This is a genomic window from Streptomyces sp. NPDC060035, assembly GCF_042736635.1.
GTDB lineage: Bacteria > Actinomycetota > Actinomycetes > Streptomycetales > Streptomycetaceae > Streptomyces.
Map to the genome: position 1 here is coordinate 169,395 of NZ_JBHWVO010000010.1, position 54,795 is coordinate 224,189.

52 protein-coding genes and 1 pseudogene (1 of these 53 cut by a window edge) are annotated in these 54,795 nt (G+C 70.4%); 22 read left to right on the forward strand and 31 right to left on the reverse strand.

Features of this window, described 5'->3' with window-relative positions:
- Positions 1-85 precede the first annotated feature (85 nt).
- From ACFWBQ_RS18345 to ACFWBQ_RS18360, 4 genes are all read right to left on the reverse strand, one after another.
- Complete coding sequence (locus tag ACFWBQ_RS18345) at positions 86-1,489, reverse strand: GH1 family beta-glucosidase (RefSeq protein ID WP_385489641.1); 1,404 nt, start codon at positions 1,487-1,489, stop codon at positions 86-88.
- 56 nt (positions 1,490-1,545) lie between these two features.
- Positions 1,546-2,451, reverse strand: coding sequence for a carbohydrate ABC transporter permease (locus tag ACFWBQ_RS18350; protein ID WP_385489643.1), 906 nt, complete (start codon positions 2,449-2,451; stop codon positions 1,546-1,548).
- On the reverse strand, positions 2,448-3,419 hold the full coding sequence (locus ACFWBQ_RS18355) for a carbohydrate ABC transporter permease (protein WP_385489645.1): 972 nt from the start codon (positions 3,417-3,419) through the stop codon (positions 2,448-2,450). Before ACFWBQ_RS18355 ends, ACFWBQ_RS18350 begins: the two co-directional genes overlap by 4 nt.
- A 149-nt stretch (positions 3,420-3,568) precedes the next feature.
- Complete coding sequence (locus ACFWBQ_RS18360; RefSeq protein ID WP_385489648.1) at positions 3,569-4,870, reverse strand: ABC transporter substrate-binding protein; 1,302 nt, start codon at positions 4,868-4,870, stop codon at positions 3,569-3,571.
- Between the two features lie 242 nt (positions 4,871-5,112).
- Here ACFWBQ_RS18360 and ACFWBQ_RS18365 point away from each other — a divergent pair, with 242 nt between their 5' ends.
- Complete coding sequence (locus tag ACFWBQ_RS18365) at positions 5,113-7,899, forward strand: glycosyl hydrolase (RefSeq protein ID WP_385489651.1); 2,787 nt, start codon at positions 5,113-5,115, stop codon at positions 7,897-7,899.
- Positions 7,900-7,950: 51 nt separating this feature from the next.
- On the opposite strand, the gene ACFWBQ_RS18370 is transcribed toward ACFWBQ_RS18365, so the two are convergent.
- From ACFWBQ_RS18370 to sigK, 5 genes are all read right to left on the reverse strand, one after another.
- Complete coding sequence (locus ACFWBQ_RS18370) at positions 7,951-8,991, reverse strand: LacI family DNA-binding transcriptional regulator (RefSeq protein WP_385489654.1); 1,041 nt, start codon at positions 8,989-8,991, stop codon at positions 7,951-7,953.
- A gap of 129 nt (positions 8,992-9,120) precedes the next feature.
- Positions 9,121-9,546 carry an ATP-binding protein gene (locus ACFWBQ_RS18375; RefSeq protein WP_385489657.1) on the reverse strand — a complete coding sequence of 142 codons (426 nt, stop codon included), beginning with the start codon at positions 9,544-9,546 and terminating at the stop codon, positions 9,121-9,123.
- Positions 9,547-9,672: 126 nt separating this feature from the next.
- Complete coding sequence (locus ACFWBQ_RS18380) at positions 9,673-10,083, reverse strand: hypothetical protein (RefSeq protein WP_385489660.1); 411 nt, start codon at positions 10,081-10,083, stop codon at positions 9,673-9,675.
- Between the two features lie 187 nt (positions 10,084-10,270).
- Complete coding sequence (locus tag ACFWBQ_RS18385; RefSeq protein WP_385489664.1) at positions 10,271-11,122, reverse strand: anti-sigma factor domain-containing protein; 852 nt, start codon at positions 11,120-11,122, stop codon at positions 10,271-10,273.
- Positions 11,119-11,709: an ECF RNA polymerase sigma factor SigK gene (gene sigK, locus ACFWBQ_RS18390; RefSeq protein WP_385489667.1), complete on the reverse strand. Its 591-nt coding sequence runs from the start codon at positions 11,707-11,709 to the stop codon at positions 11,119-11,121. Before sigK ends, ACFWBQ_RS18385 begins: the two co-directional genes overlap by 4 nt.
- A 358-nt stretch (positions 11,710-12,067) precedes the next feature.
- Here sigK and ACFWBQ_RS18395 point away from each other — a divergent pair, with 358 nt between their 5' ends.
- Positions 12,068-14,656 carry a glycoside hydrolase family 9 protein gene (locus ACFWBQ_RS18395; RefSeq protein WP_385489907.1) on the forward strand — a complete coding sequence of 863 codons (2,589 nt, stop codon included), beginning with the start codon at positions 12,068-12,070 and terminating at the stop codon, positions 14,654-14,656.
- 149 nt (positions 14,657-14,805) lie between these two features.
- The gene (locus ACFWBQ_RS18400; RefSeq protein WP_385489670.1) at positions 14,806-15,972 is read left to right on the forward strand and encodes a serine hydrolase domain-containing protein; all 1,167 of its coding nucleotides are present in this window, start codon (positions 14,806-14,808) and stop codon (positions 15,970-15,972) included.
- Between the two features lie 31 nt (positions 15,973-16,003).
- Here ACFWBQ_RS18400 and ACFWBQ_RS18405 read toward each other — a convergent pair whose 3' ends face one another.
- The gene (locus tag ACFWBQ_RS18405; protein WP_385489673.1) at positions 16,004-16,852 is read right to left on the reverse strand and encodes a hypothetical protein; all 849 of its coding nucleotides are present in this window, start codon (positions 16,850-16,852) and stop codon (positions 16,004-16,006) included.
- A gap of 391 nt (positions 16,853-17,243) precedes the next feature.
- On the opposite strand from ACFWBQ_RS18405, the pseudogene ACFWBQ_RS18410 reads away from it, so the two are divergent.
- Together ACFWBQ_RS18410 and ACFWBQ_RS18415 are read left to right on the forward strand one after the other, a co-directional pair.
- Positions 17,244-17,816, forward strand: a pseudogene (locus ACFWBQ_RS18410) (dihydrofolate reductase family protein).
- A 71-nt stretch (positions 17,817-17,887) separates the two neighbouring features.
- A complete protein-coding gene (locus ACFWBQ_RS18415; RefSeq protein WP_385489676.1) occupies positions 17,888-18,043 on the forward strand; it encodes a hypothetical protein in 156 nt (51 codons plus the stop codon).
- Between the two features lie 126 nt (positions 18,044-18,169).
- On the opposite strand, the gene ACFWBQ_RS18420 is transcribed toward ACFWBQ_RS18415, so the two are convergent.
- The 4 genes from ACFWBQ_RS18420 to ACFWBQ_RS18435 form a co-directional block, all read right to left on the reverse strand.
- The gene (locus ACFWBQ_RS18420) at positions 18,170-19,399 is read right to left on the reverse strand and encodes a serine hydrolase domain-containing protein (protein WP_385489680.1); all 1,230 of its coding nucleotides are present in this window, start codon (positions 19,397-19,399) and stop codon (positions 18,170-18,172) included.
- Positions 19,400-19,770: 371 nt separating this feature from the next.
- Positions 19,771-20,286: a hypothetical protein gene (locus ACFWBQ_RS18425; RefSeq protein ID WP_385489683.1), complete on the reverse strand. Its 516-nt coding sequence runs from the start codon at positions 20,284-20,286 to the stop codon at positions 19,771-19,773.
- A gap of 560 nt (positions 20,287-20,846) precedes the next feature.
- Positions 20,847-21,110 (reverse strand): DUF397 domain-containing protein, encoded by a 264-nt coding sequence (locus ACFWBQ_RS18430; protein ID WP_385489686.1) that lies wholly within the window; start codon positions 21,108-21,110, stop codon positions 20,847-20,849.
- Positions 21,091-21,933, reverse strand: a complete 843-nt coding sequence (locus tag ACFWBQ_RS18435) for a helix-turn-helix domain-containing protein (RefSeq protein ID WP_385489689.1) — start codon at positions 21,931-21,933, stop codon at positions 21,091-21,093. Before ACFWBQ_RS18435 ends, ACFWBQ_RS18430 begins: the two co-directional genes overlap by 20 nt.
- A gap of 115 nt (positions 21,934-22,048) precedes the next feature.
- Between ACFWBQ_RS18435 and ACFWBQ_RS18440 the strand changes: the two genes are divergently transcribed.
- The 4 genes from ACFWBQ_RS18440 (at position 22,049) to ACFWBQ_RS18455 (ending at position 24,332) form a co-directional block, all read left to right on the forward strand.
- Positions 22,049-22,306, forward strand: coding sequence for a hypothetical protein (locus tag ACFWBQ_RS18440; RefSeq protein ID WP_385489692.1), 258 nt, complete (start codon positions 22,049-22,051; stop codon positions 22,304-22,306).
- The gene (locus ACFWBQ_RS18445) at positions 22,296-22,529 is read left to right on the forward strand and encodes a hypothetical protein (protein ID WP_385489694.1); all 234 of its coding nucleotides are present in this window, start codon (positions 22,296-22,298) and stop codon (positions 22,527-22,529) included. Before ACFWBQ_RS18440 ends, ACFWBQ_RS18445 begins: the two co-directional genes overlap by 11 nt.
- A 364-nt stretch (positions 22,530-22,893) precedes the next feature.
- Positions 22,894-23,598, forward strand: a complete 705-nt coding sequence (locus ACFWBQ_RS18450; RefSeq protein WP_385489697.1) for an ANTAR domain-containing protein — start codon at positions 22,894-22,896, stop codon at positions 23,596-23,598.
- Positions 23,599-23,603: 5 nt separating this feature from the next.
- Positions 23,604-24,332 carry an ANTAR domain-containing protein gene (locus ACFWBQ_RS18455; RefSeq protein WP_385489699.1) on the forward strand — a complete coding sequence of 243 codons (729 nt, stop codon included), beginning with the start codon at positions 23,604-23,606 and terminating at the stop codon, positions 24,330-24,332.
- Between the two features lie 63 nt (positions 24,333-24,395).
- Here the strand turns inward: ACFWBQ_RS18455 and ACFWBQ_RS18460 are convergent, their stop codons facing one another.
- The 5 genes from ACFWBQ_RS18460 to ACFWBQ_RS18480 all read right to left on the reverse strand — a co-directional run bounded on the left by ACFWBQ_RS18460 (position 24,396) and on the right by ACFWBQ_RS18480 (position 27,510).
- The gene (locus ACFWBQ_RS18460) at positions 24,396-25,274 is read right to left on the reverse strand and encodes a SigB/SigF/SigG family RNA polymerase sigma factor (protein ID WP_385489909.1); all 879 of its coding nucleotides are present in this window, start codon (positions 25,272-25,274) and stop codon (positions 24,396-24,398) included.
- Positions 25,275-25,401: 127 nt separating this feature from the next.
- A complete protein-coding gene (locus ACFWBQ_RS18465) occupies positions 25,402-25,572 on the reverse strand; it encodes a hydrophobic protein (RefSeq protein WP_385489702.1) in 171 nt (56 codons plus the stop codon).
- Positions 25,573-25,911: 339 nt separating this feature from the next.
- Entirely contained in the window at positions 25,912-26,265 is a 354-nt protein-coding gene (locus ACFWBQ_RS18470; protein ID WP_385489704.1) for a PRC-barrel domain-containing protein, read from the reverse strand.
- Positions 26,266-26,470: 205 nt separating this feature from the next.
- On the reverse strand, positions 26,471-26,641 hold the full coding sequence (locus tag ACFWBQ_RS18475) for a hydrophobic protein (protein ID WP_385489706.1): 171 nt from the start codon (positions 26,639-26,641) through the stop codon (positions 26,471-26,473).
- A 206-nt stretch (positions 26,642-26,847) separates the two neighbouring features.
- Positions 26,848-27,510: a TetR/AcrR family transcriptional regulator gene (locus ACFWBQ_RS18480; RefSeq protein ID WP_385489708.1), complete on the reverse strand. Its 663-nt coding sequence runs from the start codon at positions 27,508-27,510 to the stop codon at positions 26,848-26,850.
- Between the two features lie 74 nt (positions 27,511-27,584).
- Here ACFWBQ_RS18480 and ACFWBQ_RS18485 point away from each other — a divergent pair, with 74 nt between their 5' ends.
- The 3 genes from ACFWBQ_RS18485 to ACFWBQ_RS18495 all read left to right on the forward strand — a co-directional run bounded on the left by ACFWBQ_RS18485 (position 27,585) and on the right by ACFWBQ_RS18495 (position 29,619).
- Entirely contained in the window at positions 27,585-28,277 is a 693-nt protein-coding gene (locus ACFWBQ_RS18485; protein WP_385489710.1) for an NAD(P)-dependent oxidoreductase, read from the forward strand.
- A complete protein-coding gene (locus tag ACFWBQ_RS18490) occupies positions 28,274-28,678 on the forward strand; it encodes a pyridoxamine 5'-phosphate oxidase family protein (protein ID WP_385489712.1) in 405 nt (134 codons plus the stop codon). The genes ACFWBQ_RS18485 and ACFWBQ_RS18490 overlap by 4 nt, the downstream gene beginning before the upstream one ends.
- 68 nt (positions 28,679-28,746) lie before the next feature.
- Positions 28,747-29,619 carry a haloalkane dehalogenase gene (locus ACFWBQ_RS18495; protein ID WP_385489714.1) on the forward strand — a complete coding sequence of 291 codons (873 nt, stop codon included), beginning with the start codon at positions 28,747-28,749 and terminating at the stop codon, positions 29,617-29,619.
- Between the two features lie 192 nt (positions 29,620-29,811).
- Here the strand turns inward: ACFWBQ_RS18495 and ACFWBQ_RS18500 are convergent, their stop codons facing one another.
- Genes ACFWBQ_RS18500 through ACFWBQ_RS18510 form a run of 3 tightly spaced genes read right to left on the reverse strand, consistent with a single transcriptional unit; the run spans position 29,812 to position 33,311 of the window.
- Positions 29,812-31,335, reverse strand: coding sequence for a PTS transporter subunit EIIC (locus tag ACFWBQ_RS18500; protein ID WP_385489716.1), 1,524 nt, complete (start codon positions 31,333-31,335; stop codon positions 29,812-29,814).
- Positions 31,336-31,384: 49 nt separating this feature from the next.
- Complete coding sequence (gene murQ, locus ACFWBQ_RS18505) at positions 31,385-32,359, reverse strand: N-acetylmuramic acid 6-phosphate etherase (protein ID WP_385489718.1); 975 nt, start codon at positions 32,357-32,359, stop codon at positions 31,385-31,387.
- A 34-nt stretch (positions 32,360-32,393) separates the two neighbouring features.
- Positions 32,394-33,311 (reverse strand): MurR/RpiR family transcriptional regulator, encoded by a 918-nt coding sequence (locus tag ACFWBQ_RS18510; RefSeq protein ID WP_385489721.1) that lies wholly within the window; start codon positions 33,309-33,311, stop codon positions 32,394-32,396.
- A gap of 103 nt (positions 33,312-33,414) precedes the next feature.
- Between ACFWBQ_RS18510 and ACFWBQ_RS18515 the strand changes: the two genes are divergently transcribed.
- On the forward strand, positions 33,415-33,783 hold the full coding sequence (locus ACFWBQ_RS18515; protein ID WP_385489724.1) for a hypothetical protein: 369 nt from the start codon (positions 33,415-33,417) through the stop codon (positions 33,781-33,783).
- Complete coding sequence (locus ACFWBQ_RS18520) at positions 33,780-34,061, forward strand: DUF4031 domain-containing protein (protein ID WP_385489727.1); 282 nt, start codon at positions 33,780-33,782, stop codon at positions 34,059-34,061. Before ACFWBQ_RS18515 ends, ACFWBQ_RS18520 begins: the two co-directional genes overlap by 4 nt.
- Here the strand turns inward: ACFWBQ_RS18520 and ACFWBQ_RS18525 are convergent.
- Positions 34,003-35,277, reverse strand: a complete 1,275-nt coding sequence (locus tag ACFWBQ_RS18525) for a Cmx/CmrA family chloramphenicol efflux MFS transporter (RefSeq protein ID WP_385489729.1) — start codon at positions 35,275-35,277, stop codon at positions 34,003-34,005. The two genes, ACFWBQ_RS18520 and ACFWBQ_RS18525, sit on opposite strands and share 59 nt — an antisense overlap.
- Positions 35,278-35,349: 72 nt before the next feature.
- Positions 35,350-35,997 (reverse strand): hypothetical protein, encoded by a 648-nt coding sequence (locus ACFWBQ_RS18530; RefSeq protein ID WP_385489732.1) that lies wholly within the window; start codon positions 35,995-35,997, stop codon positions 35,350-35,352.
- A gap of 151 nt (positions 35,998-36,148) precedes the next feature.
- Between ACFWBQ_RS18530 and ACFWBQ_RS18535 the strand changes: the two genes are divergently transcribed.
- The 6 genes from ACFWBQ_RS18535 (at position 36,149) to ACFWBQ_RS18560 (ending at position 43,232) form a co-directional block, all read left to right on the forward strand.
- Complete coding sequence (locus ACFWBQ_RS18535; RefSeq protein WP_385489911.1) at positions 36,149-36,898, forward strand: LamB/YcsF family protein; 750 nt, start codon at positions 36,149-36,151, stop codon at positions 36,896-36,898.
- Positions 36,895-37,530, forward strand: coding sequence for an allophanate hydrolase subunit 1 (locus tag ACFWBQ_RS18540; RefSeq protein ID WP_385489735.1), 636 nt, complete (start codon positions 36,895-36,897; stop codon positions 37,528-37,530). The genes ACFWBQ_RS18535 and ACFWBQ_RS18540 overlap by 4 nt, the downstream gene beginning before the upstream one ends.
- Entirely contained in the window at positions 37,527-38,387 is an 861-nt protein-coding gene (locus ACFWBQ_RS18545; protein ID WP_385489738.1) for a biotin-dependent carboxyltransferase family protein, read from the forward strand. Before ACFWBQ_RS18540 ends, ACFWBQ_RS18545 begins: the two co-directional genes overlap by 4 nt.
- Before the next feature lie 126 nt (positions 38,388-38,513).
- The gene (locus ACFWBQ_RS18550; protein ID WP_385489741.1) at positions 38,514-39,935 is read left to right on the forward strand and encodes a lipase family protein; all 1,422 of its coding nucleotides are present in this window, start codon (positions 38,514-38,516) and stop codon (positions 39,933-39,935) included.
- A 183-nt stretch (positions 39,936-40,118) separates the two neighbouring features.
- Entirely contained in the window at positions 40,119-40,814 is a 696-nt protein-coding gene (locus ACFWBQ_RS18555; RefSeq protein WP_385489744.1) for a copper homeostasis protein CutC, read from the forward strand.
- Between the two features lie 144 nt (positions 40,815-40,958).
- Positions 40,959-43,232 carry an MMPL family transporter gene (locus ACFWBQ_RS18560; RefSeq protein ID WP_385489747.1) on the forward strand — a complete coding sequence of 758 codons (2,274 nt, stop codon included), beginning with the start codon at positions 40,959-40,961 and terminating at the stop codon, positions 43,230-43,232.
- Positions 43,233-43,334: 102 nt separating this feature from the next.
- Here ACFWBQ_RS18560 and ACFWBQ_RS18565 read toward each other — a convergent pair whose 3' ends face one another.
- Positions 43,335-45,416 carry a HelD family protein gene (locus ACFWBQ_RS18565; protein WP_385489749.1) on the reverse strand — a complete coding sequence of 694 codons (2,082 nt, stop codon included), beginning with the start codon at positions 45,414-45,416 and terminating at the stop codon, positions 43,335-43,337.
- A gap of 421 nt (positions 45,417-45,837) precedes the next feature.
- Here ACFWBQ_RS18565 and ACFWBQ_RS18570 point away from each other — a divergent pair, with 421 nt between their 5' ends.
- Positions 45,838-46,026 carry a hypothetical protein gene (locus ACFWBQ_RS18570; protein ID WP_385489752.1) on the forward strand — a complete coding sequence of 63 codons (189 nt, stop codon included), beginning with the start codon at positions 45,838-45,840 and terminating at the stop codon, positions 46,024-46,026.
- 22 nt (positions 46,027-46,048) lie between these two features.
- Here ACFWBQ_RS18570 and ACFWBQ_RS18575 read toward each other — a convergent pair whose 3' ends face one another.
- Together ACFWBQ_RS18575 and ACFWBQ_RS18580 are read right to left on the reverse strand one after the other, a co-directional pair.
- Entirely contained in the window at positions 46,049-47,692 is a 1,644-nt protein-coding gene (locus tag ACFWBQ_RS18575) for a DNA repair helicase XPB (protein WP_385489754.1), read from the reverse strand.
- 447 nt (positions 47,693-48,139) lie between these two features.
- Entirely contained in the window at positions 48,140-50,605 is a 2,466-nt protein-coding gene (locus ACFWBQ_RS18580; protein ID WP_385489756.1) for a helicase-associated domain-containing protein, read from the reverse strand.
- A gap of 63 nt (positions 50,606-50,668) precedes the next feature.
- Between ACFWBQ_RS18580 and ACFWBQ_RS18585 the strand changes: the two genes are divergently transcribed.
- Complete coding sequence (locus tag ACFWBQ_RS18585; RefSeq protein ID WP_385489759.1) at positions 50,669-51,733, forward strand: hypothetical protein; 1,065 nt, start codon at positions 50,669-50,671, stop codon at positions 51,731-51,733.
- 37 nt (positions 51,734-51,770) lie between these two features.
- On the opposite strand, the gene ACFWBQ_RS18590 is transcribed toward ACFWBQ_RS18585, so the two are convergent.
- The 4 genes in view from ACFWBQ_RS18590 to ACFWBQ_RS18605 are tightly spaced (each overlapping or abutting the next) and all read right to left on the reverse strand, a layout consistent with a single transcriptional unit that may run on beyond the window.
- Entirely contained in the window at positions 51,771-52,736 is a 966-nt protein-coding gene (locus ACFWBQ_RS18590; protein ID WP_385489761.1) for an ABC transporter substrate-binding protein, read from the reverse strand.
- On the reverse strand, positions 52,733-53,608 hold the full coding sequence (locus tag ACFWBQ_RS18595) for an ABC transporter ATP-binding protein (protein ID WP_385489764.1): 876 nt from the start codon (positions 53,606-53,608) through the stop codon (positions 52,733-52,735). Before ACFWBQ_RS18595 ends, ACFWBQ_RS18590 begins: the two co-directional genes overlap by 4 nt.
- Positions 53,605-54,690: a FecCD family ABC transporter permease gene (locus ACFWBQ_RS18600; protein WP_385489766.1), complete on the reverse strand. Its 1,086-nt coding sequence runs from the start codon at positions 54,688-54,690 to the stop codon at positions 53,605-53,607. Before ACFWBQ_RS18600 ends, ACFWBQ_RS18595 begins: the two co-directional genes overlap by 4 nt.
- On the reverse strand, positions 54,687-54,795 hold the 3' portion of the coding sequence (locus ACFWBQ_RS18605) for a FecCD family ABC transporter permease (RefSeq protein WP_385489769.1). The gene runs 902 nt beyond the window's last position; only the last 109 of its 1,011 coding nucleotides appear in the window; its start codon lies off the right edge, out of view; the stop codon is at positions 54,687-54,689. The genes ACFWBQ_RS18600 and ACFWBQ_RS18605 overlap by 4 nt, the downstream gene beginning before the upstream one ends.

A 54,795-nucleotide genomic window follows, 5' to 3' on the forward strand; every position in this document is an offset into this window, starting at 1 on the left:
GCGGCGGGGCCCGGGGGCTCCGGGGGGCCCGCGGGGGGGGGCCCGGCGGGCCCCCCCGGGCGCCCCCCACCACGTGGGCCGGTGGTCAGGGGCGGTCGAGGCCGCCCCGGGCGATGACGTCCGCGTACCAGCGGGCGCTGTCCTTCGCGGTGCGGCGCTGGGTCGCGAAGTCGATGTGGACGATGCCGAACCGCTTGCTGTAGCCGTACGCCCATTCGAAGTTGTCCAGGAGCGACCACAGGAAGTACCCGCGCACGTCCACGCCGTCCCCGATCGCGCGGTGCACGGCCGACAGATGCGCGTCCAGGTACGCCACCCGCTCCGGGTCGTGGACCTGGCCCGACGGGTCGGCGTAGTCGTCGTACGCGGCCCCGTTCTCGGTGACCATCAGCGGCAGGCCGGGCAGTTCGGCGCTGAGCCGGGTGAGGAGTTCGTACAGCCCCTCCGCGTCCACCGGCCAGTCCATCGCGGTGCGGGGCCCGGCCGCAGGGGTGAACGCCACGTGCGCCTCGGCGCCCGCCCACTCGGACGGGGACTTCGACGAACCCGCGGAAACGACGGTGGGGGAGTAGTAGTTGATGCCGAGGGAGTCGAGGGGCGCGGAGATGACCTCCAGGTCCCCGGCCCGGACGAAGGACCAGTCGGTCACCGGTGCCGTGTCCTCCACCAGGTCCTGCGGCAGCCGTCCGTGGAAGACCGGGTCGAGGAAGATCCGGTTGGCGACGGCGTCGATCCGGCGGACGGCGTCGTGGTCCGCCGGGGTGTCGGTCAGAGGGCGCAGGGCGTGCAGGTTCAGGGTCAGCGAGACCTCGGCCGAGGACGGCAGCTGGTTCCGCAGGACGCCGGTCGCGCTGCCGTGCGCCAGGTTGAGGTGGTGGGCCGCGCGCAGAGCGGCGAGGTGGCTCGTACGACCGGGGGCGTGGACGCCGTTGCCGTATCCGAGGAAGGCCGCGCACCAGGGCTCGTTGAGCGTCGTCCAGGTGGTCACCCGGTCGCCGAGCGCCCGGGCCACGATTCCGGCGTACTCGGCGAACCGGTGCGCGGTGTCGCGCTCCGGCCAGCCGCCCGCGTCCTCCAGCTCCTGCGGCAGGTCCCAGTGGTAGAGCGTCGCGACGGGCCGGATGCCGGCGGCCAGCAGTTCGTCGACGAGCCGCCGGTAGAAGTCGAGGCCGTGCTCGATGCCGGGGCCCCGGCCGGTCGGCTGGACCCGGGGCCAGGACACCGAGAAGCGGTAGTCGGTGACGCCGAGTTCCTTCATCAGCGCCACGTCCTGCGGCATCCGGTTCAGGTGGTCGGCGGCGATGTCACCGGTGTCGCCGTTGCGGACCTTGCCGGGGGTTCTGCTGAAGGTGTCCCAGATGGACTCGGTGCGGCCGCCCTCGGAGGCCGCTCCCTCGATCTGATAGGCGGCGGTGGCCGTCCCCCAGCGGAATCCGGTGGGGAACCGCAGCCCCGCCACGGTGTCGGGGCGGGCATCGACAGCGGTCATGAGTCAGGCACTCCAGGAGGTGAGTCGGTGCGTGTGGGGGGCGATGCGGGGAGGGCTCAGCCCTTGACGGCTCCCTGCATGATGCCGCCGACGATCTGGCGGCCGAGAAATCCGAAGACCAGCAGTACGGGGAGCGTGCCGAGCAGGGTGCCGGCCATGATCACCGACTGGTCGTGGACGTAGCCGCCGCCGAGCTGCCGCAGTGCGACCTGCACGGTCGGCTCCTGCGAGGACAGCGCGATGATCGGCCAGAAGAAGTCGTTCCACGCGGTCATGAAGGTGAGCATGCCGAGGACCGCCATGCCGGGCCGGGCGACCGGGATCACGATGGACCAGAAGATGCGCGCGGTCGACGCGCCGTCGACGCGGGCCGCCTCGATCAGCTCGTCGGGCAGCGACTGCACCAGGTACTGGCGCATGAAGAACACCCCGAAGGCCGATACGAGTCCGGGCAGGATCACGGCCTGGAGCTGGTTCACCCACTGGAGTTCGGCGATCAGCATGAACAGCGGGATGACCCCGAGCTGCGGCGGGATCATCATCGTGCCGATGGTCAGCGCGAGCAGCGCGCCGCGGCCCTTGAAGCGCAGCTTGGCGAAGGCGAATCCGGCCAGGGTGCAGGTCAGCACGGTGCCGACCGTGATGGAGCCGGACACGATGAACGAGTTCAGCAGCGCCTTGCCGATCGCGGCCTCCTCCAGCACCGCCTCGAAGTTCTTGATGAGGTTCGGGCCGGGCAGCAGGCTGGGCGGCACCTTCGCGAGGTCCGCATTGGAACGGCTGGCCGCGACGATCGTCCAGTAGAAGGGGAACGCCGAGATCAGCAGGGCGAAGCCGAGGATCAGGTACGACAGCCAGCCGCCGTGCATGCCCCGCCCTGCCCGCGGCCTCCTGCGCCGGCCGGGCGGAGTCCCGGGCGGTACGGTCTCGGGCGCCGTCGGCTGTGCGGCGAGCGTGGTCATCGGCCGGCCTCCTTACGGGCGCGGCGGCGCACGACGAGGGCGTTGGCCCCGACGAGCACCACGATCAGGACGAACATCACCCAGGCGATGGCGGCGGCCCTGCCCAGGTGGAAGAAGCCCCAGCCCTGCTCGTACATGTACAGGCCGAGGGTCTGGTACTGGTGCGAGATGCCGCCGGAGATGGACCCCTCGAAGAGCAGGGGCTCCCCGAAGAGCTGCGTGGCGCCGATCGTCGACACGATCACCGTGAAGACGATCGTGGGCCGCAGACCGGGCAGCGTGACATGGATGAACTGCCGCCAGCGGGACGCCCCGTCCATCTCCGCGGCCTCGTACAGCTCGCCCGGGATGGACTGCATGCCCGCCAGGTAGATCAGCGCGTTGTAGCCGGTCCAGCGCCAGACGACGATGGTGGACACGGCTGCTTGAGAGGCGACGGTTCCTGTCTGCCAGTCCACGGGGCTGAAGCCCACCAGCCCCAGCGCGTAGTTGATCAGCCCGAAGTCGCGGCCGAAGAGCTGGGCGAACACCAGCGTCGCGGCGGCCACCGAGGTGGCGTACGGCAGCAGGATCGCCGTCCGGATGAAGGTGCGCCCGCGCAGCTTGTAGTTGAGCAGGTGCGCGAGTCCCAGGGCCATCGCGAGCTGCGGGACGGTGGACAGCACGCCGATGGTGAACGTGTTGCGCAGCGAGATCCAGAAGTACTCGTCGGTGAACAGCGCCGTGTAGTTGGCGATGCCGCGCCACTCCATGTCGCCGCTCGTCTGGAGCTCGACCCGGTAGAGCGAGACGAACGCCGTGTAGAGCAGCGGGAAGAGCCCGAAGGCGGCGAAGAGGGTGAAGAACGGTGCGATGTAGGCGTACGGCGAGAGCTTGTGCCAGGTGCGCCGGAGGGATGCGGCCCGACCGTCGTCGGATCCGGGTCCGGGCGCCCGGGGCGCGGCCTTCGCGGTGGCGGTGAGGGTCACGGTGCGGCCCTTCGGGGAGATACGGGCGGGGGAGTCGGGGCCTCGGGGGCGTTACGGGGGCGGGGGCCGGTCCGCCGTGCTGCGGAGGAGGACCGGCCCCGGCGAAGTGATGACGGGATGTCGGAGAACGGTCGGGGCGGTGACGGGCGTCAGCCGATCACGTTCGCCACGCCCTTCTTCGCCGTCTCCCACGCCTTGTCCGACGAGGTGCCCTTGCGCTCGACCTCGCTCAGCGCGTTGGTCAGCTGCTGGACCACGTTCTGGTCGTGCACACCCAGCACCTGGACCGGGGACGCCTTGGCCGCGTCTCCGAAGATCTGGCCGATCGGTGCGTCGGAGAAGTACGGGTCCTTGGCGGCGGCGACCTTCTCGATCGCGCCCGTCGAGGACGGGAAGTTGCCCTGCTTGTGGAAGAGCTTGGCCTGCTGCTCGGGGGCGGTGAGCCACTTGATCAGCTCGTACGCCTCCTTCCTGTGCTCGGCCGCACGCGGGACCGAGAGGTAGGAGCCGCCCCAGTTGCCTGCGCCGCCGGGCAGTTTGGCGACGTCCCACTTGCCCTTGCCCGTGTCACCGGCCTGGCCCTTGATGTAGCCGAGCATCCAGGCGGGGCACGGGATGGTGGCGAAGGAACCGGCGGCGAAGGCCTGGTTCCACTGCGGCGACCACTGGTCGAGCTTGGCGCTCAGCCCGGCCCCTGCCGCCTCGACCGAGGTGTCCCAGGCTGCCTTGACCGCCGGGTTCTTCTCGTAGATCAGCTCACCGGAAGCGTCGTAGTACCGCTCCTTCTCCTGGCCGATCACGACCTGGTAGAGGCTGCCGATGCTGTCCAGCCAGGCGCTCTTGGCGGGGGCCTTCTTCTTGTACTGCTTGCCGAGCTCCAGGTAGCCGTCCCAGGTGGACCACTTCTGGGCGAGTTCCTCGCGGTCGGTGGGCAGCCCGGCCTGTTCGAAGAGGTCGGTCCGGTAGCACATCGCCTCCGGCCCGACATCGGTGCCGAGACCGAGGATCTTGCCGTCCTTGGTGGTCGCCGCCGACCACTTGGCCTCGGCGAACTGGTCCTCGAGCTTGTCGGCGCCGAACTCCTTCAGGTCCTGGAACTTGTCGGACTGCTGCTGGGTGACCGACGCGATCCGGCCCACCTCGACGCCCTGTACGTCGGCGAGCCCGCCGCCGCCGGCCAGCCGGGTCTGCAGCGACTTCCAGTAGTCGGCCTCGTCCTCGGTGTCGGTCTGCTTGATGGTCACGCCGGGGTTGAGCTTCTCGTACTCCGCGTACAGCCCGGCCTCCTTGTAGCCGAACGATCCGAAGAGGTCGACGGTCAGCGTGACCTTTCCGTTCGCACTGTCGGACGAGTCCGGCGTGCCGGATCCACAGGCGGCGAGGAGCGTTCCGGCGAGGACGACCGCGCCGAGGCGGACGGTGGCTCTCTTGGCGGCTCGGGTGATGGGCATGGGAAGCCTCCCTTGGCTTCGGGGTGAACCGAGCGCCTGAGAGCGCTCTCAAAACCTGCGTCTGGAGCGTCCCCCAGGGTTCCCTCGCCGTCAAGACTCGAACGCATAACGGCTGCGCATTACGCTCAACGACCGTGCGTGTCAGTTCTATTGACACTTACGTTTCAGAAGTTTTACGTTCCTTGGCAATTGAGAGCGCTCTCGAAAGCGCTCCCGCCCCCCATGACTCCGAGGTGCTGCCCATGCACGCCAACCTCTCCAGACCTGCAGCGGCGACGGTCCTGGCCATCGCCCTGGCCGCCGTGGGTCTGGGCCCTGCCGCATCCCCGGCGGCAGCCGCCACCGTCCCCGCCGGTTCCGGCAGTTACACCGACAGCCGCCCTGCCGGTACCTCCGGACCCACCACCAACACCGGTGCCCCCGTCACGCCGAAGGTCACCGCGGCGGCGAAGGACAAGCCGGTCCCCACCAACGACTGGTGGTCCTCCCTCGCCTACCAGCGCTACGGCGACAACCCGTACTCCACCCCGATGTACGGTCACCCGCTGACCTATCAGGCCACCTCGGGCGGCCTGGAGGTCGGCTACCCGACCACGCCCGCGGTCGTCGGTGACGGCCGCCAGTACGAGTTCGCCCACAAGGCCGACCTCACCGTCGGCCTCAGCGGCCTCAACTCCCCGGACACCAAGGCCGACGACTGGTCCGACTGGACCGTCACCCCGTACTGGTCGGACGGCGCCCGCACCCTGCGCACGACCATCGGGCACGGTATGCCCTTCGTGTACGCCAAGGGCTCCGGCGGCGACGCCCGGATCACCACGGCCGGCACCCCCACCGTCTTCGCCGACAACGGCAACGTCCTCGGCATCACGGTCGCCGGCCACCACTACGCCCTGTTCGCCCCGACCGGCAGCGACTGGGCGGTCTCCGGCTCCACGATCACCGCGGGCCTCGGCGGCAAGGACTACTTCTCGCTCGCCGTGCTGCCCTCCACGGACGCGCTCGCGACGTACCGGAAGTACGCCTTCAGCTTCGTCACCGGCTCCAAGGTGAGCTGGGAGTCCACCGGCGGCACGGTCAAGGCGACCTACAGCCTGACCACGGAGGCCAAGGAGGGCACCGAGCGGGGCACGATCCAGGCGCTGTACCGCCACCAGTGGCTGCACACCTCCGACGCGCTCACGCCGTACACCTACGTCTCCCCGCGCGGCACCATGAAGGTGAGGGAGTCCGCCTCCTTCACCACCAGTCAGAAGAACTCCGGCGTGCTGCCCGCCCTCCCCGCATCCGGTGGGGTCGACAAGGCCAGGCTGACCGGATACCTCAACGAGGTCGCGAACGCCTCCGACCCGTTCTCCGGGGCCAGTGACACGTACTGGACCGGTAAGGCGCTCGGCCGCCTCGCCCAGCTGGTGCCCGTCGCCGACCAGATCGGCCAGACGGCCGTCCGGGACAAGCTGCTGGGCCTGATGAAGGGCCGCCTCCAGGAGTGGTTCACGGCGGGTGGGGCCAGCGAGTTCAGCTACGACAAGGACTGGAAGACGCTGACCGGCTACCCGGCCTCGTACGGCAGCGACACCGAGCTCAACGACCACCACTTCCACTACAGCTACTACGTGTACGCGGCGGCGATCGTCGCCCAGTACGACCAGGCATGGGCCGCCGACTCCGCCTGGGGCACCATGGTCAAGACCCTGGTGCGGGACACCGCCAACCCCAGCCGCACGGACACCGCGTACCCGTTCCTGCGCGGCTTCGACGTGTACGCGGGCCACAGCTGGGCCTCCGGCCACCAGGGTTTCGCGGCGGGCAACAACCAGGAGTCCTCGTCGGAGTCCATCAACCTCAGCGCGGGCCTCGTCCTGTGGGGTGCGGCAACGGGTGACACCGGGCTGCGCGACCTCGGCAGCTACCTGCTGACCACCGAGTCCGAAGCGATCACGCAGTACTGGTTCGACGCCGACCAGCAGGTCTTCCCCGGCTCCTTCGGCCACGACACGGTCGGCATGGTCTGGGGCAGCGGCGGCGCGTACTCCACCTGGTGGACCGCGAACCCGGAGGAGATCCACGGCATCAACGTCCTCCCCGTCACCGGCGGTTCGCTGCACCTGGCCCGCGAGAAGGCCGCCATCAAGCGGAACATCGCGGAGATGGAGCGCGAGAACGGCGGACCGGCCGTCGAGTGGCGCGACCTGTTGTGGTCGTTCGAGTCGCTGGCCGATCCGGCCGTGGCGAAGGCCAAGTGGGACGCGGGCAACGCGGGTTACACCCCGGAGCAGGGTGAGTCCAAGGCGCACACGTACCACTGGATCACCACGCTCGACAGCGTGGGCGCCCCCGACCTGACCGTCAGCGGGAACATCCCGACGTCCGCCGTCTTCACCAAGAACGGCGTCCGCACCTACGCCGCCCACAACTACGACTCCACCGCCCGCACCGTCACCTTCTCCGACGGCGCGACCCTCTCCGTCCCGGCCCGCTCCACGGCCACCGGCACGGGCACCGGCGGCGGAGACCCGGACCCCGACCCCGAGGAGCCGGGTCCGTCCACCGGCAACACCTTCCGGCTGAAGTCCGGCGGCACGCTCACCACCGCCACGGACGGCGCGGCGGGAACCGACACGCTGGCCTCGGCGGACGGCGTCAACCGGGACGGCACGCCGTACAGGCCGACCGTCTACGAGATCAAGAAGGTCGACGGGACGCTCGCAGCGGGAGCGTCCACCGCGTTCCGCCTGCGGGTCGACGCGGGTACGACGGTGGGGCTCGCCCCGCAGGTCAGGATCAGTTACGACCTGACCGGCGACGGCACGTTCGACCGGGTCGAGACCTTCCGCTACTTCGCGACCGACCCGGTCACGGGGTGGGAGGAGTACACCCAGGCCTCGGGCACCGCAGCGGTGACCGGAAGCCTGGGCAACCTCAAGGCCGGAACGGTCCGTCTTGAGATCTGGAACGCGCTGGGCAACGGCACGTCCCAGGTGCAGACCGGTACGGACGCGGCGGTGGTGAAGATTCCGTACGTCTGATCCTGAACGCGTCCCTCGACGTGTCTCTGCGTGCGGCGGGTCCCGTGCCTCTCAGGCCGAGGCCCGCCGTACGAGCGTGGTCGGGGTGATCACCGAGTCGAGGCGGTCGTCCCCCGTACGGTCCTTGTCCAGACCGCGCAGCAGCAGCCGGGCCATCAGCCGGCCCTGGCCCTCGATGTCCTGCCGGACGGTGGTGAGCGGCGGATCCGCGGTCTCGGCCACCGAGTCCATGTCGTCGAATCCGACCAGGGCGACCTGCTCGGGCACCGCGATCCCGCGCTCGCGCAGCACCCGCAGAGCCCCCGAGGCCATCAGGTCGTTGGCCGCGAACACCGCGTCCAGATCGGGCCGCCGCTCCAGCAGTTCCGACATCGCCCGCCCCCCGCTCTCCACGGTGAACGCCCCCTCGGTCACGAGCGTCGGGTCCGTCTCGAGCAGGATGTCCCGGTAGCCGTCGAGCCGGTCCATGGCCGAGGTCTGGTCGGGCGGCCCCCCGATGTACGCGATCCGCTTCCGCCCGAGATCCCGCAGGTACTGCACGGCCACCCGTGCCCCGCCCCGGTTGTCGGCGTCCACGTACTGCACGGCCTGTTCCCCGGGGCCCGCGGTCCAGCTCGGCCGGCCCCCGTACACCGTCGGCAGCCCGGCCCGCCGGGTGATCGCGGGCAGCGGGTCGTCCGTGTGCAGGGAGAAGGCGAGGGCCCCGTCGACATGGCCGCCGGACAGATAGCGTGCGATCCGGTCGAAGTCCGCGGGCCCTTCCACGATCAGCAGGACCAGCTGGGTGTCGTGGGCGGCCAGCTCCTTGCTGATGCCCCGGAGCTGCTGGGAGAAGAAGGGGTCCGAGAAGATCCGGATCTCCGGCTCCGCGATGACCACGGCCACCGCCCCGGTCCGCCGGGTGACCAGCGTCCGGGCGGCGTGGTTGGGGATGTACCCGAGCTCCTCGACGGCCCGGAGCACCTTGTCGACCAGCGGCTTGCGCACCCCGTCGCCCCCGTTGACGACCCGGGACGCGGTGGCCCGGGAGACACCCGCGAGCGTCGCGACGGCTTCCAGGGTGGGCCGGGACCCGGGGTGCTGCTCGGCCAAGGCGGGCGCTCCTCATAGCTGGGCGGCGGCACGGGACGGACATGGCACCGCCGGATCGCCTACAGGGTAGCGCCGGGACCGGCCGGCAGGCTGAGAGCGCTTCCAATCGACGGCGCGGGCTGCTGGGGTTCAGGCGTCGTCGAAGGCCGCGTGCACGCACTTGCCGTCCGCGAGCGGCTCCGTGAACACCCGGGCTCCCAGGTCCTCTGCGATGTGCAGGCCCATACCGCCGGTGCCGTCGGCCAGATCCGGGACGCGGGGGGCCGGTGGGACACAGGAGCAGTCGGTCACCGCGATGTCCAGGGTGTTCGCGGCGGTGGTCAGGGTCAGGGTGCTGGGCCCGGGGGCGTACCGGACCGCGTTGGTGACCAGCTCGGACACGATCAGCAGGACGTCGTCCAGGCGGCCCGGGTCGAGCGAGGGCCGGATCCGGTGGAGGAAGGCGACGACTGCCCGGCGGGCATGCGAGGGGGCTTCCGGGCCGGGCGGCAGGGGAATGGTCTGCGTGCCGAGCCGGCCGGATGTGACGGGTGGGGGTGCGGTCGTTGTGGTCATGGCGGTGTCCCGATGAGGACGCGGCGTCCTTGCGGGACGCCGGACGGTGTGGTGCCGGAGTCAACGGTGGGGGTTCCCGGGCCTCGGCCCGGGAACCCCGTTCTGAGCTGATGGGATACGGATCGCTCACCTGTGGTGGCAGTTCCAGTGGCCCTTGACCCAGTGCGTGTCCCAGTGGCCGGGGACGTAGACGTTCTTCCAGTGGCCCTTGTGCAGCTTGCCTTCGTGCTGCCAGTACCCGGCGTGCCACGTGCCGTGGTGGTCCTTGTAACCGGGGTGCCAGCTCTTGTGGTCGGAGCGGTGCTCCTTGTGCCACTTCTTCTCCCAGTGGCCCTTGACCCACTTCTTCTCCCAGTGCCCCTTCTTCCAGGTGCAGCGGTCGTTGTGGTCGTGGTCGCCGGTGACGGTTGCGGTCGCGGCCGTGGGTGCCGGGGCAGCGGTCGTTGTCCCGGCGGCGCCCAGAGCGGCACCACCGGCCAGCAGACCGGCTGTTGCGGCTCCGGCCACCAGGCGGCGGACTCGGACGGAAACAGTCATCGGACTCACCTCCCTCTCACTGATCGGCCACCCGCGTCAGCGGTGTACTCCCGCATTCGGTCCGGGAACTCGGGTCCCGGCCTTGTCGGATACGGCACCGAGGCCGTGAGTGGCTTTACACAAGGGATTCGGAGGCACCGGGGAGAAGGTTTGGGGTGAATCGCGAAAAATGTACGAACGGACCGTGTCAGGCAGGGAGGTCGACCGAGCCGAAGGGGACGGTGGTGGGCTGCGGGGAACCCCCGGTCGGTTCGACGGACAGTGCTACCGCCGTGGCATCGTCCACCGACCCGTCCAGCAGGGCCACTTGGCGCCCAGGGTTCCGGCTGAGCAGCCCGGCCGGCACGGGTGACCCGTCCTCGATGAACCAGGCCTCGTAGACCTTGCCCGCAGGAAGCTGCGGCAGGCCGGACACGGCGAGCGTGGCAGCGTCCTCGCTGCGCGAGACGGCGACCGTGGCGGTGCCGCCGCCGCGCAGCTGCTGGGTTTCGAGTCGGACGTCGGGCGCCGTGAGTACCCGTGCCAGGTTGTCCTGCCGTTCGTGTGCCCGCTGGGTCGCCGCTCTGGCGTCCGCCGCTTCCCGGTACTGCCACGTGGCGACGCCGAGGCCGGCCAGGGCGGCTGCCACGGAGGCCGCGAGCGCCAGGCGCGGCAGCTGCCGCGCCTGGCCGCGGGCCGTGCCGGCGGCCTGCGGCAACGGCGCCTCCGGCTGCAGGGGTGCCGCCTGTGGCCTGGGTGTCTCGCGCGGCCTGTGCGTCTCGTGCGACCCGGGCGCCTCCTGCGGCCCGGACGCCTCCCGCCGTCCGCGCGCCTCCTGCGGCATGGTGGCCACCTTGCGGAGGATCTCCTCCCGCAGGGCGGCGGGCGGCGTCACCGCTGCCGCCCGCCCCAGCAGCGCGGCCGTCGCCTGCAGCTCGGCGACCTCCCGGCGACAGGACTCGCACTCACCCATATGCCTCTCGAAGGCCAGACGCTCATCCTCGGGGAGTGCGTGCAGGGCGTAGGCGCCGGATGATTCATGCGGGTCCGCGGGGCTCACCGCGTCGCCCCCAGGCAGTCGCGGAGCCGGATCAGTCCGTCCCGCAAACGGGTCTTGACCGTCCCCAGCGGTACGGACAGCGACTGAGCCACTTCCTTGCACGTGAGCCCTCCGTAATAGGCGAGGGTCACGGACTCGCGCTGGATGTCGGTGAGCGCGCGTACACAGCGGCGTACCTGCTGCCACTCCAGATGGGTCTCCACCCGCTCCGTCACCTCGTCGTAAGGCGTCCCGGAGTGCAACAGCGCCGCCTTGCGTTCGCGCTCCGCGCCGGCCTGTGACGCCCGTACGCGGTCCACCGCCCTGTGGTGCGCCAGGGTCATGATCCAGGTCATCGCGCTGCCGCGGTCGGGCTTGAACCGGCCCGAGGTACGCCACACTTCGAGCAGCACGTCCTGGACCACCTCCTCCGACTGCGCCGGATCTCTCAGTACGCGGTGGACCAGGCCCATCACCGGCCCGGCGGCCATGTCGTAGACGCCGGTGAAGGCCTCCCGGTCCCCTTCGGCGGTCCAGAGCATCAGCTGGTCGAGATCGGGCTCCTCCGTCTGCTGTCCGGCTTCCCCTCCGCGATCGGCGGATTGCACCTGGATACCTCGCTGACCTGTAGACGTGGGCACGGCGACCGCTCCCGGAGCGATATAAGCACCCAATGGCCCTGAAGGCTCTGCATATGTATCGAAGCGGTGAATTTCGCCCCTGGCGTGATCGGTGCCGGGAAGGGCTCGCCGGGGCAGGGGAAGCCCTCCCGCGCATTCTCTGTCATGACCCTGGCGGAACCGGCGATCCGCCCCCACAATGCTGTGGGAGCGCTCCCATTGCTCGAAGTTCCCGGCTCCTGCACCACCCGCACCCAGTCGACGAAAGGTCCTCCTGGTGAATGCCTCACCACTCTCCGCGCGGCCCGCGCCCGCCCGCTCCCGGCACGGGCGGCGCGTGTTCGGGATGTCAGCCGCCGCCTTACTGTTCGCAGCGGCACTGGCGGTGCCCGGCACGGCCGGTGCCCAGGAGGCCGACCCCGGCCCCGAACAGATAGCCAACGGCGACTTCGCCGCCGGTACCGCTCCCTGGTGGTGGACGGCCAACACGTCCGGCGCCGTGACCGAGGGCCGGCTCTGCGCCGCGGTCCCGGCCGGTACGGCCAATCCGTGGGACGTCATCATCGGTCAGAACGACATCCCGATCGTGGCGGGCGAGAGCTACACGCTCAGCTACACGGCCACGTCGAGCAAACCCCTCACCGTCCAGACCCGCGTCCAGGAGGCCACCGCGCCGTACACCACGGAGCTCGCCACCGCCGACCCGGTCGGACCGGACGCCGTGACGGTCACCCACGTCTTCACCGCCGCGGCCGACCGTGCGGGCGCCCAGGTCGCCCTGCAGATCGGGGGCGGCGACAGCGCGACCACCTTCTGCCTCGACGACGTGTCGCTGCGCGGCGGAGCCGAGCCACCCGTGTACGAGCCGGACACCGGGTCGCCGGTCCGCGTCAACCAGGTCGGATATCTGCCCCACGGCCCCAAGAGCGGCACGGTGGTGACCGACGCCGACGCACCGCTTGCCTGGTCCGTGAAGGCCGCCGACGGTACGACGGCCGCCACCGGCACGACCGTCCCGCAGGGAGAGGACCCGAGCTCCCGCCGGCGGGTCCACACCTTCGACTTCAGCAGCCTGACCACCGCGGGCGACGGATACACCGTCGAGATCGACGGCCAGGTCAGTGAGCCGTTCTCGCTGCGCGCCGACCTGTACGACAGCCTGCGCTCCGACGCGCTGGCGTACTTCTACCACAACCGCAGCGGCATCCCCATCGATGCGGACCTCGTCGGCGACGCCTACGCGCGGCCGGCCGGACACATCGGTGTGGCGCCCAACAAGGGGGACACGGACGTTCCTTGTCAGCCCGGAGTCTGTGACTACCGGCTGGATGTGTCGGGCGGCTGGTACGACGCGGGCGACCACGGGAAGTATGTGGTCAACGGCGGGATCTCGGTGGCCCAGCTCATGGCCACGTACGAACGCACCCTGACCGCCGACGACGCCGAATCCGCGGAGCTCGGGGACGGCGCGCTGCGGGTTCCGGAGCAGGGCAACGCCGTACCGGACATCCTCGACGAGGCGCGCTGGGAGCTGGAGTTCCTGATGCGGATGCAGGTCCCGGCCGGTGAGCCGCTGGCCGGGATGGCCCACCACAAGATGCACGACGCCGCCTGGACCGGGCTGCCGCTGGCCCCGCACCTCGACCCCCAGCAGCGTGAGCTGCACCCGCCCTCGACGGCCGCCACGCTCAACCTGGCCGCCGCGGCCGCCCAGTGCGCCCGCCTCTACGCCCCGTACGACGCAGCCTTCGCGGACCGCTGCCTGGAAGCCGCCCGGACCGCCTGGGCCGCGGCCGCGGCCCACCCGGACGTCCTCGCCGACCCGAACGACGGCACGGGAGGCGGCACGTACAGCGACGGCGATGTCTCGGACGAGTTCTACTGGGCCGCCGCGGAGCTGTTCACCACGACGGGAGAGGACGCATTCCGCCAGGCCGTGCTCTCCTCCGCGCTGCACGGCGACACCGACGCGGTCTTCCCGGCGGGCGGCGGCATCTCGTGGGCCTCCACCGGCGGACTGGGCGTGCTCACGCTGGCGACCGTGCCGAACGGTCTGACACCGGCACAGCTCGGTGAGGTCCGGTCCGTCGTCACCACGGCCGCCGACCGCTACGCCGCGCAGTCCCGCGCGCAGGTGTACGGGCTTCCGTACGCCCCGAAGGACGAGGACTACGTCTGGGGTTCCAACAGCCAGGTCCTGAACAACATGATCGTGCTGGCCACGGCCCACGACCTGACCGGCGAAGCCGCGTACCAGGACGCGGTGCTGAGCGGTGCCGACTACCTCCTCGGCCGCAATCCGCTCAACCAGTCGTACGTCACCGGCTACGGCGAGCGGGACTCCCGCAACCAGCACCACCGCTTCTGGGCGCACCAGAACGACCCGGACCTTCCGCACCCGCCGGCCGGCGCGATCGCGGGCGGACCGAACCTCACGGCCGTCGCCGCCGGTGACCCGGTCGCCGCGGAGAAGCTGGGCGACTGCGCACCCGCGATGTGCTACCTCGACGACATCGGCTCCTGGGCCACCAACGAGGTGACCATCAACTGGAACGCGCCGCTCGCCTTCATCGCCTCGTATCTGGACGACGCGGGCGACGGACGGGGGACCGCGTCGCGCACGTGCGAGGTCTCCTACACCTCGCACCCCTGGAACAGCGGTTCGACGGTCACGGTGAAGCTCAAGAACACCGGCTCGGAGCCCGTCTCGCCCTGGCAGCTGACCTGGCTCCTCCCCGGCGAGCAGGCGGTCAGCCACACCTGGAGCGCCGAGTTCGACCAGCACGGCAGGACGCTCAGCGCCCGGCCGCTGTCCTGGAACCGGGTGATCGCACCGGGTGCCACGGTCGACTTCGGGTTCAACACCAGGGCGTCAGGCGCGGCGGCCGCCCCCAGCACGTTCAAGTTGAACGGCCGTTCCTGCACTTCGGTCTGATCCCCCGCCCGCGATCACGCCCGGGTGCGGCCCGCCTTCCGGCGGACACCGCACCCGGGCGCCACCCGGCTGTCCATCCGGTTGTCACCCGTTCCGCAGGGGTGTGCGCCGGATGGCCGGGCAGCACCGGCCGTTCCTAGCCTCGGATCATGGTCTTCCGTCGCTCATGGCTGTCAACTGCCGCTCTGACACTGGCGCTGTGCGCCCTCCCGCCCGCCGCCTCGGCCGCGCCGCATCCCGGCCCTGCGGGTCCGGCCCTGCGGCGCGACGCCGACGCGCTGCGCGATACCGGCGTGACGGGGGTGTCCGTCCGCCTGGACGCTCCGGGCGGAGCGGTCACGGCCGTATCGGGCGTCCAGGACCTGGTCGGCCGGGGCCCGGTCGTCGACGGCGGTCATCTGCGGCTGGGCAGCACCACCAAGACCTTCGTCGCCACCGTCGTCCTGCAACTGGTCGGTGAGAAGCGGCTGTCCCTCGACCGGACGGTGGAGGAGCTCTTGCCCGGCACCGTCTCCGGGGCGGGCAACGACGGCCGGACGATCACGGTCCGCGACCTGCTGCGGCACACCAGCGGCCTGCACGACTACATCGGCGACGTCTTCCCCGACCCCGGCGTGCGGACCTACTACGCCGAACGGTGGCGCGCCTACCGGCCCGCGCAGCTGGTCGCCCTGGCGATGCGGCACGAGCCGGACTTCCCGGCGGGCACCCGCTGGGCCTACTCCAACACCAACTACGTCCTCGCCGGAATGATCGTCGAGGCGGTCACCGGCCGGTCCTGGGAGCAGCAGGTCCACGACCGCATCCTGCGCCCCCTCGGCATGCGTCACACGGACACGCCCGGTACCTCGCCCCACCTCCCGTACCCGCACACGGCCAACTACCAGCAGTTCGCCCCGGACGGCCCGATGACCGACACCACGATCCCCTACCGTCCCTTCGACAGCGGGGCCGACGGATCGATGACCGGTACGGCCCGCGACCTCAACCGGTTCTACGGGGCACTGGCCTCCGGACGGCTGCTGAAGCCCGCGGAACGCGCCGCGATGCGGACGACCGTTCCGGTGCCGCCGGGGGCGGGCCACCCGGAGGGCACCCGGGACGGCCTGGGACTGTTCCTGACCCCGCTGTCCTGCGGCGGCGAGTACCTCGGACACGGCGGGAGCGGCTTCGGCTACGTCGTCCGGGCTGCATCCACCGCCGACGGCCGCCGCACGGTCACCGTCTCCGCGCACAGCCGCTCCGGGGACCCGCTGGTGGCGGCCCGGCAGGAGGACGTCCTGCGCACCCTCGTCGACAACGCGCTCTGCCGATGACGGACCGGCGGGAAGGCGTTCAGGTGCGTGTTCAGCGCCGCGTGCGCGCCATGGACTCCTTGGCCTTGACGGTCCTGTCCTGCCGCGGGACGAGGCCCGCCCGGACCGCCGCCATCCGCTCGTGCACACCGGTGGTGGGCACCGCTCCGGGAGGTCCTGCGGAGGCGTCCAGCGGCTCGTCCCGGCACGGACCGCACCGGCCGCCGCGCAGCGCCTCGGAGCTGCCGGGTGCACGGCACACGCTGCACTCCAGGGTGCGCAGGACGGTCCGTGGGGCCGCCGGGGCGGTCCGCTCGGGCGGCAGCTTGTCGATGAGCCGGCGCCGGACGAGGGACGCGGCGTGGTGGACGACGGCGGGCAGCCCTTCGGTCAGGGCGCGCAGTGTTTCCGCCTCGGTGGCGCCCCGCTCGAACCATTCGCCGACCTGCGGTTCCAGGCTCACGCAGTCCGCCGCCGACAGGCTCAGCGAGGGCGCGGTCCGGCCCAGGGCGGCCAGCAGGACGAACGCCCGTGAGCGCGTGGGGCGTTGCGTCTCCTGCGGTACGTCGCCCCGGGTGAAGGCCGCCCACCAGTCGTCATCGCGCGCGGTCCGCGAGAAGAACGTCCGGGTGACCCAGAGCAGGACCTCTTCGGTCGCGACGCACTCACTGCCCCGGCGCAGATGCCCGGCAGCCTGGATCCGGTTGAGGGCGGTCCGCAGGGCGCACTGTCCGTACGGGAGCCACCTGGCCAGCGTCTTCACGGAGATGTCGGATCCGTCGGGCAGCCGGTCGATGTACGCGGCGACGGCCGCCTCACGGGGCGGCAGGTGCGCGAAGTCGCGCTCGCTTCGGGGGCGCTGGTCCGGCGCAGAGCGCTTGCCGTAGCCGGGATTGGCCATCGGGTGCGGGGGCTCGTACGGGGTGGAGGGGGCAACACTAAACTGGCTCGCAGCCATCGGATCGCGCTTTCGATCGAGGTGGTCAGACCCCTGTCAGGTGTTCCAGCACCGGGCGGGGGTCGTTTCGTCATTCGGAACGCTAGAGCGTCGCAACCCTCCGTTGCAAGTCGGTCACGAAAAGTCAACCTGCCAGGCAGGGAGGGTGGGTGGGAAAGCAGTCCCTCCACCCATTCCGCTGAAAGAGCGCTCGGAACTCGCCGCTCGAGCCCCGGGCCATTCGGCGTCAGAACGGGAGCGTCGGCATGTCGGCGGGCGATGGGCGATGAGTTTCTCCACAATCCGCAGTCAGTCCTGTTGAGAACCCGAACACGAGACATCTGGGAGACCTGCGATGCGCACCCTGATCACCACCGCCTTCATCTCGCTCGACGGAGTCGTGGAGGCCCCTGGCGGCGAGCCGGGCTACCGGAACTCGGGTTGGACCTTCAAGGACGTGGAGTTCCTCCCCGAGGCGTTCGACATCAAGGGCAGGGAGCAGAAGGAAGCCACCGCCATGCTGATGGGCCGGGCCAGCTAAGAGGCCTTCAGTCCGGTCTGGCCGGGCATGGAGGATTTCGCCGACTACAAGGTCATGCCGAAGTACGTCGTCTCCACCACCCTCACCGAGGACGACCTGGTTGCGGACTGGGGTCCGACCACGATCCTGCGGTCGCTCGACGAGGTCGCCGCGCTGAAGGAGACCGAGGGCGGCCCGATCATCGTCCACGGCAGCGCCGCCCTCAACCGGAGTCTCTCGGACGCAGGCCTGATCGACCGGTACCACCTGCTCGTCTTCCCGCTCCTGCTCGGCGCGGGCAAGCGTCTGTTCAGCGACACCGACAAGGACGCCCAGAAGCTGCGGCTCGTCGAACACGAGGCGTACGCCAACGGCCTGCAGAAGAACGTCTTCGACGTCGTCCGCTGACGCACCACGTCCGGGACCGAGCGTTCCGTGAGGACGACTCCAAGGTCCGCGCAGGCACCCTGTCCCGCGCCATGGCCTCCCTGCACAACCTCGCCATCAGCCTCTTCCGCCAGGACGGCCAGCCCGACATCGCCGCCGCCCTCCGCCACACGGCCGCGACTACCACCGGCCCCTACACGCCCTCGGTCTTGCATGACGAACCCGGACAGATCTCGATCACGCAGTGAACCTGCAACGGGACCCCTGAGCTTGCTCGACCTTCTTCGCCGATCGTTGGTCCACAGGAGTCCCGTTGCTGCGTTCAACTCGTCTTGACCTGCAACTTCCTGGCCAAACGCAACGGTGTTGTTGAGCTACTTCTCGTACAGAGGAAAGAGGTCGTACGACTCGTACGACGTTCCTGACGCGCTCGCGAGCGCGGGCCAGATGATCTCGTCTCTGATGTACGCGATCGCATCGAAGGGACGAGGTTCTCCGCTTTGGCGCATGGGCTGCTTATTGGCCAAGAATGCGAATGAGTAACCGTCCATCCGCGACATCATGAACCCCATCGTCCCGATCATCCAGCCGCTATGTCCAGCGTATTTCACCATTCGTGCCCCTGGTGGTGGATACGGAGCGATGGTCGTGTCCGATAGCCATATCTCCAGCCCCAAGCCGTAGCCGGGGGCATCCGTCGATCCCGTGGCGATTTCGGACTTGGTGGCCACTGATAGAATTCCGGTCTTTGGGCTGAATACGCCGATCTCCCTTTCGAGCTTCAGTAGATCGATTGGGGATGCGACCCATCCGCCATGGGAGTCAAACAAACTTACCCTGAGCTTGTAGGGATCCTGTGGATCTTCCGCGTAGTAGTGGACTTCGTCGGATCCGGCGCTCGCGCGGGACTCCGTGCCGATGTGCATTCGACTGATTCCGCACTTACTGAGAATCGCCTCCTTGGCGTATTGTTCATAGGTTTTTCCGGTGACCTTCTCAATGACTCTTCCGAGCAGGCAGTAACCGAAGTTGCTGTATTCGTGCAGTAGTCCGGGTTGCCGCATCGGGGGGCGCTGATCAAGCATGTAGTCAATGATTTGACTCCGGTTCATTCCGGCGCTCGTGAACATTGGGTCCAGTCCTGCGCCCACCGTGTCCAGGTTTGACCAACCACTTGTGTGATTCAAGAGTTGGCGAATGGTTTGTTGGGTCGTGTAACCGGTGTACGACTTGGTTCCGTAAGTAGTGCCGAGGACTCCGCTCGATCCGAAAATCGTGTGATCCAGCTTGAGCTGCTTGTCTTGGACCAGTCGCATGATGCATGCGGCCGTAATGATCTTTGAGATGCTTGCGCTTCTGAATGTGTTCGTTTCGGTCAGGGCCGGTGATTCACCCAACGACGGGAGTCTGGTCCAGCCGAAAGCCTCGGCATATTCCAGCCTTCCGTGGCGGGAAATGGCCACTGAAATCCCTGGAATGTTGTACTTCGCTTTGAAGGCTCCGACGCCTCTCGCGATCGTCTCCCCGTACAGTTCAAGGGACCGCTTTTTGTCGTGCAGAAGCTTCAACTGATTGATGAGTGAGGCCGGGATGCGTATGGTCACGTCGGCCTCCTCGTGGGGTCCGCCGGCAAGTGATACTGCCGCGAGCGGTTAGTTCATTACTGGCGGAACGCTCGGTCTGGAGATCGCGGCAGACTACATATACACCGTTCACCACTTTAGGGGATGCTTGCCGATCTGCATCCTGGAGCGGGCATCCAAGGACAGCCCTTAGCTGACGGCATCCACCAATTGGCGATGCGGCCGTGCCAGTCCCGGGCGCTTGGCGAACACGATTCCGGATGCCCCGACAGTTGCCACACCTGGTGGCTCACCCCTGACCAGACCCGTCGGCCCGGCCCTACTTCCGTCCCGTCACGGACGCACCGGACGCACCCCCGGGCTGTTTTGGGGTGAAGATACAGGGGTGCTGGCTACTCGTCCAGGAATTCACGGAGCCGCACGTCTGTGATCGTTCCACTTTCATTTCGGCCACGGAAAAAAGCCGTTACTTGATAGCCGAGACGGCGCATGGTACACGAGGTGCCCTGGATGTGCAGCTCGGCAGAAAAATGAAGAATTCTGTCTGGATTGCTCCATCCGACGTAACTCTCGGCCACAGTCCACTGTGCTATATCTCCTGACGGCAGATCGTCGTATCGAATGTCGGAGGGCCAACACCCTCCGACTCCCTGGAGCAGTTCCACGTCGTTGGGGACGCGGAAGAGCGGGATCTCGACCTTCTTGCTCTGAAGGACATCTGCCCCGAAGGTGTAATGTTCAAAAACGGCGACCCCGGATTCGATGACAACGGCACCGATAGGAATGTGTTGGGTGCTCGGAATACTCGATCCGATCGGCGGGGCAGCGAGGGTGAAAATACTGCCCCCCGGCTTGGCCCAGACTGCCCGATGCACAGAGACGTTGTTCTGCCAATCTCCTGCGCCCATTGTGCCCTCCTGGTGTGAGGTTGCGGACTCGATGCACGTGTGCCGAATTCTTGGCGAACGTTTCAGCCCATTCCGCAAGCGCTGGGCCGCCTAATGGATCCACCCGACCCAGGTCCCGCATGCGGATATCGCGGAAGCCAACCTGCGCGACTCCGTGGCTGGCTCCACCGACACAGGGATCGTGACCAGCCCGAACGTGATCGACGTCGAGAGCAGTTATGGCACCGATTCTCCTCCGGCCACCCACGCGACCAGAGTACGAGCGCCAGCGGCGGCGAGCGCGGGGAGCTACTCGGCCCTGATCAACTCACGCGGCGGGCGGGGAGGGCCGGCCCGACGCGCAGCCCGCTGGGGGCTGGCGCCGTCACTGATCTTTCTGGCAGTAGGCGCAGCACGCTGGGCGTACATTGTGCGCACCTATCCGCAGGGCTCCGGCGGCTGAGTGGCGCAGCAGCCCCAATTTCCGCAGAGCGGTTTGCGGCACACCCATCCGCAGCCCAACAAGCCGAAACGGCCCGCCAGAACGACGGACCGTCACGAAGGATCGAGGCGGGGGCAGGCTAGGGCCTCAGGTCTTCGATGAAGGCGGCCCACGCGGCGGTCCGGAACACGAGCGCCGGGCCGTCGGTCACCTTGGAGTCCCGGACGGGAACGATGCCGGGGTGCCCGTCTGCGACTTCGAGGCAGTCACCGCCGCTTCCGCCGCTGTACGTGGACTTCCGCCAGGTGGCGACTTCGACGCAGTTGCCGCCGTCCCCGCCGCTGTACGAGGACTTGCGCCAGGTCGCTGTGGACAGGTCGTAGTCAGATCCGCTGAGCTTCATGGGCGTAATCCTCCGCCACCGACTCGATCAGGGCCAGGGACGCTTCCGGTGACAATGCGCTGGCCGCAACCAGATCGTAAGTCAGCTCATAGTGCCGGACGGCTGCTGGATCGTCCTGCAGCTGGCCCGTTCCTAGACCTTCGAGGTAGGCGAGTGGGGGCGCGTCTGTGAAAGCCATCAGCTTCAGCGAGCCTTGCAGGGCCATGTGTGCCCCTGCGGAGAACGGCAGCACCTGGACAATGAACCGGTGCTGACGTGCCAGATCAAGCATGTGCCGTAGTGCCTCTCCCATCACGACGCGCCCACCCGCTTCACGGCGTAATGCAGCCTCGTCCAGAACCACCCACAACATGGGTGTTGTTGGGTCGGCCAGGAGTTTGGCTCGCTCGAGTCGGGATGCCACCAGCCGGTCGATCACGTCCTCCGTAGCCGTCGGCTGGTACGCCCGGAAAACGGCCCGCGCGTAGGCCGCGGTCTGTAACAGTCCCGGGATCAGGAGGGCGGCGTATTCCTTGATCGTGGTCGCAACCGCCTCCGCCTCCGCCGCCTCCGCGAAGTGGTCCGGGTACTTCGACTGCTTCAGCGCGACGCAGTTCCGTGCGAAGAACCCGCCCGCCTTCAGTGCCTCGTCCAGCTTCTGGGCCTGGTCGGCCTGCATCCGTCGCGTACCCGCCTCCAACTGGCCGATGAAGGAGCCGCTGACGAACAGCGGTGTGCCCAGCTCGTCCTGGGAGAGGCCCGCAGCCTCTCGTCTGTGGCGGAGTTCGGCGCCGAGGAGGGCGCGGGGGGAGGACGAGGGATCGAGCTTTTTCGGCCCGGGCATGGCGACTCCCTGTGACACACGTGCGGGTGTTGGAACTGCACCTCTTCCACGGTAGCGAGGAATTGACCACGCTGGGTAGGCATGGCAACTACTCAGCGTGGAAATGGGGAAGATCATGATGACGGCTACGGAACGGCGCGAAGAGGCAGCGGGCAGAGTGCGGGCGGCGGAGGACGCGGTGGCGCGGCTGCGGGCCGGGCTGGCGGGGGTCGGCGTCAAGCTGCCGTCGCTGCGGATCGATCCGGTGTCGTGTGCGGGCAACGAACCGGTCCCGCTGGTCGACCTCGGCCGGTGCACGATCGACACGGCGCTGCGGCTGAGTGCCGAGCTGGAAGAGAAGAAGCGGGAAGCGGCGGCGGCTCATGACAGTTGAAGGACTTGAACCGTGTCTGCCGGAGCCCGGCTCGTTCGCGGTGGACGGCCGCGACGGGCGGGTGGGACGGGTGATGGGACGCGTCGGACCGTATGTACAGCTGCGCCCGCCGGGCGGCGGCGCGGAGTGGGACTGCCCGCCCGAAGCCGTCCGGCCGGCCCCGCCGGGGCTGGTGCTGCGGGCCCGGGTGACCGAGATCAACCGGTCGGGGCGGCTGCCGTGACGGGGACGCGCTGAGGCCGTCGGGCGCTTGCGGCTACTGTGGACAGGGCACACGGTGACAGGGCACACGGTGACAGGGCACACGGTGACAGGGCACACGGTGACAGGGCACACGGTGACAGGGCACACGGTGACAGGGCATGCGGTGACAGGTTCTTGTCCGTACGGCCCGGACCGCGAAGGGGCGCAGGCTCCTGATGCGGACGGTTCGCTCCTACGCCGACCCACGCGTGTGCGGGGAGGCCTCGACTCCGTATGACGAACTCGCCGTCCACCAGGGACGGAACCGCCTTTGTGAACGCCGTCCGACCAGGACCGCGGCATCCCCGGGCGCCAGGAGGCGTACGCCGGTGATCAGCCCGGGAATGGCTGAGATCTTGCGGATCCTGCACCTGCGCGGCACGCCGCTCCTCAGCGGCGACTGCGCGAGGGTGCTCGGTATGGACCATGCGGTGGTGTCCCTCGTGGTCCAGGGCCGGGACACCGAGCAGCTGTGGGCCTCCGGGGGGACGAGCGCCTCATTCGACGACCTGCAATTTACGCTGGGGGAGGGGCCGGGGCCGGACACACTGCGCACGAGAGCGTCGGTCTTGGAGCAGGACGTCACCACGGTGTCCGGCGATCGGTGGCCGGCGCTGCTGCCGGCCATGAGATACCTGCCGATCCGGGCCGTCTTCTGCCTCCCGTTGGCCATGGGCGGCATCACGGTCGGCATCCTCACCGTCCTGCGCTCCGTCCCGGGTCCCATGACGGGGCAGCAGATGGACGACGCTCTGGCCCTTGCCGGGGCGCTCACTCTTCAATTTCTGGGTGGTGAAGGCATGCAACTCGATTCCTGGACGGACGCAGAACCTGGGGGCGAACTGCACAGGGCAGTCGTGCACCAGGCGAGCGGCATGCTCAGCGTTCAGCTCGGTCTGTCACTCGGCCAATCACTTCTGCGCCTGCGCGCCTATGCGTACGGACACAACAGGTCCATCGTGGAAGCGGCGCAGGACATCGTGTCCCGGAGGCTCCGCCTCAACCCCGACAGGCCGGAATCCGGCGTAACCGACGAGACGAGTGGATGAACGGCATGTCCCGCGAACAAGAAGTGTCAACGGTCTTCGTGCAGGTGGCGGATTCCCTGATCGACGACTTCGATCCCGTCGAATTCCTTGAGCAGCTTTGCGGACACTGCGTCACCCTGCTCGATGTCTCGGCGGCCGGGATACTCCTGGCCAATGAGAAGGACACCCTCCAGACCATCGCTGCGTCCGACGAGAACACGCACCTGCTGGAACTCTTCGCCCTGCAGCACGACCAAGGTCCCTGCATCGACTGCTACCGCACCAGCACCGCACGCATCAACATCGATCTCAACAGTTCCGCGGACACCGCTGATTGGCCGGCCTTCGCCGATCACGCCCGGCGTAGCGGCTTTCAGACCAGTCACGTCGTTCCGCTCCGGCTGCGGGACCGTGCCGTGGGCGCGCTGAATCTGTTCCACACCGGCATCCAGCCCTTGACGCCACAGGACGTATCGCTCGCCCAGGCGCTTGCCGATGTCGCGACGATCGCCCTCCTGCAGCAGCGTGACCTCGGGCAGGAACAGACCGAGAAGGCCCAGCTGCAACGTGCCCTGACCACACGCATCCTCATCGAGCAGGTCAAGGGCATTCTCGCCGAACGTTGGAACACCGATCCCGACACCGCGTTCAGCGCCCTGCGCGCCTACGCGCGGGCGCGCAACCTGCGTATCTCCGAATGCGCCCGCCAGATCATCGACCAGACTCTCGATACCCGTCTCATCCCTCATCCCTGACGACTGCGGTGCTCCGCGCTCGGTGCCGAAGCGCGGAGCACCACTGTTGTGGCTGGGCCGCGTTCAGGATTCGGTGAGCATGCCGCGGCGCAGCCTGGACAGGGCCCGGGCAAGGAGCCGGGAGATGTGCATCTGGGAGATGCCCAGGGCGTCACCGATCTGGGCCTGGGTCATGTCCTGGCCGAAGCGCATATCAATGATGCGGCGTTCGCGTAGATCGAGTTCGCCGAGGAGCGGGGCGAGCGCGAGGAGGTTGTCGATGACCTCGATGCGGGGATCAGGCTCGCCCATGTGGTCGGCGTGAGTCCGGGCGTTGCGCACCTCCTCCCCGGCCGATGGACAGACGTCCAGCGAGCCCGCGGTGTAGCCATTTGCGGCGATGATCCCCTCCCTGACGACGTCCTCGGCGACCCCTAGGTGCCCGGCGAGCTCGCCGACCGTCGGATCCCTGCCCAGCGTGAGGCAGAGGTTCTCCTTCGCCTTGGCGAGGTCGACGCGCATCTCCTGCATGCGCCGGGGGACGTGGACTGCCCAGCTGGTGTCGCGGAAGGAGCGTTTGATCTCGCCGATGATGTATGGCACGGCAAAGGAGCTGAACTCGACCCCACGGGAGAGGTCGAAGCGGTCGATGGCCTTGATCAGGCCGATTGTGCCGACCTGGACGATGTCCTCCATGGCCCCGGTACCGCGGTTACGGAAGCGGCTTGCCGCGAACTGGACCAGGGAAATGTTCATCTCGATGAGCGTGTTCCGGGCGTACTGGTACGCGCGGGTGCCCTCGTCGAGGACCTGGATCCGGTCGAAGAACAGCTTCGACAGAGCCCGTGCGTCCCTGGGTGCGACCCTTTTGGCGTCCGCGATCCACGGCAGGCCGCTGCTGTGTTCGGGGGCCGGCGTCTCTGTCCCGTGCCGTACGGACGTACCTGCGTGATGCCTGTGCATGGATGTCGTCACGTCTGCGCCTTTGAGAGAAGACGGGCGGGCTGGAGCCGTAGGTGTCGTCGTCGCCCGACCGGGGCTGCTGACGCAGTGACCTGTGGATCCTCGGCAGTCAGGGGATCGGTGCGGCTCACCCGTGGCCTCGTGTGCTGGGGCGCCTGCCGCTTCGGGGGGCGCGCATCGCGACAGCGATGATCCAGATGGCCAGCGTGGCAACGGCTGCTATCAACAGGGTGTGCATCGTGAAGCCGAACCCGGAGACCACCAGGGTCAGCAGAAAGAGAAGAACCCAGAGCAGCATTGCTGCCTCCACACGGTCGCAGGGACATGTCCTGCGTTCCGCGGGGTCAGGGCGAAGCGAAAATGAAGGCTTTGTCCGGAGGCTCCGGAGCACCACAGCCTTGCGCCGTCGTGCTCAGTCAACGCTTGGCAGAGTTCCCTGTCAATGTGCCGTCGGCGCCGAAGAGTTGTGGGAGCGGGATCCGGACGGCCGTCTCCCTTCTGCTCCTTGCCCTGTTCTGCCGGGCCTGGGCTTCCTCGACTCGTGCCGTGCCGTGACGCGTACTGCCGGACAGCTGAACGGCGGGGGTCGGCCCGTGTCTCCGGGCTGACCCCCGCCTCTGACAGCGGTGCGTGTGACTCAGATGCCGCGGTGCTTGCCGTAGTGGCCGTCGAGCTGCGCGTGGTAGCCCGGGTCTCCCGCATGCTTGTGCCTGTCGAACTCCGGGGAGCCCTTGATCTCGTCCTTGGTCAGGTCCACGAAGATCGTCCGCTCCGCGGTGTCGATCGCCTTGACCGTGCCGGCGGGAATCAGGACGTCCTTGCCGAAGATCCATACGCCGGTGTCGACGACGAGGTAGGCGGAGCCCACTTCGTCGGAGTGCTTGTCGACCTTGCCGATACTTCCGTCAGTTGCCTCGACCGAATATCCGGTCAGATCGGCGCCCGCGGTGTGACCACTTGCAGGCTGGTAACCCCACAGATTGTCGCTCATAATTGGCCCCTTTCTTGACAGTTCATTCGGTACGGTTCCACTCGCCGAGATGATGGTGAGTGCCGCTCAATACATCGACTGCCCGCACTTTTTGGTCTCACACCTGGTGTCTGCGTCTCGGTGTGCGGGAACGCAGAAAAGACTGTGGGTGGTTCCGGGACTCGGAAGTCCCGGAACCACCCACAGCAGTGCTGATGAGGTCTGTTTACCAGCGATACCACCGGCCGCGCTTGCCGCCGCTGGCTGCCGGACGGACGAAGAATCCGATGAGCCATACGACGAGCACGATAACTGCGATCCACCACAGTGCCTTGAGTGCGAATCCGGCACCGAAGAGGATCAGGGCGAGCAGAAGAACGAGTATCAGGGGAACCATTGTTATCAACCTCCGAGGCATCTAGTGCCCCTGAAGCAATTGCCTACACCAGGTCATTGCAAAGTTCTTTCCCCGTGTTCGTAACCCGGGGAGCCGACGCTTCGCGCAAAGCCCTGACGGCTTCCGTCGGGGCCGCCACGGAGGGCAGGGCTCCGGAGGTCGCGTCGAACGCGCGCCGGACGCGACCACGCGCGGGCTCGTCGGTCTCACCCGTTGCGGGGAGCGCTTCCTCCACCGAAGGGCGGCGAGCCGCGACGGGCTGCTCCGGTGGTTGCCGCGGTGCGCGGCCTCGGGGCCAGCGCCGCGCGCAGCGCCGGGACGAGGATGTGGCGGGTCTCGGCCGGGGTGAGGGCGGCGGGGGTGGGGAGGGGGTTGAGGTAGCGGGTGTAGATGAGGCCGCCGAGGATCGTCACCACGGCCGTGGCGCGGGCGGTCGCGTCCCGGCCGCCGAGAAATTCAACAAGCCGGGCCAGCAGCTCGCGTTCCAGGTATTCGCGGATCGCCTCGGCGGCCTCGTCGCCCTGTCCGGTGAGTTGTTGGAAGCCGGCGTCCTCCCACAGGCCCGTTATCGCGTCGATCAGGCGGTCGGGGAGGGTGGCCGGGTCGCCGCCGAGGACGTCGTCCACCGTCAGTGCACTGGCGCACTGGAACTGCATCACGTCCGCGAACAGGCCCTTCTTCGAGCCGAAGTGGTACGCGATCAGCGCCGGGTCGACCCCGGCGTCCCCGGCCACCGCGCGCAGGGTGGTGCGCCGGTAGCCGCGCTCCAGGAACAGCGCACGTGCCGCCGAGACGATCGACTCGCGGGTCGGCGGGTTGCCGCTGGGGCGGCCTCGGGTGCGGGCGGGGGCAGGGGCGGCGTTATTCATCAGCGTTGAGCCTGCGTTTCGTGGTCGGCACAGTCAAGGGCGTTCCGAACCACACGAAGGGATGGCCAGACACCGTGCGTATCGCAGTCTTCGGCGCCAATGGACCGACCGGCCGCCACCTCACCGAACAGGCCCTCGCGACCGGCCACGAGGTCGTCGCCGTGACCCGCCGCCCCGGCTCCCTCCCCGCACGGCCCGGCCTCACCGTGGCCGTCGCCGACGCCACCGACCAAGCCGCCGTCGACGCCGCGATCGGCGGGACGGACGCCGTTCTCTCCGCGCTGGGCGCGCGCTTCAGCAAGGAGACCGTCACCACGTACTCGGCGAGCGCCACCGTCATCACCGGGGCCATGGCCCGCCACGGCATCGAGCGGCTGCTCACCGTCAGCTCCAGCATCGCCGACCCCAACTGGCGTCCCACCGGCGCGCACTTCTTCAACCATGTGCTCGACCCGCTGGTGAACCGACGGCTCGGCCGCACCCTCCACGAGGACATGCGCCGCATGGAGGCCGTGATCCGCCGGACGGATCTCGACTGGACGTTCGTCCGGCCCTCGGGCCTCTTCGAGCACCCCGTCGTCACGGATTACCGCACCGCCGAGACCAGCGCCGACGGCGTCTTCACCGCCCGTGCCGACCTCGCCGCGAGCATGCTGCGCGAGCTGGAGGAGCGGCTGTACGTCCGTACGGCCATGGGCGTCATCACCACGGCGGTGAAGCCGAACATCGCCAAGCTGATCTGGAACGAGGGCGTGAAGAAGAAATGAGCCGCGCGCCCTTCGAACTCCCTCTCACGGCGCGGGCGTTCCTCACTCGTCCCGACACGGCCACCTTCACCACCCTCCGCCCCGACGGCACCCCGCACGTCACCCCCGTCCGCTTCACCCTCGACGCGTCCGACGGCCTGGTCCGGGTGACCACCCGGGCGGGAGCCTGCAAGGCCCGGAACGTGGCGGCGGGGGGCCCGGCGGCCCGTGTCGCGCTCTGCCAGGCGGACGGCTTCCGCTGGGTCACCCTCGAAGGCCGGGCCGCCGTCACCGACGACCCCGAGCGCCTGGCCGAGGCGGTCCGCCGCTACACCGTCCGCTACCGCACGGCCCCGCCCGCCCCCCAGGACCTGGTCGTCGTCGAGATCGCCGTCGACCGCGTCCTGAGCCTCAACCTCTGAATCCGTCTCAACCTCTGAATCCGCCTCAACCTCTGAATCCCCCGTAGCGAAAGCGAAGTGACACCGCGATGCCCACCCTCCCCGTCCTGGAGTCCACCCTCCATTACCGCGAGTCCGGCGACCCCGACGGGCTGCCGTTCGTCTTCCTCCACGGCAACCCCACCTCCTCCCACCTGTGGCGGAACGTCCTGCCGGGTGTGGCCGCGCCCGGCCGCCGCCTTCTGGCCCCCGACCTCATCGGCATGGGCGACTCCGGGAAGCCCGACCTCGCCTACTCCTTCGACGACCACGCCCGCTACCTCGACGCCTGGTTCGACGCCCTCGGCCTCGTCGAGGCCGTCCTCGTCGGCCACGACTGGGGCGGCGCGCTCGCCTTCGACCGCGCCGCTCGCCTTCCTGGCACCGTCCGTGGCCTCGCCTTCACCGAGACGATCATCAAACCGCTGGTCGGCGACGAATTCCCGGCGGCAGGGCGGGAGCTGTTCACCCTCCTGCGTACTCCTGGGGTGGGCGAGGAGATGATCCTGGAGAAGGCGCTGTTCATCGAGGGGCTCCCGGACACGCTCGCCACCCCGCTCGACCCTGCCGACCTGGATGTCTACCGCCGCCCCTTCCCGACCTCGCGCAGCCGCCGCCCGGTGCTGGCGTGGACGCGCATGATGCCGCTGGACGCCGAGCCCGCCGACGTCGTGGCCCGCATCGAGCACTGCGACGCCTGGCTGGCCGCCAGCCCCGAAGTGCCCAAGCTGCTCGCTGCGTTCGAGCCGGGTCCGGGCGCGATGACCGACCAGGGGGCCGTGGCCTGGTGCGAGGAGAACATCGCGGGCCTGGAGGTCTCCCGCCACGGCCTGGCCGGCCACCACTCACCGGAGGACCGCCCCGAGGAATTGGCCGCGGCAATCAGCGCATGGGCCGACCGCCACGGGCTGGCGCGCCGGTAGCTGCCCCGGGGCACGCAACGTCAGCGACGACGAGCCCTGCAGAAGCGGGCGGGTACGACCGCCGGCGCGGCGGGCAGATGCCGAACGGGCACCGCACTGCCTCGGCCCTGAGGTAGTGCGGTGCCCGTTGTTCCGATCAGACGCCCGGTGTTCCGGTGTTCCGGTCGGACGCCCGGTGTTCCGAGGGACCGGTCAGACGCCCGCCGGTTCCTTCGCCGGGGCGCCGGGGGCGGTGCCCGGGTCCGTCGTGGGGCGGCCGCCTGTGGCGGCGACCGTCGACGGGACCGTTTCCTGGGAGACGTTGAACTCCGTCAGCAGGGCCTTGCTGAAGCCGAAGAAGTACGTGGCGACGAATCCGGCGACATAGCCGACCGCCAGGCCGCCCGCGTAGATCGCGAGGGTGGAGCCGAGGCCGTGGTTGCCGTCCAGGAGGGGGAACAGGGCCCAGCCGGACGGGCCGATGGCCGTGGAGCCGACCGAGTCGCCGAGCTGGTTGAACAGGCCCACGAAACCGCCGCCGAAGGCGCCGCCGACACAGGCCGTGATGAACGGGCGGCCGAGGGGGAGCGAGACGCCGTAGATCAGGGGTTCGCCGACGCCCAGGAGGCCTGCGGGGAGGGCGGACTTGATGGTCCGGCGGATCGACTCGTTACGGGGCAGGCGCAGGTAGACAGCAGCCGCCGCGCCGACCTGGCCCGCGCCGGCCATGGCGAGGATCGGGAGCAGGACCGTGTAGCCCTGCTGCTCGATGAGCGTGGTGTGGATCGGGATCAGGGCCTGGTGCAGGCCCAGCATCACCAGCGGGAGGAAGAAGCCGCCGAGCAGGAAGCCCGCGCCCGCGCCGCCCGTGGAGAGCAGCCAGTCGGCGAACGTACCGATGGCGGTGGAGACCTCGCCGGCCACGTACATCAGGCCGAAGATCGTGACCAGGCCCGAGATCAGGACCGTCAGGGTCGGGGTGACCAGGACGTCCAGGGCCTCGGGCACCCAGCGGCGGCACCACTTCTCCACGTACACCGCGAGGACCGCGGCACCGAGTGCGCCGAGGACACCGCCCTGGCCGGGGGAGAGGGTCTGGCCGAAGGCGTCGATGTTCGCGACGCCCGGGAAGACGATGATCGCCGCGACCGCACCGCCCAGGATCGGTGTACCGCCGAACTCCTTCGCCGTGTTGTAGCCGACGAAGACCGCGATCAGGGCCATGAAGCCGGAGGCCATCGCGGCCAGAGCGGGGGTGACCGAGGTCAGCCAGCCGAGGTTCACCAGCAGGCCGTTGAGACCGGCGATGATGCCGCAGCCGATGAGGGCCGGGATCAGCGGGACGAAGATGTTCGCGATCTTGCGCAGGAACAGCTTGAACGGGGTGGCGTTCTTCGTCTTCTGCTGCGCCTTGATGGCCGCGCCCTGCGCTGCCAGCTCTTCGGACGCGTGGACGACGGGGGCCGCGGAAGCGCGCACCTCTTCGACCAGCTGCTCGAATTCCGGGGTGACCCGGGCGACTGTGCCCGGACCGAGGACGATCTGGTACGTGTCGTCGTCGACCACGCCCATGACGGCCGGGAGGGCCTTGAGAGCGTCGTCGTCGACGAGCGAACGGTCGTGCAGGCCCAGCCGGAGCCGGGTCATGCAGTGGGCGATCGAGCTGACGTTCGCTGCGCCACCGACGAGCGGAAGGATCGCGGCGGCGGTGGCGCGGTTCTTGTCTTCAGTAGCCATGGTGCGTGGTGCCTTGCTGTGCGGGGGTGCGGGAGTGGTGCAGCGGGGGTCAGGTGGTGCGTACGGCCGCGAGGGCGGCGCGGAGGTGGCCGTGGGAGTCGGCCAGGAGCGTGGCGGCGGTGGGGCCGTCGACCTCGCCCAGGATGGCGAGGATGGCGTTCTTGACCTCGCCGTCGGTGGCGGCGAGTGCCGCTTCGATCTCCTGGTCGGAGGCGCCGGTGGCGAGGGAGACGATCCGGCGGGAGCGGGCGCGCAGCTTCTCGTTGGAAGCGCGCACGTCGACCATCAGATTCCCGTACGTCTTGCCGAGCCGGATCATCGTGATCGTCGAGAGCATGTTGAGGACGAGCTTCTGGGCCGTGCCCGCCTTCAGGCGTGTGGAGCCGGTGAGCAGCTCGGGGCCGACCACGATCTCCAGGCCGTGCTCGGCGGCTGCGGCGAGCACGGAGTCCGCGTTGCAGGAGAGGCCGAGGGTGAGTGCGCCCTTGGCGCGGGCGTGTTCGACGGCCCCGATCGCGTACGGCGTACGACCGGAGGCGGAGATGCCGACCACCGTGTCGTCGGCGGTGAGGCCCAGCCCGTCCAGGTCGGCGGCGGCCAGCTCCTTGCTGTCCTCCGCGCCTTCGACGGCCTTGACCATGGCGGAGGGACCGCCCGCGATCAGGCCGATGACCTCGGACGGGTCGGTGTTGAAGGTGGGCGGGCACTCGCTGGCGTCGAGGACGCCGAGGCGGCCCGCGGTGCCGGCGCCCGCGTAGATCAGCCGGCCGCCGCGCGCCATGCGCTCGGCAGTGGCGTCGATCGCGGCGGAGATCTGCGGCAGCTTGTCGGCGACGGCTGCCGGGACGGTGCCGTCCTCGCCGTTCATGATCCGGGCTATGTCCTGCGTGGGGAGCTGGTCGATGTCGGCGAGCTCGGGGCGGAACGCCTCGGTGGTGAGCGTGGCGAGCTGGGCGCGCAGCTCGCCGTAACTGCCCGAGGCGGAGTCGGCGGTCGTGGCGTCGGTGTCGGCGGTGGAGGTCATGGACAGCGGCTCTGCTTTCTCGTTCTTGTGCGGTTCAGCGGGTGCGAGGAGTACGGCGGTGGGCGAGCGCCTCGTACGACGCCGCCAGTGCCGGGGCGGCCGTTTCGTACGTGCGCTGGGCGACGCCTATGAAGAGGCAGTCGACGACGAGGAGCTGGCTCGTACGGCTCGACATGGCGGCGGGCCGCAGCTCGCTCTCGCGGGCGGTGGACGTGGTCAGGATGTGGTCGGCGTACTGCGAGACAGGTCCGTCCGGGCGGCCGGTGATCGCGATGGTCGTCGCGCCGCGGTCGAAGGCGACCCGGAGCGGCTCTATGGCGTCACTGGTGGAGCCGGAGTGCGTGATCGCGATGGCCACGTCGCCGGAGCGGAGCTGCACGGCGTTGGTCACGGCGAGGTGCGGGTCCATGTGGGCGTGGGCGATCAGCCCGATACGCAGCAGCTTCTGTGCCAGGTCCTGGCCGACGAGGGAGGAGGCGCCGACGCCGTAGATGTCGATACGGCGGGCGGTCGCGGCCGCGGCGACGGCGGCGCCGAGCTGGACGGTGTCCAGACCGGCGGCGGTGTCGGCGAGGGTCTGCTGCTCGTCGTAGGCGAGCTTGGTGACGACGTCGGCGATGGGGTCGTCGACCGCGATGTCGGCGGTGACGGCCGGTGCGCGGCCGGACTGCTGATGGGCGGCGAGGCCTGCGAGTGCCAGGCGCAGGTCCCGGTAGCCGGGGTAGCCGAGGAGGCGGGCGGTGCGGACCACGGTGGCCTCGCTGGTCCCGGTGAGTTCGGCGAGACCGGTGACGGTGAGGGCGGCGCACCCGGCAGGGTCCCCCGCGACGGCTTCGGCGACCCGCTGCATGGAGCGGGTCATGGACGGGGCGAGGGTCCGCACCTTGGCTGCGAGGGCCGCCGGGGCGGGCGGCGAATCAGCGCTGAAACTTTCCTTCACGTCATTGGTCACATTTGAAAGATATTTTCAAGACGCAACCCCGTCAACCCCCCTTTGGTCCCTACCTCTGAAGGATCAAGCCCGGTGTCCGTACGGCGGGGGAGACAATGGGGCCATGGAGTTGAACAACCTGGAGCAGGAGCTGCACACCGCCCGTGCGCTGGTGATGGCCGACCTCGTCGCGGGCGACGTCGCCGAGGCCGAGATCGTCTCGCTGGTCGAGGACGCGGTGACCCACCGGCGGTGGTGGGTCGAGCAGTGGCCCGAGGGCATGACCTTCGTCACCGGCCTGATAGCGCAGGACGTCCAGGACGCTCTGCTAGAGCGCTACGGCCGCTGGCCGTTGTGCCCGGTGTGTACCGAGGACGGGCCGCACGCGCTGGAGGTCGAGCCGGAGCTCGGCCCCGACCCGCACTGGGTCTGCACGAAGGTGACGGTGTCCGTGGCGCCCGTCGGGGCGCTCGGCGGGGTGCTGCGCCGGTGACCGTCTACATCGACCCGCCCACCTGGCCGGGGCACGGACGCCTGTGGTCGCACCTCGTCAGCGATGTGTCGTTCGAGGAGCTGCACGCCTTCGCCACCGCGATCGGCTGCCCGCCGCGTGCGTTCGAACGCGACCACTACGACATACCCGAGAACCGCTACGCGGACGCGGTGGACGCCGGGGCGAAGGAGGTCGGCTCGAAGGAGATCGTGCGCCGGATCACGGCCGCGGGACTGCGGCGGCCGAAGGGGCGGCCTGCGCCATCCGCTCCGCGGTGACGGGTACGGGCGCGGTCGCGACTGCCCGTGCACTCGCGGCCTTCGCGCCCGCGATCCGCCGGGACGGCCTACCGCTGCCGCCGAGCCGCATCGAGACCACCACGGCCGCCAGGCCGAGCACCAGCATGGCGGCACCCGCCCAGGCCGTCGCCCGGAAACCGAAGTCCGCGTCGATCACCGCACCGCCCAGCCACGGGCCGCTCGTGTTGCCCAGGTTGAACGCGGCCGTCGTCGTCGCACCGGCCAGCGTGGGGGCCACGCCCGCGAGGTTGAACATCCGGGCGTTGAGCGCCGGGGCCGTGAAGAACGCGGACAGCCCCAGCAGGAACGCCAGAACGACCACCGCGACCGGGCTGGAAGCGAACAGGGCCAGCGCCACCAGGAAGACCGTCGACGCGCTGATGCCGCTCAGCAGCACACCGAAGAGGTGCGCGTCGGCGACCCGGCCGCCGATCGTCGTACCGATCAGCGCGCCGAGACCGAACAGTGCGAGAACCCACGGCACCCAGCCCGAGCTCAGCCCCGCGACATCCGTCAGCAGCGGCGCGAGGTAGCTGAACGCGCAGAAGACACCGCCCGCCGCGAGCGCCGTGATCACGATCGACAGCCACACCTGGCGGTCCTTGTAGATCGCGACTTCCCGCTTGAGCTGCGGCTTCCTGTCCGGCAGCGGAATGGGCGGGATCCGGGTGACGACGCCGGCCAGGGCCACGGCGGATGCCGCTCCCACCGCCCAGAACGCCGAACGCCAGCCGAAGTGCTCTCCGAGGAACGCACCCAGCGGCACACCCAGCACGTTTGCGATCGACAGCCCGCCGATCATCACGGCCATCGCCCGGGCCCGTGAGTTCGCCGGCACCATCGCGATGGCGACCGCTGCCCCGACCGCCCAGAAGCCCGCGCATGCGAGGGCGCTCACCACCCGGGAGACGAAGAGCACCTCGTACGTCGGAGCCAGCGCTCCGGCGATCTGGCCCAGGCCGAAGACCGAGATGAGGGCGATGAGCGTCGTGCGGCGTGGCAGCTTGAGCGTGGACACGGCCAGCAGCGGGGCGCCGATCACCATGCCGATCGCGAACGCGGATATGAGGAGTCCGGCCTGCGGAATCGACACGCCCATGTCGTCGGCGATGGGTGGCAGCAGCCCGGACAGCATGAACTCGCTGGTACCGAGAGCGAAGACCGAGAGGCCGAGGATGTATACGGCCAGTGGCATACGGGGACGGATGGAAGCAGAGTCGGGCATGACACTCACCAACAGTGCCCCCGACCTCGGCATTCCCGCGTCTCAGCGGGTGAGCAGCTCCAGCTCCGTCGTCAGGTTCTGCCGCGCCCGAGGCTCCCATGCGGCGAATCCGTGGGGCGTACGGAACAGCCGGGGCAGGTCCAGCAGCTGCCGCAGGACGGCGGCACGCCCGTCACGGAACGCGTCGTCCGGCACGAAGCCGTACTCCTCGCGCACCTGCGCCGCGTACGCCCCGTACTCCTTCGGGTCCGCCGCCAGGATCGCCAGGTCCGCGTCGCACAGCACCTCGCCGTTGGTGTCGTCGTCCGCCGGGTCGTGGGTGACGGTCAGCCGGACCAGCCGGGCGACCTCGGCCGTCGCCGTGGCCGGGACACCGGCCTCCGGCAGGGCCCGCTCGGCGAGGGCGGCGCTGCGCTCCTCGTTCTCGGTGCGGTCGGGGCGGTAGACGGCGTCGTGGAACCAGACGGCGAGGCGTACGAGGTCCGGGTCGGAGGCATGGCCGGCGAGGGTGTCGACGCGGTCCAGGACCTGGGTCAGATGGACGGTGGTGTGGTAGCGCCGCTGCGGTTCGGCCCAGCGGGCCAGGAGGTTGTCGGCGTACGCCAGCGGGTCGGGGCCCCGGGCTCCGCAGCGGGCGGCGACGAGGGCGTCCTGCCAGCGGGTGCGGAGGGTGTCGGCGGTGTCGGTCATAGGGCGACTGTAGGGTTTTTCGTCCGGATCAGGCCCCGCGAGCCCGGCATGATCCGAACGAGACGCCCTACGGCTGCCGGATCTTGTCGGTTCGTCGAACTGTCGTTAGCGTGCGGCCGTGAAGCAACCGGTGGACCCCACGCACATCCTGATGGATCTCAACGCGGACCTCGGCGAGGGGTTCGGGCGCTGGACCCTCACCGAGGACGAGGCGCTGCTGACCTGCGTCACCAGCGCCAATGTGGCCTGCGGCTTCCACGCGGGCGACGCCTCGGTGATGCGGCGGGTCTGCGACACGGCGGCGGCCCGGGGGGTACGGATCGGGGCGCAGGTCTCCTACCGCGACCTGGCCGGATTCGGGCGCCGGGCCATGGACGTCCCGTCCGCCGAACTCACCGCCGAGATCGCGTACCAGATAGGCGCGCTCCGGGTCTTCGCCGAGGCGGCGGGCTCCACGGTCTCGTACGTCAAACCGCACGGCGCTCTCTACAACCGCACCGTCCGTGACGACGAGCAGGCCGCCGCCGTCATCGAGGGCGTGCTGCTCGCGGGCGGCCGTCCGGCAGTCCTGGGGCTGCCCGGGTCGCGCCTGCTCGACCGTGCGGAGGCGGCCGGCCTGACGGCCGTCGAGGAGGCCTTCGCCGACCGCGCGTACACGCCGCAGGGCACGCTCGTACCGCGCGGCGAGGAGGGTGCGGTGCTGCACGACGCGGACGACGTCGTGCGCCGCAGTGTCGGCATGGCCGTGGAGCGGGCCGTGACCGCCGCGGACGGCAGCCGCATACCGGTCGGCGCGCGCTCACTGTGCGTCCACGGGGACACCCCCGGGGCAGCTGCGCTGGCCCGACGGATCCGGGCAGCACTGGAGGACGCGGGCGTGTCCGTGCAGGCGTTCGTATGAGTGCGATACGGGTGCTTCCCGCGGGCCCCGGGGCCCTGCTGGTGGAGCTCCCCTCCGGTCAGGACGCGGAGGCCTTCCACGCGGAGCTGCTGCGCCGCCGTGCGAACGGTGACCTGCCCGCCGTACGCGAGATCGTCCCGGGTGCCCGGACGGTACTGCTGGACGGGGTGGAGGACCGCTCGCTGGCGCGGCAGCTGGTGTCCTGGGAGATACCGCCGTTGCACCGGGGCGCCGGAGAGGCCGTCGAGATCCCCGTCGTCTACGACGGCCCGGACCTCGCGGACGTGGCCGAGGCGTGGGGCGTCGCCGTCGCCGACGTGCCGCGCATCCATGCCCGCACGGACTTCCGGGTGGCCTTCTGCGGATTCGCGCCCGGGTTCGGGTACCTCACGGGGCTGCCCGGCCATCTGCGTGTACCGCGCCGCGCCACTCCGCGCACCCGGGTGCCCGCCGGTGCGCTGGCCCTCGCGGGGCCGTACACGGGGGTGTATCCGCGATCCTCGCCCGGCGGCTGGCAGCTCATCGGCCGGATGCCGGAACCGGGCGCACTGTGGGACCCGGGACGCGAACCGGCGGCGCTGCTCGGCCCGGGGTCCCGGGTGCGCTTCGTGGCGGCAGGGGTACGCGGATGAGCCCGGGGCTCCACGTGGTCCGGGCCGGGGCGCTGACCACGGTGCAGGACGAGGGGCGGACCGGCTGGGCCCACCTCGGGGTGCCCCGGGCCGGGGCACTGGACGGGCCCGCCCGGCGGCTGACCAACCGGCTCGTCGGCAACGCCCCGGACGCTGCGGTCCTGGAGACCACCCTGACAGGCTGCGCGGTCCGCCTGTCCGGCGCCCGGTCCGTGGCCGCCGTCGTCGGTGGCGCGGGCTGCCGGGTGACGGTCGACGGGCGGCCGGTGGCGTGGGGTGCGCCCGTGCGCGTACCGGACGGGGCCGTGCTGGAGGCCGGGCCCGCGGTGCACGGCCTGCGCAGCTATCTGGCGTTCGGCGGCGGCCTGGTGCCCGAACCCGTGCTCGGCAGCCGGTCCGCCGACCTGCTCTCGGGGCTCGGCCCGCCGGTCCTGCGCGACGGTGACGTACTGCCCCTGGGCCATGGACACGGCTGCCCGCCCGCCGACGCGGTGCCCTGGCCGGGTGCCCCCGCCGAGCTGGTCCTGCCGCTGTACCTCGGCCCCCGCCACGCGTGGTTCACCCGGGCCGCGCTCCGTACGCTGACCACCGCCGCGTACCGGGTCTCGGCGCAGAGCAACCGCATCGGGCTGCGTACGGAGGGGCCCGCCCTGGAACGCGTCCGGGAGGGCGAACTGCCGAGCGAGGGCATGGTGCTGGGCGCCGTCCAGGTGCCGCCGGACGGGCGGCCCGTGGTGTTCCTCAACGATCATCCGACGACGGGGGGCTACCCGGTCATCGGCGTGGTCGCCGAGCCGGCCCTGGCGGGGGCCGCGCAGGCGGCTCCGGGGACGCGGGTGCGGTTCGTGCGGGCGTAGCCCGGGGTGCCGTGGACCGGAGCCGCCATACGTTACCGAAGCGTAACTTACTGATGAGTTACCTCGGGTAACGGCTCGGTGTTAGCTTGCGCTCACCTTCATCGGAGCAGAGCGAGGGAGTGAGCCGTGAATCCCCGCAGGACAACCCGTTCCAGCTCGACCGCGAAAGCCCCCCACCGTCATCCCCGTCACCCCCACAACCCGGCAGGACGCGGCACAGGACGGCTGCTGGCTGCCGTGGTGGCCGCCACCGCGTGTCTGGGTGTCTACGCCGTACCCGCCCACGCCGCACCCGCCGCCACCGGCACGGAGCCGGTGGTGTCCCGGGGCGTGACCATCCCCGCCTTCTACAACCCGCCCGCACGGCTGCCCGCCGCCGACGGAGCCCTCGTCCGCACGGAACCGCTGACGCTCGGTCTGAGGCTGCCCGGTCTGGACGGCCGCCCGATCCCGGGCACGGCGACGCGGCTGATGTACAAGTCCACCGATGCGGGCGGACTGCCCGTCGCGGTCACCGGCGCCTATGTCGAGCCCTCGGCGGCCTGGAAGGGCGGCGGACCCCGCCCGCTGGTCGCGCTGGCCTCGGGCACCATGGGCCAGGGCGACCAGTGCGCGCCCTCGCTGGCGCTGGAGCACCCGCTGACCATCGGGAACAAAACCCTGTCCGTCGGCTACGACAACCTGGCGGTCTACCGCTTCCTGGCCGCCGGCGCGGCCGTCGTCGTCACCGACTACGCGGGCCTCGGCTCCACCGACCGGCTCCACACCTACGTCAACCGCGTCGACGAGGGCCACGCGCTGCTGGACGCGGCCCGTGCGGCGCACCGCGTCGCCGGGGCGTCGATCACCGAGGGCTCGCGCGTGGGCCTCTACGGCTACAGCCAGGGCGGCGGTGCGAGCGCCGCGGCAGCCGAGCTGCAGCCCTCGTACGCGCCGGACGTCAACCTGGCAGGCACCTACGCCGGCGCGCCGCCCGCCGACCTGACCGAGGTCATGAAGGGCATCGACGGCAGTGCCCTCGCCGGTGCGCTGGGGTGGTCGATCAACGGCTTCGCCCAGACCGACCCGTCCCTGCGGGCCGTCGTCGACGCCCACATCAACGCCACGGGCAAGGCCGCACTCGCCGACACCTCCACCATGTGCGTCGGCGACGCGATCCTCGGATACGGCTTCACGAACAGCAAGAAGTGGACCGCCGACGGCAAGCCCATCGCCGACATCATCGCGGCCGAGCCGAAGCTGCAGGCCGTTCTCGCCGCGCAGCGCATCGGCAGGCTGAAGCCGGCCGCTCCGGTGCGCCTGGCGACCGGCATCCAGGACGACATCGTCGGCCACAAGCAGGCCCGGCAGCTGGCGGTGGACTGGTGCCGCAAGGGCGCCGACGTCACCTACAAGGCCGTGATCCTGCCCAACCTCGGCGACAAACTCCTCACCAACCACCTCGCCCCGCTCCTCACCGACCAGGGCAGCGCCGTGTCCTGGCTGACGGACCGTCTTTCGGGCAAGCCCGTCACCTCCAACTGCTGGACGATGCCCGTCCAGCCCTGACGGAGCCGCCTGCCCGGCGAGGCTGTCGGCACGTCCGCTCCGCGGATGTGCCGACAGCCTCGCGTCTCTTCACGCCGTGCGTTCGGAGCTCATGCGTTCACCGGGGAGCTGCGACTTCGGGTGGCTGACCCGTAGGCTGGTCATTGGACTAGACCTGCAGCCGCTCCGAAGGAATGGAACCCCATGAGCAACCGTGCAGTCCTGGAGGTGATCGCTCTCGACGCGGAGGACGCGGTCGCGGCTCAGGCGGGTGGTGCGGACCGCCTCGAGGTGGTCACCGACATGAGTGCGGACGGCCTGACACCCTCCCCGAAGACCGTCGCGGAGATCCGGTCCGCCGTGGACATCCCGCTGCGCGTGATGCTCCGGGTCACGGACGGGTTCGCGGTCGGCGACATCGACGTGCTCGTGGAGAGGGCGCACGAGATGCGGGCCGAAGGAGCCGAGGAATTCGTGCTCGGTTTCCTCGACCGGGACGGCCACGTCGACCTGGTCGCCGTCGAGCGCCTCGTCGCCGAGCTGAACGGCTGCCGCTGGACCTTCCACCGCGCGATCGACCGCGCCGTGGACCGGGACGCCCTGCGCAAACACCTCGCGGAGCTGCCCGGTCTGGACACGTACCTCACGGCGGGCTCGGCGGACGGCGTCGACAAAGGCATCGAGACACTGCTGGACGAGGCGGCACGCGCGGCCTCGGGACAGCCCGGCTACGAACCGCAGATCCTGGTGGGCGGCGGACTGCGCCTGGACCACCTGCCGCGCCTGCTCGCCGCGGGCATCGACGGCTTCCACATCGGCGGAACGGCACGGCCGGGCGGCTGGTCGGGACCGGTGGACGCGGCGGCCGTCCGGGAGTGGCGCACGGTGCTCGACAGCTGAGGTGCGGGCGCCCGACGTCCTGACCCGTGAACTCCGACAAGCGCCGGGCGCGTCACCCGTTCCCCCACCCCGGAGTGCCGTGGCGCCGGAACGGAACTTGAATGCTGAGTGTTCCTGGTGCGCCGCTCCAGCCCCGGAGTTCACATGCCACTGTCACAGTCCGTCCACGGCCGCAGCGCGCGGTCGAGCCGCACGGGCGTGCTGCGCCGGACCGGGGAATGGTGCGCACGCCACTTCGTGATCGTCATCGTCCTGTGGCTGGCCGCGCTCGCCGGGGCGCAGGTCCTGCAGCACATGTACGGGGGCGAGTACTCCGACAACTTCTCGATCCCCGGAACCCAGTCGCAGGACGGCCTGGACGTGCTGAAGGCGCACGCCCCCTCGGCGGGCGGCTACAGCAGCCAGGTGGTGGTGCACGATCCGGACGGGCCGCTCAGCGCGGTCAGCAGCGAGGTCTCGACCGTGGTGGCCAACCTCCAGAAGCTGCCGGACGTGCTGTCGGCCCAGAACCCCCTGGCGTCGGACATCCCCACCACCACGCCGAACGTCGGGCCGCTCTCCACCGACGGGAAGACGGCGTACATCACCGTCCGGTTCAGCGTGCAGCCCTCCACCCTGGGCGACGGCTACCTCGACGGCGTGGACACGGCCGTCCAGCCGCTGCGTGCGGAGGGCGTCGACGTGGAGTACGGCGGTCCGCTGGGCGAGCTGGCCCGGCCCGAGGCGGACGACCGGACGAGCGAGGCCATCGGATTCGGGGTGGCCATTCTGGTGCTGCTGATCGGCTTCGGCAGCCTCGTGGCCGCTCTGCTGCCGCTGGTGACCGCCCTCATCTGCGTCCTCTGCGGTCTGGCCCTGCTGGGGCTGCTGGCCTCCACGATGACCTTCGCCACCGTCTCACCGACGCTGGCCACGATGATCGGGATCGGGGTCGGGATCGACTACGCGCTGTTCCTCGTCACCCGGCACCGCCAGAACCTCATGGACGGCAGGAACCCGGTGACCGCCGCCGGGATGGCCACCGCCACCAGCGGGCGGGCCGTACTGCTCTCCGGGTGCACGGTGATCATCGCCCTCTGCGGGCTGTGGGTCTCCGGGATCGGCTTCATCGGCAAGCTCGGCCTGGCCGCGGCCGTCACCGTGGTCACGGCCGTGATCGGCGCCCTCACCCTGGTGCCGGCCATGCTCGGACTGATCGGGCGGCACATCGACCGGATCCACGTGCGCAAGCCGATCGCCGAGGTGGACGCCGAACCGGACGATGCCGATCCCGGGTCCGGTCAGGGGCAGCACGGCAACGGGAACGGCAGCGGCACCTGGCACCGCTACGCGCAGCGGGTGGAGCGCAGACCGTGGTGGTTCCTTGTCAGCGGGGTCGTGGTGCTGGCCGTCCTCGCCTTTCCGGTCTTCTTCATCCAGCTCGGCCACATCGGGGACGGCGCCGATCCCAAGTCCTTCACCGACCGGCGCGCCTACGACCTGATGTCCTCGGCGTTCGGGCCGGGTTCGAACGGCCCGCTGACGATCGTGATCGACCAGAGCGCGGTATCGCAGGGCGACCGGTCCGCACTGGAGACCCAGGTCCAGCAGGCCCTGACGAAGGTGCCGGACGCCGCCCTCATCACCCCGCTCACCCCCACATCGGACGGGGATGTCCTCACGGCCACCGCGTACTCCGTGGCCGCACCGCAGGACGTGAGGACCACGGACCTGGTCAACCGGCTGACGGACGACGTCCTGCCCGACGCGGTCTCCGGCACCGCCGCGAACACGTACGTCACCGGCACGACCGCCGCCCAGGTCGACTTCCTGGACATCGTCTCCAGCAGACTGCCCCTGATCATCGCGGTGGTGGTCGGCCTCGCCTTCCTCGTGATCCTGACCGTGTTCCGGGGACTGCTCGTCGCGGTCAAGGCAGCCGTGCTCAACGTGCTGTCGATCGCGGCCTCGTACGGCGTCGTGGTGGCCGTCTTCCAGTGGGGCTGGGGCGGCCCCGCACTCGGGGTGTCGGGCGACGTCCCGATCGAGAGCTATGTGCCGATGATGATGTTCGCCATCGTCTTCGGCCTCAGCATGGACTACGAGATCTTCCTGCTGTCCCGGATCCACGAGGCCTGGCTGCGCACCCACGACCCCCGGGCGAGCGTGGCGCAGGCGCTGGAGATCACCGCACGGGTCATCACCTGCGCCGCCCTCATCATGGTCAGCGTCTTCGCCGCGTTCCTGATCAGCGACAACATCGTGGTGAAGATGCTGGGCCTCGGTCTCGCGGCGAGTGTGCTCATCGACGCCACAGTCGTCCGGCTCCTCCTGGTGCCCGCCGTGATGACCCTGCTCGGCCGTGCCGCCTGGTGGTCGCCGCGCTGGCTGGTCCGGATCCTTCCGAAGGTGGACGCGGAAGGATCCGGGGCCGGGTGACAGGCCCGGGGCAGGGAACGCACCACCCGCTTCGGGGCCTCTTCGGCCCCAGGGCCTCTCGTCCGGATCATGCCGGGCCCGGCATGATCCGGACGAAAGACCCTAGCCGAGCTGCTCCGGCAGCGGAGCCGCGTGCAGGACCACCAGTCCCGAGACCGCTCGGGTCAGCGCCACGTACAGCCGGCGCAGGCCCGTGCGTTCGTCGGGTTCGCCGTCGACCACGGCGGCCGGTTCGTCCAGCACCACGTAGTCGTACTCCAGGCCCTTGGCCAGCGACGCCGGGACCAGGGTCAGGCGGGAGGCGGCCGTCGTCTCGTCGCCGGGGGAGAGATACGCGTGGCCCGACGCCGTGAGGGCGTCGGCCAGCGCCGGGATGCGGGCGTCGGCCGCGATCAGGCCGATCGAGCCCTCGTGGACCAGCGACTCCTCGCAGGCCGCGACCACCGCCGTGTCCAGGACGTCCGCGGCCACCTCGCGTACGGCCAGGGAGCCCGGCGACTCACGCACCGACTCCACGGCGGCCAGGCCGGGCGAGATCGCGGGAAGCAGCCGGGAGGCGTACGCGATCACCTCGCGCGGCACACGGAAGCCGGCGGTCAGCTCCTCCACCACCGCGTCCGCCTTGCCGAGGTGGAACAGTGCCTGCGCCCAGCTCTCCGTCGACCACGGCGTCGTCCCCTGCGCCAGGTCGCCGAGCACGGTCGCCGAGCCGGTCGAGCAGCGGCGGCCCACCGCCCGGTACTGCATCGGGGACAGGTCCTGGGCCTCGTCGATGACGACATGACCCAGCGAGTGCGTACGGGCCACCAGGTCGCACGCCTCGTCGATCAGGACCGCGTCCGCCGCCGACCACCTCGCCGACTTCACGCTGCGGGCGGGCCTGGCCATGACGATCTGCTTCTGCTCGTCCCCGGTGAGGATGCCCTCCGCGTGCGCGGCAAGGAACTCGGGGTCCGCCAGGAGCCGCAGCACCAGTTTCGACGGGTCCACCGCCGGCCAGATCGCCTTCACGGCCGCCTTCACCGCGGGATTGCGCGCCACCGCGTTCTGCACCCGGTCGTCGGGGGCCTCGCCCGCCTCCTCCATCCGTACGAGGACGGCGTGCGAGATGCGCTGCGGGAGCGCTTCGTGTGCGGCGCCGTAGCGCATGTCGCGGGCCAGCAACTCGCCCACCATCTCCTCGATCTCGTACGCCGGCACCCGCCAGCGCCGTGAGCCGCGCACCACCACGACGCCCTCCGTCGGCGCGGTGACGTGCGCGCGGAGCGCGCGCCGCAGGACCTCCGCCATCCGGGCGTCGCCCTTGATCACGGCGGCGGCGGCCTCGTCCGTGCCGCGCACCTCGACGTGTGCCGTCACCAGGTCCTCGACGGTGGCCTGCTTCACCTCCAGCTCGCCCAGCGCGGGAAGGACCTGCTCGATGTAGTGCAGGAACGACCGGTTCGGGCCGATGACGAGCGTGCCCGTGCGCGCGAGCCGCTCGCGGTGCGCGTACAGGAGGTAGGCGACACGGTGCAGGCCGACGGCCGTCTTTCCGGTGCCGGGGCCGCCCTGCACGCAGACCGTCCCGCCCAGCCCGCTTCGTACGATCTCGTCCTGCTCCGGCTGGATCGTCGCCACGATGTCGCGCATCGGGCCGACGCGGGGCCGCTCGATCTCCGCCTGGAGGAGCTTGCTGGTCTGCTCGGTCTCCGCCGGGTCGGTGAGGTGCTCGTCCTCGTACGCGGTCAGTTCGCCGCCGGTGTAGCCGAAGCGGCGCCGGCGGTCGACGTCCAGCGGGTTGTTCCTGGACGCCTGGTAGAAGGGCTGGGAGACCGGGGCGCGCCAGTCGATGACCATCGGGTCGCCGTGGGCGTCGTGGACGTGGCGGCGCCCGATGTAGAACTGCTCGCCCTCGGCGCCCTCCGCCTCCTCCGCGCCGACCGGGTGCAGGTAGTCGAGGCGGCCGAAGAACAGCGGGGTGTGGGTGAGATCGGCGAGTGCCTTGATGCGGTCGTTGATCTGGGCCTGCAGGACGGCGGCGTTGACCCAGTTCGCCGTGACATCGCGGATGTCGAGGGACTGTACGTCCTCGCGCATGGCGCGCAGTGCGGCGCGGGAGCCGGCGAGGTGGGCGCGTTCCCGGGCCAGTGGATTGCTTGTTGCTTCGCTCGTGTCTTCGCTTGTCTCTTCGTGCGCGGGCACGGTGTTGCCTCCGGCTTTTCAACGCAGGACGGCGGACCGGGCTCACGGGGGCCCGGTCCGCTCAAGGACGTCTCCACAGATCCGCACGCAGGCGGGTGCGTGCGGCTGTTGTCGGCCGGTTTCCGTCCGGTCGGCGGCGCTCCCCCGGCTGCCGACCGCTCAAGGAGGCGGACCGGTACCACGGTGCGGGAGGCGGGCAGACCGGCGATTGTAGCGACCGCGGTCCGCAGGGGCGAACGAATAAAGCCGAACGATCAACGGCCGAGCGGGAAGGCCGGGCGGATGGAGGGCCGGGCGGATGGGGGCGGCGTCCGTACGTCCCGTAGGGGACGGCATGCGACCTGGGACCTACCCGTGCCCTCGCACGCTTCCGTCCGCAGGCCGATGCCGCCACGGGCGGGGGCGGAGCACCATGGAAGACATGAGCACCGTTCATCTGAACCCGCGCAGGACCGGGCCCGCGCACGGCGCGACCGCGGCCACCGGTCACCCCCACCACCGCCTCGGCGACGCGGTGCGCGCCGTCACCGTCTACGCGCGCACCGCCTTCGGGGTGGCCGTCCTCGGCGAGTACGCCGAGGAGTCGGGCCTCGTCCGCCGCCACCGCTGAGAGGCTGTCGGTGACCTCCGTGTCAGTTGCCGGCCAGCAGCTCGTCCGCGTCGACGATCCGGTACGCGTACCCCTGCTCGGCCAGGAACCGCTGGCGGTGCGCCGCGAAGTCCTGGTCGATCGTGTCGCGGGCGACCACCGAGTAGAACCGGGCCTCGTGTCCGTCCGCCTTCGGCCGCAGCACCCGGCCGAGCCGCTGCGCCTCCTCCTGGCGTGAGCCGAACGTTCCCGACACCTGGATGGCGACGGTCGCCTCCGGCAGGTCGATCGAGAAGTTCGCGACCTTCGACACGACCAGCACGCTGATCTCGCCCTCGCGGAACGCGCCGAAGAGCTTCTCGCGCTGCGCGTTGCTGGTCTCGCCCTTGATCACCGGGGCGTCCAGGTGCTCACCGAGCTCGTCGAGCTGGTCGATGTACTGCCCGATGACGAGGGTCTGCTCGCCCTGGTGCTTGCGCACGAGCGCCTCGGTGACCTTGCGTTTCGTCGCGGTCGTCGCGCAGTACCGGTACTTCTCCTCGGGCTCGGCCGTCGCGTAGGCGAGCCGTTCCGAGTCCGTCAGATTGACGCGCACCTCGACACAGTCGGCGGGCGCGATGTAGCCCTGTGCCTCGATCTCCTTCCACGGCGCGTCGAACCGCTTGGGCCCGATGAGCGAGAAGACGTCCGACTCGCGGCCGTCCTCACGCACCAGCGTGGCGGTCAGCCCGAGGCGCCGCCGGGCCTGGAGGTCGGCGGTGAACTTGAAGACGGGGGCGGGCAGCAGATGCACCTCGTCGTAGATGACCAGACCCCAGTCGCGGGAGTCGAAGAGCTCCAGGTGCGCGTAGACGCCCTTACGCCGGGTCGTCAGCACCTGGTACGTGGCGATGGTGACCGGCCGGATCTCCTTGCGCGTACCGCTGTACTCGCCGATCTCCTCCTCGGTCAGGGAGGTCCGCTTCACCAGCTCGTGCTTCCACTGCCTGGCCGAGACGGTGTTCGTGACCAGGATCAGCGTGGTCGCCTTGGCCTCCGCCATCGCACCGGCGCCGACCAGCGTCTTTCCGGCGCCGCACGGGAGGACGACGACACCGGAGCCGCCGTGCCAGAACCCTTCGACGGCCTGCCTCTGGTACGGGCGCAGTGCCCAGCCGTTCTGGTCGAGCTCGATCGGGTGCGCCTCGCCGTCGACGTACCCGGCGAGGTCTTCGGCCGGCCAGCCCAGCTTCAGCAGCGTCTGCTTGATCTGCCCGCGCTCGGAGGGGTGCACGGCCACGGTGTCCGGGTCGAGGCGCGCCCCGACCAGGGGCTGGACCTTCTTCGAGCGGAGGATCTCCTCCAGGACCGGCCGGTCGTTGGAGGTCAGCACCAGGCCGTGGACCGGGTGCTTGGACAGGGTGAGGCGGCCGTACCGCGCCATCGTCTCGGCGATGTCGACGAGGAGCGCGTGCGGCACGGGGTAGCGCGAGTACTCCACGAGAGCGTCGACGACCTGCTCGGCGTCGTGCCCCGCGGCGCGGGCGTTCCACAGGCCGAGCGGGGTGAGCCGGTAGGTGTGGATGTGCTCGGGTGCACGCTCCAGCTCCGCGAACGGGGCGATCGCACGACGGCAGGCGTCGGCCTGGGCGTGGTCGACTTCGAGGAGCAGCGTCTTGTCGCTCTGGACGATGAGGGGTCCGGTCACGCGCGTCGGCCCTTTCTGTTCTGCTTCTGCCCTGCTGCTGGAATCTGCCGCAGGGCGGCCGCGAACGGCCAAACGTCCAGTGTGCCGCATCGCGGGCGTGAGCGGGTGAGTCGTGTGCACGGCGGTGCGCAACCGCGCGCCCCCCGGCCCCGAGCTGTGACCCAGGTCTCATCGCCACCGTGCTGCAGATGCGAGGGCTGCCACGTCGCGGAGGGGCGACAGGAAGGGAGGAGTGCGTGGATCTGACATCCGAGTGGAAGCCTGGCGCGGTGATCAAGGCCGACCCCCACAGCCCGAAGACCGTGGTCAGCGGCGACACCGTCGATCTGACCCTGTGCGTCGGCCGACCTGAGACGTTCCGGCCCTCCGTCCCTCCCAGTACCGGCGCCCGGAGGGACGGAGGGCGGGGGTATCTCCATGACGGGCCCGACGCGCCGGGCCCGATGCCTACGGTGTCGCGTCGTCGGCCAGTTCCGCCACGCCCGTGATGCGGTGCAGCGGGTAGGTGCGGACCTCGTCGGCCGTGTGGTCGTACGCCGTGACGAAGCCGCCCTCGACCTTGACCGGCGCGATCACGCGCTGGCTGGCCGCACCGTCCGCGTTGACGTAGCCGATCCAGACCGCGGACCCGGTCATGGCGGCGGCCTGCACCGTGGCGAGGGTCTCGGCGGAGGTGGTGCGGGGGAGGGAACCGGCCGCAGCTGTGTCCGTAGCGTCCTTGTGGACGGCTCTCGCCGCCGTGTCACCGGCCCTGATGGCCCGTACCGCCGCGGTCAGCAGGGTCGCGTCCGGCACCGGCGGGCCCTCGGGGACGGGCGCCGGTGCCGTACGGGGCGGGGTGCGGCGGGCACCCGCGCGGGTGATCAGGACGTCGCCCTCGGCGGATTCGGCGGCCGGGGCGTACCCCATCTCGCGCAGTCCCTCCAGCAGCGAGCCCGGATCGGTCTGCGCGGCCAGGACGGTCGGCGCGAGCCGGCGCAGCCGCAGGGTGGCCGAGCGCTTGTCGGCGAGGATCTCGTTCAGCACGGCCTCGTCGTCGCAGCGTACGTATGCGGAGGCGGCGCCGATCCGCAGATGGCCGTGGCGGCGGGCCACGTCGTCGATGAGATAGCTCAGCGGCTGCGGCACCGGGGTGCGGCTGTGCGTGGCGAGGAAGGCGTGCAGGTCGGACGCGGCCTGGCCGGCGTCCAGGGCGCGGCGTACGGAACCGGGCGTGAAGCGGTAGACCGTCGCACCGCCCTTGGACTCGATGTCCGCGAGCACCGAGAGCATGTCGGCGAGCGGGCGTTCCAGCGGGCCGGGGGCCACGGCCGTCAGGTCGGCCTGGAGCAGTACGTGGTCGAGGGGCTCGGGGATGAGCGGCGCGAGGCGGGCAGCGGCCTCGGTGGGGCCCTGTTCGAGCAGTGCACGGGCCTGGGAGGAGAAGGCCCCGCGGCCGGTGATGCCGAGCATTTCCGCCTCGTTGACCGTCCACAGGGCGATCCGGGAGCGCAGGTCGGAGGTGTCGCCGGAGGACGGGGACGCGCCGGACGCGGCCGTGCGCAGTGGCCGTTCCCAGCGGAGCCGGGCGAGCAGGGTCTGCGGGTCGGGTGCGGTGCCCGGCGGGAGCGAGGCGAACAGGTCCAGCACCCGGTGGCGCACCTGGGGCGCGGCGGAGCGGTCCAGCTCGGGGCCGAGTGCGGAGAGCGCCCGGCCCTTGGCGTCCTGACCGCCGACGAGTCCCGAGGTCCGGGTGGCGGTGAGCCAGGCGGCGGCGAGGTGGGTCCAGCGGTCCTGGGCGGGGAGCTCCAGCCAGTCGTCGTACGCGGGTGTCGCCGCGTACCGCTCGTCGGTCTCCCCGTCCGGGGCCAGCAGCCCTGCGGCGTACGCGAGTTCGACCCAGAAGGCGGCGATCGGCTCGGACACGTCGAGTGCGCTCGCGACCCGCTTCAGCTCGCGCACGCTCAGGCCGCCCGCCCGGAGGATGGCCGGGCCGCCGTTGTTCCAGAGCTTCAGCAGCTCCTCGGTCGTGGACAGTGCCATGTAGGCCTGGCCGGCCGCCGCTCTGTCCACAGCCTGGGGATCGCGGTCGGCGGCGGAGGCGAGGGCCGGGGGCACGGGTTCCGGTACCCGGTGGGCGCGTCCGGCCCGCAGGTGCAGCGCGGCCTCACGCGGCAGTACGACGGTGCGCGTGGACACGGGCAGCAGCAGCCCCCGGTCGCGCAGCCACTGCACGGGCGGGGTGGGATTCGGGGTCACTTCCCCGTACGGCGGTCCCCACACCAGCCGGTCCAGCACGGACAGCGCCTCGGCGGGGGCGGTGTCCAGCAGGGCGGCCATCCTGGTCCGGTCCGTGAAGAGGCCGGCCAGCGAGGCGACCGCGGAGACCGGGTCGTGGGTGGCGGGCAGCCCGGCGGCGGTCAGGATCTCCTGCAGTCTGCCCGGCGACATCCCGGCCGTCGCCTCGGCGACGGTGGGGCCGAGTCCGGTGGGGGAGGCGTGCTGCGGCGACGGGGCGAGCAGCTCGCGTGCGGTGCGTACGAGGTGCAGCCGCTCCTCCTCGCCCCAGACGAGGGCCTGTTCGCGCAGGGCCGCGAGGGCGGCCGGCAGTGCGGCGGTGATCGCGGCACCGGAGTGGTCACGCCCTTCGCCGTCTCCTTCGCCGTCACCGGTGAGGAGCGAGAGCAGCATGCCGTACGGAGCCGGGTCCGGCGCCACGGCCAGGGCTTCCGCGGTCTGCAGGGCGAACCGGTCGAGGTGTTCCAGCGCGCGGACGACGGAGGCGCGCGTGCCGGCCCGTGTCGCCAGCTGGGTGATGTCGTTCGGCACGGGGCTGAGCAGGTCGGGGCGGGCACGCAGCAGCCCCGCCAGCGATTCGTCGCCCCGGGCGCGCAGAGCTTCGGCGAGCGTGCGCGGTGGTGTGGTCGTCCCCATCCGTCCCACGGTAGCCCCTGGAACGCTACCGTCGGGGCAGGGCGGTAGAGGGAGAACCATCGCGTGGGGATCGAGAGCGACCAGCTTGTCTACGACTATCTGAGCCGGGTCGGTGACCTGGCTCATCAGCAACAGCTGTCCTCGGGCGCCCGGATGAGACTTGTCTCGACGCTGCGGGGCGAGATCGACCGGCAGCGCGGGACGGACGGAACGGACTCTCCGGCGGTGGTGCGGCGCATCATCGACAGGCTCGGCACCCCGGCCGAACTGGTCGCCGCGGCAGCCGAGTCGGGCGACGGGACGGTGCCCTTGCCGTCACCGCGCGCAGGGTCGGAGCCGGTTGCCGCGGAGCCGCGCGGGGTTCCCCGGCCGCGGCGGGGGCTGCTCCGGAAAGACGCATCGCGCAAGGGCGCGTCGGAGGCGAGCGAGGCGGCGGAGGCCGGGGGCGAGGGTCCGGTGCCCGGCTGGCCGTCGGCGTCGGCGCCGCACATGGCGGGGCTGGACGAGGCAGGGACTCTCGGCGGTGAGCCCGACTGGTGGCGGATCGAGCCGGGGCCGTTCGGCGAGGACACGGCGGGTACGGCGGTGCCGGGGTTCGTGGGTGGCCTGGAGAGCCCGGAGCTGTTGCGGCCTCCGCGGCCGCCGGCGGAGGAAAAGCCCGGGGCCGGCGAGGCGGCCGGGAAGGAGGCCGAGGAGGGCGCCGCCGTGCCTCGTCCGAGGCGCTTCCGGCTCCGTCGCCGTGCGGTGGCCGCACCTGCTCCCGCCCCCGCCGTGGCGGAGAGGGCGCCCCGCTTCGCGCACCCGTTTCTGCTGCTGTCCGCCACGCTGCTGGTCGTCGGCGCCGTACTGGGGTCCTGGGTGGCCCTCGCGGGCGGCTGGCTGCTCGCGTACAGCTCGCGCAGATTCTCGCGTGCGGAGGCGAAGTGGGTCGCGATGGGGCTGCCGGGTGTGGTGGTGGCCGGGGCCTTCGTCTGGCTGTGGGGGCGCATGGAGGGGCACTGGGGGCAGCCCATCGCGGAGGGTGCGATGGGGGACGCGATGTCGGATGTGTGGCCGGCGGTCGTCCGTACGGCGGCGGTGGCCTCCGCGGTGTATCTCGTGTGGCGGTCCCGGAGGCTGCCGGGGTGAGGTGCGGCGCGGGACGACCGCGCCCCACCCGGCGTGGTTACTTCGTCAGGTCCGCCCGGAGCTCGTCCAGGATCTTCTCCGCCGCCGTGTAGCCGATGCCCTGGATCCACAGCTGGTCGTCGACCGGGAACACCCTGCCGTTCTTCACGGCGGTCATGTTCTTCCACAGACCGCTGCCGACGGTCTGCGTCTCCTTGGACTTCTTCGCATCGCCGTACGTCGAGTGGAAGACGGCATCCGCTTCCGCCAGGTCGATCTTCTCCGGGCTGACGTCGTAGGAGAAGCCGTCCTTCGCCCTGTCCGTGATCGCGGGGCGGCCCAGGCCGACGTCGGCGAGGATCGTCGCGATGTAGTTCTGCCTGCCGTAGATGCGGATGTCCGCGCCCTCGACGAACCGCACCATGTTGACCTCGGTGGCCGCCGCCCTCGCCGTACCGCCGAGCGCCTCCGTGACCTCCGCGGTGTGCGCGGCGTAGGCGGCGGTGACCTTCCTGGCCTCGGCCTTCCTGCCCAGCGCGTCCGCGTGGACCTGGAAGTTCGCCTTCCACGGGTAGCCGGTGTTCTCCGTCATCACGGTCGGCGCGATCGCGGTCAGTTCGGCGTACGTGTCACCGTGCCGGATCCTGCTCGTCAGGATCAGGTCGGGCTCGAGCGCCGCGACGGCCTCCAGATTCGGCGTCATCATCTCGCCGACGTCCTCGATGCCGGAGACCTGGTCCTTCGACAGATAGCTGAGGAAGCCCGACTCCACGTCCGCGTGCGTGGCGCCGACCGGCTTCACACCGAGGGTGAGCGCCGAGTCCAGCTCGGCGGTGTCCAGCACGACGACGCGCTTCGGGTCGTCGGGGACCGACACGTCGCCCATCACGGTCTTCACGGTGTGCGTGGACGCCGACGAGGAGGCGTCCGGAGTGTCGGAGGAGCCGCATGCGGCGAGCGCGAGCACGGCGGTGACGGCCAGCGAGCCGGCAACGAGGCCGCGGCGGGACGGGGAGGTCGTCATATCAGTGAGGCCTTTCCGGGAGAGGGCAGAGAGGGGGCCCAGGGCGCACCGGGCACGACGAGCGGCGAACCCGTCACCGGGTCCGGGACGATCACCGCCTCCAGGCCGAAGACCTCGCGTACGAGCTCGGCGGTGACGACGTCTGCGGGGCGGCCCTCGGCGACGATCCGGCCGGCCTTCATGGCGACGAGGTGGTCGGCGTAGCGGGCGGCCTGGTTGAGGTCGTGGAGCACGGTGACGACGGTGCGCCCCCGGGTGCCGTCGGCGGCCGGGGCCGCGAGCCGGCGCACGAGGTCCAGGACCTCCACCTGGTGGGCGATGTCGAGGTACGTCGTCGGCTCGTCGAGCAGCAGCAGATCCGTCTCCTGCGCGAGGGCCATCGCGATCCACACGCGCTGGCGCTGGCCGCCGGACAGCTCGTCCACCGACCGGTCGCCGAGTGCGGAGATGTCCGTGCGCTCCATGGCGTCGGTCACCGCGCGCTCGTCCTCGTCGGACCACTGCTGCCACCATCGCTGGTGCGGCTGGCGGCCTCGGGCGACCAGGTCGGAGACGGTGATCGCCTCGGGTGCCACGGGTGTCTGCGGCAGCAGTCCGACCGACTGGGCGATCTTCCTGGTGGGTATCCGGGAGAGTTCGGTGCCGTCCAGGAGCACGGAGCCGCCGGCCGGCTTCAGCAGCCGGCCGAGCGCCCGCAGGGTCGTCGACTTGCCGCAGGCGTTCGGGCCGACGATGACGGTCACCTGCCCGTCGGGAACGGCCAGGTCCAGCTCGTGCACGACGGTTCGGTCCTCGTAGGCGAGGGTCAGTGCACGCGCCGTGAGCCGGCTGGGCGCGGCGTCCGGGAGGGGACCGGGACCGGTCGTGCTCATGCGTTGCCTCCAGTGCGGCCGCCGTGGCCGCGGATGATGAGCCAGATCAGATACGGGGCGCCGACCGCGGCTGTCAGCACACCCACCGGAAGTTCGGTGGGGGAGAAGAGCCTGCGTGCCAGGAGGTCGGCGAGGACGACGATCACGGCACCGAGGAGTGCGGAGCACAGCAGCGGGATCTGTGCGGTACGCGTCATCCGGCGGGCGATCTGCGGGGCGAGCAGTGCCACGAAGTCCACGGGCCCTGCCGTCCCCGTCGCCACGGACGCCAGGACCACTCCGAGGGCGACGAGCCCGAGCCGTACGCGGCCGAGCCGTACGCCGAGCGCGGTCGCGGTGTCGTCGTCCATCGCGACGGTGCGCTGCGCCCGCGCCGCCCACAGGACGGCAGGCAGCAGGATCAGCAGTGTCCAGCCGATCGGCGCGGCCTCGTTCCAGCCGCGGCCGTTGAGGGAACCCGTCATCCAGATCTGCGCCTGCTGGGCGACCAGGTAGTCGCCCTTCGTCAGGAACAGGGTGGTCACCGACCGCAGGGCGATCGCGAAGCCGATACCGATGAGGACGAAGCGGGTCGCGTGCAGCCCGCCGCGCCACGCGAACACGTACACGAGCGCCGCCGCGGCGACCCCGCCGATGACGGAGAGGTACGGCAGGACGGTGTACGAGGTGACGCCGAAGGTCATCGCGCCGACCGTGAGCGCGCTCGCGCCCTGGCTGATGCCGATGATGTCGGGGCTGGCGAGCGGGTTGCGGGCGACCGTCTGGATCAGTGCCCCGGCGATCCCGAAGGCCGCGCCGACGAGCAGCCCGACCACCATGCGGGGCAGCCGGAGCGTGCCCACGACCAGTTCGTCGGGCGAGGGCTGTCCGAGGACGACCTTCACGACCTCGGCGGGTGCCACGAAGCTCTCGCCGACGCAGAGGTAGGCGACACAGACCGCGGCCAGCAGCACGGCGAGTACCGCCGCGACGATCCCGGCCCGCCGGTGGAGCAGGAAGCGGGCACGCGTCCCGACCCGTACGACGCCGTAGCCGGCGGGCCGGACCTTGGTCCGTACGGGTACTGCCGTGTCCGCGCTCATGCGGGCACCGTCTTCCGGCGTACGAGGGTGACCAGGAACGGCACACCGATCAGTGCCGTCATCACGCCTGCGGGGACCTCGCCGGGCGGGAGGACGATCCGGCCG

Bases quoted from the DNA above. Each gene is read 5' to 3' on its own strand.
- ACFWBQ_RS18345 (WP_385489641.1), bottom strand. From the start codon at position 1,489: ATGACCGCTGTCGATGCCCGCCCCGACACCGTGGCGGGGCTGCGGTTC.
- ACFWBQ_RS18350 (WP_385489643.1), bottom strand. From the start codon at position 2,451: ATGACCACGCTCGCCGCACAGCCGACGGCGCCCGAGACCGTACCGCCC.
- ACFWBQ_RS18360 (WP_385489648.1), bottom strand. From the start codon at position 4,870: ATGCCCATCACCCGAGCCGCCAAGAGAGCCACCGTCCGCCTCGGCGCG.
- ACFWBQ_RS18365 (WP_385489651.1), top strand. From the start codon at position 5,113: ATGCACGCCAACCTCTCCAGACCTGCAGCGGCGACGGTCCTGGCCATC.
- ACFWBQ_RS18375 (WP_385489657.1), bottom strand. From the start codon at position 9,546: ATGACCACAACGACCGCACCCCCACCCGTCACATCCGGCCGGCTCGGC.
- ACFWBQ_RS18380 (WP_385489660.1), bottom strand. From the start codon at position 10,083: ATGACTGTTTCCGTCCGAGTCCGCCGCCTGGTGGCCGGAGCCGCAACA.
- ACFWBQ_RS18395 (WP_385489907.1), top strand. From the start codon at position 12,068: ATGTCAGCCGCCGCCTTACTGTTCGCAGCGGCACTGGCGGTGCCCGGC.
- ACFWBQ_RS18400 (WP_385489670.1), top strand. From the start codon at position 14,806: ATGGTCTTCCGTCGCTCATGGCTGTCAACTGCCGCTCTGACACTGGCG.
- ACFWBQ_RS18405 (WP_385489673.1), bottom strand. From the start codon at position 16,852: ATGGCCAATCCCGGCTACGGCAAGCGCTCTGCGCCGGACCAGCGCCCC.
- ACFWBQ_RS18415 (WP_385489676.1), top strand. From the start codon at position 17,888: ATGGCCTCCCTGCACAACCTCGCCATCAGCCTCTTCCGCCAGGACGGC.
- ACFWBQ_RS18425 (WP_385489683.1), bottom strand. From the start codon at position 20,286: ATGGGCGCAGGAGATTGGCAGAACAACGTCTCTGTGCATCGGGCAGTC.
- ACFWBQ_RS18430 (WP_385489686.1), bottom strand. From the start codon at position 21,110: ATGAAGCTCAGCGGATCTGACTACGACCTGTCCACAGCGACCTGGCGC.
- ACFWBQ_RS18435 (WP_385489689.1), bottom strand. From the start codon at position 21,933: ATGCCCGGGCCGAAAAAGCTCGATCCCTCGTCCTCCCCCCGCGCCCTC.
- ACFWBQ_RS18440 (WP_385489692.1), top strand. From the start codon at position 22,049: ATGATGACGGCTACGGAACGGCGCGAAGAGGCAGCGGGCAGAGTGCGG.
- ACFWBQ_RS18445 (WP_385489694.1), top strand. From the start codon at position 22,296: ATGACAGTTGAAGGACTTGAACCGTGTCTGCCGGAGCCCGGCTCGTTC.
- ACFWBQ_RS18450 (WP_385489697.1), top strand. From the start codon at position 22,894: ATGGCTGAGATCTTGCGGATCCTGCACCTGCGCGGCACGCCGCTCCTC.
- ACFWBQ_RS18455 (WP_385489699.1), top strand. From the start codon at position 23,604: ATGTCCCGCGAACAAGAAGTGTCAACGGTCTTCGTGCAGGTGGCGGAT.
- ACFWBQ_RS18460 (WP_385489909.1), bottom strand. From the start codon at position 25,274: ATGCACAGGCATCACGCAGGTACGTCCGTACGGCACGGGACAGAGACG.
- ACFWBQ_RS18465 (WP_385489702.1), bottom strand. From the start codon at position 25,572: ATGCTGCTCTGGGTTCTTCTCTTTCTGCTGACCCTGGTGGTCTCCGGG.
- ACFWBQ_RS18470 (WP_385489704.1), bottom strand. From the start codon at position 26,265: ATGAGCGACAATCTGTGGGGTTACCAGCCTGCAAGTGGTCACACCGCG.
- ACFWBQ_RS18475 (WP_385489706.1), bottom strand. From the start codon at position 26,641: ATGGTTCCCCTGATACTCGTTCTTCTGCTCGCCCTGATCCTCTTCGGT.
- ACFWBQ_RS18480 (WP_385489708.1), bottom strand. From the start codon at position 27,510: ATGAATAACGCCGCCCCTGCCCCCGCCCGCACCCGAGGCCGCCCCAGC.
- ACFWBQ_RS18490 (WP_385489712.1), top strand. From the start codon at position 28,274: ATGAGCCGCGCGCCCTTCGAACTCCCTCTCACGGCGCGGGCGTTCCTC.
- ACFWBQ_RS18495 (WP_385489714.1), top strand. From the start codon at position 28,747: ATGCCCACCCTCCCCGTCCTGGAGTCCACCCTCCATTACCGCGAGTCC.
- ACFWBQ_RS18500 (WP_385489716.1), bottom strand. From the start codon at position 31,335: ATGGCTACTGAAGACAAGAACCGCGCCACCGCCGCCGCGATCCTTCCG.
- murQ (WP_385489718.1), bottom strand. From the start codon at position 32,359: ATGACCTCCACCGCCGACACCGACGCCACGACCGCCGACTCCGCCTCG.
- ACFWBQ_RS18515 (WP_385489724.1), top strand. From the start codon at position 33,415: ATGGAGTTGAACAACCTGGAGCAGGAGCTGCACACCGCCCGTGCGCTG.
- ACFWBQ_RS18525 (WP_385489729.1), bottom strand. From the start codon at position 35,277: ATGCCACTGGCCGTATACATCCTCGGCCTCTCGGTCTTCGCTCTCGGT.
- ACFWBQ_RS18530 (WP_385489732.1), bottom strand. From the start codon at position 35,997: ATGACCGACACCGCCGACACCCTCCGCACCCGCTGGCAGGACGCCCTC.
- ACFWBQ_RS18535 (WP_385489911.1), top strand. From the start codon at position 36,149: ATGGATCTCAACGCGGACCTCGGCGAGGGGTTCGGGCGCTGGACCCTC.
- ACFWBQ_RS18540 (WP_385489735.1), top strand. From the start codon at position 36,895: ATGAGTGCGATACGGGTGCTTCCCGCGGGCCCCGGGGCCCTGCTGGTG.
- ACFWBQ_RS18545 (WP_385489738.1), top strand. From the start codon at position 37,527: ATGAGCCCGGGGCTCCACGTGGTCCGGGCCGGGGCGCTGACCACGGTG.
- ACFWBQ_RS18555 (WP_385489744.1), top strand. From the start codon at position 40,119: ATGAGCAACCGTGCAGTCCTGGAGGTGATCGCTCTCGACGCGGAGGAC.
- ACFWBQ_RS18560 (WP_385489747.1), top strand. From the start codon at position 40,959: ATGCCACTGTCACAGTCCGTCCACGGCCGCAGCGCGCGGTCGAGCCGC.
- ACFWBQ_RS18570 (WP_385489752.1), top strand. From the start codon at position 45,838: ATGAGCACCGTTCATCTGAACCCGCGCAGGACCGGGCCCGCGCACGGC.
- ACFWBQ_RS18580 (WP_385489756.1), bottom strand. From the start codon at position 50,605: ATGGGGACGACCACACCACCGCGCACGCTCGCCGAAGCTCTGCGCGCC.
- ACFWBQ_RS18590 (WP_385489761.1), bottom strand. From the start codon at position 52,736: ATGACGACCTCCCCGTCCCGCCGCGGCCTCGTTGCCGGCTCGCTGGCC.
- ACFWBQ_RS18595 (WP_385489764.1), bottom strand. From the start codon at position 53,608: ATGAGCACGACCGGTCCCGGTCCCCTCCCGGACGCCGCGCCCAGCCGG.
- ACFWBQ_RS18600 (WP_385489766.1), bottom strand. From the start codon at position 54,690: ATGAGCGCGGACACGGCAGTACCCGTACGGACCAAGGTCCGGCCCGCC.